Origin of the sequence: Marinomonas lutimaris (assembly GCF_019426345.1) — a bacterium.
GTDB lineage: Bacteria > Pseudomonadota > Gammaproteobacteria > Pseudomonadales > Marinomonadaceae > Marinomonas > Marinomonas lutimaris.
Genome location: NZ_JAHLLW010000001.1, coordinates 57,672 through 115,342 on the forward strand (window position 1 = coordinate 57,672; position 57,671 = coordinate 115,342).

Sequence of the window (57,671 nt, forward strand, 5' to 3'; positions counted from 1 at the left end):
ATCAACCAAGCTATCAAAGTAAAGAAAATGCTCGCAATACCAACAATGGTTAAAATCAACTTAACTCGCCACGCAGAAAACACCTCAGAATTAGAACGTGCAATAAAATATAAAGACGGTGTTTGGAAGCCTTTTACATCGATTCCCTCTTCGTCTATATGCAGTTTCAAAAGACTCCATAAGCGACCATCATCGAAAATTCGTTCTAACCCGTCCGCGGCATTCATTTCTCGCCAAATAGCTGGAAAGTGCGTTTTGATATTAAAACTCAAGTCGTCAGGGTGCAGGATTCCGCCCCATTCAAGACTTCGATCCGCTGCTAATACCCAATTGCCATTAGTGTCGATTATTTCTAAATACACGCCTTCACTGCTAAAGGTACGCACCAATTCAAACAATTTAGTCAAATCGTAATTCACCACTAAAATCCCAGGCAGATTACCATCGACTCTAACAACACCACGAACCGTTGGCTGAAAAGGTCGGACAATTTCTTTATTTTCAATATTCAAATCCAATGAGGAAATAAACACATCGTTACTGTTATCAGGTACATTTTTTACATAATGCCGATCCGATTTATTTTGTAATTGATCATCAGGTACACGAGTACTGACACCGGCCTGAGAGTTGACTCGAATGTGCTCTTGGCCATTTGGCATAATCCAACGAACTTGTGAGATCAGCTTAGACGTTCGAGCAAATTGGTTGAATTCATCCGCTACCTGAGTCTCCCAATCATCAGGGATGATTGCTTCAGTCTGTGATGATGCCGAATTTTGTGACATAGAGTTTTGAGAGGCTACAGTTTGAGAAGCTGTATTCTGAGCAGACAAACGCACGTTAATACTATTACGCAACAATAAGGTAACACGCTTAATATGCCCCATTTCACGGCTAAAAACACTGGCGCTACGGGACAGTACTTCTGATTCATTCCATGCTAATTGGCTGATTTTATTATCTAAAAAGAATCGATAACTGCCCCAACTAAACAAAATTGTGAAAACCAAAATACCTGACAAATACATGAAAAGTAATGATTTTTGTGACATCCGTTTACCAAAAATCATATTGTTATAAGCCCTTTTTAACCCAACTGATCGTATCGTCTAATGACATAGGCTTAGCAAATAAGTAACCTTGGCCATCCTCGCAACCTAAAACCAGTAAATGCATTTTTTGCTGCTCGGTTTCAATACCTTCTGCAATAACACTGAGCCCTAAGGAATTTCCTAGCTCAATAATCATCTTCAAAATCTCCCAATCTTTTTCTGACTCTTCCATGCGCCATACAAAACTATGATCAATTTTGACTGTTGAAACCGACAAAGTAGATAAATAAGCCAAGGAAGAATAGCCAGTCCCAAAGTCATCAATATTGACTCGTACACCTAATGTTTTTAAAGCTGTCAAGTGCTTGTTAATGGTGCCTTTTTCTTCAATAAATTGAGACTCTGTAATTTCTAGCTCAATCATCTCATTTGGAACATCTTCTTCTTCAAGAAGCTTTTTAAAGTTATCGAAATAATTAGGGCGAATGATTTCATTACCGGCAACGTTCACCGAAATAGGTACATTAATACCTATATTTTTCAACGTCTTAATAGCTTTGCAGGACTGCTTCAACATTTGCTGATCTAATTTATCAATCAGACCGCTACTCTCCGCTAAGGCAATAAATTGATCTGGTGGAATAACGCTACCATCTTTATGAGTCCATCTAGCAAGTGCTTCAAAACCCACCAGCTGATTGTCTTTCAAATTTACCTTAGGTTGAAAATACGCTCTAATTTCATTGTTTAGAATCGCCTCTCGCAGATCTTTTAATAGCTCATAACGCCCAAACATGGCTGATGCCAAAGGCTCAGAAAACGCTAGATAGGATACACCTTCGTATTTGGCTCTTTCTAAGGTGCTTTTTCCTACACTGACTAATTGCTCAGGCTCATAATTAGGGAAATCTGAAAATTTCACTGAGCTTACAGTCAAATCAAGAGAATGTAAGGAGTTTTCAACTTCAATGCTGGTATGGATAATATTTTCGAGCGACGCTTCGTTGTAATCCTGATCGTCGTACACTATCAGCACCAAGGTATCTCGTTCAAGTAGAGCTATATCAACCGTTTTATCAAAGAAGTGACTTAAATAATCATACAAAGAAAGGGTAAGTTGGTCGCAATATTTGGAACCTAATACCGACTCGGTATAAGCCAAATCTTCTACATAAAGCATTAATAAAGTGGCTTTTTCACGCTCCCAAGAAAACATATTGCGTATTTCACGAACCAACCAGTTTTTATTATGAATCCCTAAGGTAGGCTCAACATAAGCCAATTCTGTTAGCTTATTGTGCAAGGCGACATTGCGGAAACCGGCACTAATGTTTTCACAAAATACCTGAAGCAAATTAATCTCATTTGCGGCAAGATTTCGGTCTAGCTTTACTACCACCATGTATTCTCGATCTTCCAACTCTTTATTCGAAAAATACAACACAGAAAAACCATCCTGAAACACATGGCTTTTCTTATTATTCGCCAACTCAACCGCCTCTCTTAAAATACTGTCTTGTACCACAGATAAAAAATATCTATGTATATGTGTCGAAAATTCGCCGCAAGCCGCCACGATTAAGGCTTTTTCTAAATGTTCTTCTTCTGGATGGAAAAAACACACGATACCGCCACCACTAATTTTCAACAGCAGTCCAATTTCCTCCAGAATAGAATGAGTATAATCCGCAATATCGCTCTTTGACGCTATTCTCTGACTCGCGGCAAGTAATAACTGCATACCATGACGAGCTTCTTTCATATCAGAAAGATGTTCCCACGTACGCAAATTACTTAGCACAATTGTCTGTAAATGAGCCTGTGTGAGGTCTGATTTACACCAGTAATCATCAATATCGTATTGGCCAATAAGGTCATCTACAGGCGCCATGCCAGGCTGACCTGTCAATAAGACGATACGAACCAAATCATTGCCAATCACATCGCGTATTGTACGAATTAGACGTAAGCCTGCCACATCGGTTTCCATAACAACATCAAGAAAAATCACCGATATATCAGGGTTGGCCGCAATCACCGTCGCGGCATCACTAGCGGACGACGCAGTTAGAAACTCAACCTGTTTCCCATCATAATTGAGTGCACCAAGGCCATTCATTAGCGCCTCTTGGTAATCAGGATCATCTTCTACAGATAGTACTTTGCAGTAATTTCTTTGTTTGGACATTGCTTGAAGTATTTTTTTGTCGCAGGGTAAATCCATTGCATTTCCCTTCCTTGTTCCATTATTTATCTGTTGATTACTTATCCTTGAAGCTTAGCCTTGTTTATGAAAAAAGCATCTCGAACAATTAAAAACTTTGTAACGAATTATTATTGATCACAAAGCCAATAGAATATGGCCGACAAAACCTGAAAAATTAGACAGTAAGTTTGACAAACATTTCTGTCAAAAAGCGCCAATATCGACAATAATCGCCGACTAAGAACAGGCATTTTGTTTGTGATATAGTAAGACGTTGAAAAAGACAAAGACTGGTGGACCAAACAACCCATGGACAAACACAAAGGCAATTTATTCATCTTATCAGCCCCTTCTGGAGCCGGTAAATCAACTTTATATAAGGCACTTCTTAGCCAAGACAATAACGTGCGGATTTCTATCTCTCATACCACACGTACGCCACGAACTGGCGAAGAACATGGCCGAGAATACTATTTTATCGATGATGAATCCTTCTTGGACATGATTGCTGAAGACGCTTTTTTCGAGCACGCTCAAGTTTTTGATAATTATTACGGCACATCAAAAGAGTCCATTTTTGGTATGCTAGAACAAGGCTTAGATGTGATTTTAGAAATAGACTGGCAAGGCGCTCGCCAAATACGTCAGCTCTACCCTGAAGCCATTGGCATATTCATTTTACCGCCGTCATTACAAGCGCTAGAAGAACGTTTAAGAAAACGCGCCACAGACTCAGATGAAGTCATTCAGCGTCGTATGGCAAAGGCGGTTAATGAGATGTCGCATTATCATGAATATGATTTTGTTATTGTAAATGACGATTTTGATGAAGCACTTTCACAAATCTCGTCGGTTTTTACCGCAATGCGCTCAAAAACCCCTGTTATGCAGGAAAAATATGGCAATCTTATAAATGATCTCTTGTCATTGTGAGAAGCCGTTAAGTAGAATTACCCTTGGAAAAATAGATAACCGAACACAGAGGTCAAAATGGCTCGAGTTACCGTAGAAGATTGTTTAGAAAACGTTGATAACCGCTTTGAATTAGTTATGGTCGCTTCAAAACGCGCCCGTCAACTTGCTACTGGTGGTGAAGACGCAAAAGTGCCTTTAGAGGGCGACAAAGTTACTGTAGTTGCACTACGTGAAATTGCGGAAAACTTGATCAACGCAAAAAATGTTGATCAGCAAAAACGCCCATTGCACGAGTTTTAATCTCTATGGTGTCGCTCATAGCACAGCTGTCGCGCTTCCTTTTTGCCTTAGTGAGGTGAGCGATGTATACCATTGAAGATTTAGCACTGACGTTGAATCAGTATTTACCTTACGAACAAATTGCTAAGGTAAAACGCGCCTACTATTACGCCGAGCAAGCCCACGATGGGCAGCGACGTAAAAGTGGCGAGCCCTATGTCACCCATCCTCTCGCTGTCGCCGAAATTCTGTCGGAACTTCGAATGGATTGTGATGGATTGACAGCGGCACTTCTGCACGACGTTATTGAAGACACAGGCATCAGCCGTGAGGCACTCACCGAACAATTTGGTGAAGGCGTTGCCGGACTTGTGGATGGTGTTAGTAAACTAACGCACCTTGAGTTCAATAGCCAAATCGAAAAACAAGCCCATAACTTCCAAAAAATGGCCATGGCCATGGCCGATGATATTCGCGTCATCTTGGTTAAGTTGGCTGACAGACTACATAACATGCGCACATTAGATGCCATGCCAGCCCATAAAAAACGCCGTATTGCCCGCGAAACATTAGATATTTATGCGCCTATAGCAAATCGTCTGGGTATGTACAATGTTAGAGTCGATTTAGAATCTCTCGCTTTTCAAGCTTATTACCCAATGCGTGCTCGCATGCTGCAAAAAGCCATCCATAAAAAATATGGTCAGCAGCGCATTAAAGACACGCAAAAGCTTGAAGACACTATCCGCTCGGAACTCGCAGCGGATTATATTGAAGCTACCATCAGTGTTCGAGAAAAACACATTTACAGCATTTATCAAAAGATGGACAAAAAGCGTCGCTCTTTAGATGAAATCATGGACGTAATGGGCGTACGCATTGTTACTGATCGCCATGACAGCTGTTATCGAATTCTCGGCGTTATTCATGCTCTGTTCAAACCCATTGAAGGTCGTTTCAAAGATTACATCGCGGTTCCAAAATCCAATGGTTACCAATCACTCCATACTACCGTATTAGGCACCAATGGCATCCCAATGGAAGTCCAAATACGCACAGAAGAAATGGATTTGGTTGCCAATAATGGTATTGCGGCTCATTGGGCTTACAAAGTCAGCGGCACATCAAGTATGCCAAGTAACCATGACCGTGCGACCAAATGGGTGAAAAGCTTATTGGAAATTCAGCAAAAAGCACGCAATCCCGTCGAATTCGTTGATAACGTAAAAAATGATTTGTTCCCTGACGAAGTGTATGTTTTTACGCCAAATGGCCAGATCATTGAATTACCTTCCGGCGCGACGCCAGTCGATTTTGCCTATGGCGTTCACACTGAAATCGGCAATACATGTATCTCTTGCCGAATTAATCGCCGACTTGCACCACTAAGTACACAGCTAGAAAGTGGGCAAACGGTTGAAATCATTACAGCGAAGAATGCTCAACCGAATGTTGCTTGGTTAAGTTTTGCGATTACCGGCAAAGCACGCACCAACATTCGCCATTATTTGAAAGATAAACAACGCGAAAATGCGATATCCATCGGCCATCGTCTGTTAACTCGTTCCTTAAACGCATTTAAAACCAATGTTGAAGAGCTAACGGCAGAACAAATCGCACAAGTATTAGCAAACCACCAGCTCGAATCTATGGATGACTTATTAGAATCCATCGGCAAAGGCCGTCATGTTGGTTATCTGGTAGCTCGCGAACTCTTCCCGAATATTGATGAAGACACCTTGGTTACACCGAAATCCTTTAAGGTGAATGGCTCAGAAGGCATGCTTATTTCTTATGCCAAATGTTGCGCACCAATTCCTGGCGATCCAATTGTGGGTTATGTTCAGGTTGATAAAGGGATCATTATTCACCACCTCAATTGCCCTAACGTTCAAGATCATTTATCCAATCCTGAACGCTTTATTCATATGGCATGGGGCAAAGAGATCGAAGAAGAGTTACACATTAGCCTGATCGTTACCTACATCAACGAGCGTGGCGCCGTGGCGAAGATTGCCAGTTCGATCAGTGATACCGATTTCCAAGTATCGAATCTCGATATTATTGAGCGTGGCAGAGTCAGTCGTTTACGGTTAAGCATTACTATTTCCAGTCGTGTAGGTTTAGCTGATGTAATGCGTCGTATAAAAGCGGTTCGCTGTGTAGAGAAAGTCTCACGCGAAACTATTGTTGGGCGCTAGTCAATTTTCACTTACCTATGTTACTTACTACTTCCAAGATAAAGGATACTTATTATGTCAAAGCAAGTGATTCACACTGAAAACGCTCCAGCCGCTATTGGTCCATACTCACAAGCAGTACGCGCTGGCAACACGGTATATTTGTCAGGTCAAATCCCTTTGGTGCCTGAAACTATGGAAGTGATCAGCGAAGATATCGTTGAACAGACAACTCAAGTATTCAAAAACCTACAAGCTGTTTGCGAAGCGGCTGGTGGTTCTCTAGAGAACGTAGTGAAATTCAATATTTTCATGACGGACTTAGGCAACTTTGCTACGGTAAACGAAGTAATGACACAGTTCGTTAAACAACCATACCCAGCTCGTGCTGCGATGGGTGTTCGTGCATTACCAAAAGGCGTTCAAGTAGAAATCGAAGGTATCATGGTGTTAGAAGACTAATCTCTTCACGCTAATGCGCACAATGAAAAAAGAGGCTGCGGCCTCTTTTTTTATATCTATTTTTTATTTGGCGTTTATCGCTCTGCTGATTTATCGCAAAGCATTAAACTCACGCAACAGCTCATGGTAACCCGCCACATAACTTGGATATTGCAAACGCCAACCTTGTGACAACAGGTATTGGCCTTGAATACGTTTCCCTGAAGTCGGAACAAAACCTTCACTGCTGCTCACAGCAACTTTAGAGCCAAGGCAAGTTGCCAGCCACAACTTCACTTCCCACATAGAAACTGGCGTTTGGTCGGTCACAATAACCTGTGCAGGAATGGTTTTATCGGTTAATGCGGAGTTTGCTAATAATACCAAAGCAGAAACAACGTCGTCGCGATGAATGCGATTAGTCCAGCTGTTGGCTTCCCAATCTTTGCCACTTAAAACCGTTTCTAGTAACCGATAACGCCCCGAACCATAAATCCCAGAGCAACGCACTGCCACACTAGAGAATGCAGCCGATAAAGATTGCTCGGTTTCGAGTAAAATCTTGGCGGTTGCCGAGGTCGGTTGTGCTGGTGTGGTTTCATCAATCCACTCACCTTGGCTTTGCCCGTAGACACTGGTACTTGATACAAAAAACACCTTCGGTTGCTTAGCCATGTCTCTGTAGCGGCGAATCAGCACCTGCGCTGTATCAAAATAAGCCGCACGATACGCCTCTTCATTGCGACCATTAGGCGTCATTATTAGAAACACCACATTCGCATCAGGCAAGGCGTCGTCGCTCATTTCAACAAGGTCACCCGTTATGCCTATTACACCATTCGGGAATTTATTTTTTGTGCGACGAATACCAGTGACAACATGGCCTTGAGCGATCAACTCAGTTGACAATCCTGAGCCTAAATCACCGCAGCCAGCGATTAAAATATTTGCCATTTGTTTTCTCCAAAATACATTAAAAACGAATGTGTGCTTTTAGTATTAATAGGTTCATCCAAGAAGAAATACTCAGCAATAAAAAAGGAACGAGTATACTTTATCAAATTATGTATTATCATAGTTATTAACAATGAATCAGCCTAAGTAAAAGGTGTGCTATGACATTAACGGAATTGAAATACATTGTAATGCTAGCCGAAGAGAAACATTTTGGCCGTGCAGCAGACCGCTGCTATGTATCGCAACCAACGCTCAGTGTCGCCGTGAAAAAGCTGGAAGAAGAGCTTGGCACGGCTATTTTTGAACGCAGCAAAAGTTCAGTTTATATCACACCATTAGGCGAGCAAATCATCACTCAGGCCAAGCGGGTGCTGGATCAAGCCAACATGATTAAAGAGCTGGCGACCTCAGGTAAGAATCAATTAAAAGGCCCACTCAAAGTAGGTGCGATCTATACCATCGCCCCGTATTTATTCCCTTTTATGATTCCTGCATTACACAGCTCGACATCTGGTATGCCATTGATCATTGAAGAAGATCTCACCGAGAACTTACGCCCTAAACTACGTAATGGCGAACTAGACGCCATCATTGTGGCGCTTCCGTTCCGTGAGCCAGACGTGGTGACACAGCCAATTTACGAAGAAGAATTTGTGGTTCTTATGCCAAAGAACCACCCATGGACAAAACTCACACACATAGAAACCGACCAGCTTTCTACCGATAATCTGTTGTTGCTTGGCAAAGGCCATTGTTTCAGTGAGCAAGTTTTAGAAGCTTGTCCTTTGGTAACAGAGGGCGAATTTGGTGATGGTCGCACTATTGTTAATGGTAGTTCGTTAGAAACCATCCGTTACATGGTAGCGTCTGGTTTAGGTGTGACCGTTTTGCCGAAATCCGCCGTCACCAATATTAATCACGATATGTTGGAAGTGCGCCCTTTTACTGAGCCAGCACCGAAACGTACTGTTGCCTTAGCTTGGCGAGCCAGCTTTCCGCGCCCGAAAGCCATTGAAGCCGTGAGCCAGTCTATCCGTGATGCTTGCAAACATCTGAATTTATAGAGAACAGCATGATCGACGGATTAGACACTCAGGATGTTCGTGAGCTAAAAGGCGTTGGTGATGCCATGGCCGAAAAACTGGCCAAGCTGCATTTGAATACAGTACAAGATCTGCTGTTTCATTTACCGATTCGCTATCAAGACAGGACGCGCGTTGTGCCAATCGGCATGCTACGCTTTGGTGACGAAGCCGTTATCGAAGGCCAAGTCACAGGTGCTGAAATCAAAATGGGTAAACGTCGTAGTTTACTGTGTCGTATCAAAGATCACACAGGCACCTTGTGTTTACGCTTCTTTCATTTTTCCGCTGCGCAAAAAAAACAACTGGAATCCGGTAAACGCGTTCGCTGTTTTGGTGAAATCCGCCGTGGCAGTACAGGATTTGAAATCTATCACCCAGAATACAAAGTCATTGGTGAAGACGAAACACAGGAAGAAACAGCACAACTTACGCCCATTTATCCGCTGACGGATGGTTTAACGCAAACCAAGATTCGCCAATTGTGCGAGCAAGCTTTAGAACGTTTAACACCCTACAATCTGCAAGAATGGCTACCGGATGAAATCCGCACCCAATTCAGTTTGCCACCGCTGAGCGACGCCATTCATTTTCTGCATCATCCGTCGAGAGAAGCGAACCTCGAATTACTCAGAGCGGGAACGCATCCCGCGCAATATCGCTTGTCCTTTGAAGAACTCATGGCCCATCAGCTTTCTCTGATTGGTAAACGCATGAAAGCCAAACAAGATGCCGCAATTAAGGTTCAAACCGCAGGTGAGTTAAGCCAACGACTGTTGCAACAATTGCCTTTTTCGCCAACCAATGCACAAAATCGAGTATTTCAAGAAATCCTTAACGATCTCAACACAGGTCACCCTATGCTGCGTTTGGTACAAGGTGACGTAGGGTCAGGGAAAACCTTGGTGGCCGCTTTAGCTGCTGCGTCCGTCGTACAAGCTGGCTACCAAGTCGCCATCATGGCACCGACGGAAATTCTCGCCGAACAGCATTATATTAATTTCACCCAATGGTTTGAGCCGCTTGGTTTAAAAGTCGCATGGATGATCGGCAAACTTAAGGGCAAAACTCGCGAGAAAGAGCTCGCTGATATCGCTTCGGGTGCAGCACAGATTGTTGTCGGTACTCATGCCTTATTTCAAGACACTGTCGAATTTGATCGTTTAGCGTTGGCCATTATCGACGAACAACATCGCTTTGGTGTGCATCAGCGCATGGCCTTACGTGAAAAAGGCATGAAGCACGGTTTCCAGCCCCATCAGCTCATAATGACTGCTACACCGATTCCCCGAACTTTAGCCATGTCTGCCTATGCCGATTTGGATTGCTCCATGATCGACGAGCTACCGCCTGGTCGAACGCCGGTAAATACCATTGTTGTATCGGATCAGCGCCGACAAGAAGTGATTGATCGCGTGAAAAGCGCCTGCGAAGAAGGCAAGCAAGCCTATTGGGTCTGTACCTTGATTGAAGAATCTGAAGCCTTACAATGCCAAGCCGCTGAAGACACGGCAATTTTGCTACAAGAGCAATTGGGCAATTTGTCCATTGGCTTAGTGCATGGTCGACTCAAAGCGCAAGAAAAAGCCGACATAATGGCTAGATTTAAAGCCGGAGAAATTCAGCTCTTGGTCGCGACAACCGTCATCGAAGTCGGTGTAGATGTGCCAAACTCTAGCCTGATGGTAATAGAAAACCCTGAACGTCTTGGCCTTGCTCAGCTTCACCAGTTACGTGGTCGTGTTGGTCGGGGGCAAACTGCCAGCCATTGTGTGCTGCTTTATAAAGCACCATTAGGACAACAAGGCAAAGAGCGACTTTCCACCATGCGAGAAACCAGCGATGGTTTTAAAATTGCAGAGAAAGACCTTGAATTACGAGGCCCAGGTGAACTGCTCGGCACCAGACAAACTGGCCTTTGGGAATTCAAAGTAGCGGATTTACAGCGCGATAAAAACTTGCTCGATGATGTGCAAAAAGCCGCTTCTCTATTGCACAGTCGTTATCCTGATCGTGTCTCACCACTTTTATCTCGATGGTTACCTAATCACGATCAATATTTAAACGTCTAAATCCTCTTATCGTCTAAATAAAGGGAGATTTGCTTGCACATGAGCAAATTTTAATCAAAAATCCCTTAGTGATTCCACTCAATCGATTCGCAAGAAGGAACAGATATGAATGCTTTCAATCAAGCACATCTAACAATACAAGGCTGTGGCTACCGAATCGAAAATGACAGAGTCATCGTTACCATTCAACGTATCGCTAACGATAGAGTCGAAGGCAATCTCAGTGGCACACTGCAACTACAGTTATGTGCATTTCAGCAAGGCGTGGGAAACGCAGAAGCAATCGTACTCGCTTCAACCATGATTGGTGAAATGAAAGGACAACATTTTCTTTCCGATTGTCACTACGATCTACTTTTCCAACAACCACCTGCGGGCAACTGGCAACTCGTATTGCAGCTTAATGAATGGAATGGCGTGGATTACACCTTATGTGACTCAGCCTATTTCGATGCTCCTTACCAAATTGAAGCGTCTGCAGATTACTCCGCATCGGCGATGAAAATTAAAGAACTAGAGGGCGAAAAGGCAGCATCTACGCCGAAAATAGCAACAGAGAATCCTATCGTAAAAAAGTCGAAAGAAGTAAAAAAAAACGCCACTGGTTACGCCGATGGTTATCTCGCCATTAATAAATCAAAAGTGGACAAGCTTCTAAAAGTGAAAGGCGTACCGAAAAAGGTTCTTGAAAAACTCGTGGCAGAACGCCCTTTTCGCTCAGAAAAAGCCGTACTTAATGTAAAAGGAGTGGGGCCGGTAATGCTAGGTAAAATAGTCGCAGAATTATCAAGGTAATAAGCCTGCAAAAGCAGGCCATTCAGTAATGGTTATTTTTTATGGGATGTTAACCACAGTCGTATTCTTCACTTCCTCCATCGCTACATAAGTACGAGATTCTCGAACATGTGGCAGAGTCAGTAAGGTTTCACCAAGCAAAAGACGATAAGTGTCCATGTTGGATACGCGTGCTTTCAAAAGGTATTCAAAGTCACCCGCAATCAAATGACACTCCAATATTTCTGGAATCTCAGATACTGCGGTTTTGAATTCATTAAAGCCTTCTGGAGACGTCGTCTTAAGACGAATCTCGACAAACACAAGCAATCCTGCGTCAACCTTCTTTGGGTTAACCAAAGCGCAATAACCCGTAATGTAACCATTACGTTCCAAACGGCGCACTCGCTCTAAACAAGGAGTTGCACTTAGCCCTACACGACTAGCCAACTCTACATTCGATAAACGGCCATTAATCTGCAGCTCTCGAAGAATTTTTTTGTCTAAGCGATCAAGCGGTTTTGCTGAGTTATCCATCTGATGTGGATCTCCTTACATGGCTTCAATTGATACTTAAGTCTACCATGCAGATTACAAATTATGGAAAGTGCTTTATTCAATATATTGCGTATGGGTATTCAAATTAGATACAAGAAATCACAACCAGGCACCAAAATGATGCAAAAAATTCATCCAGCACAAAATAGATCCACTTTTTCCATATTGCGCCCTATATTTGTGCAAAAGAATCAACTGAATTCGCTCGGAGAACCTTGTTTTCTCTAGCTTTAATAGAAAAATATATTCAGCTAAGTCACTTAAAACATCTCACTCTTCTCTCCCAAAAAGTGCAAAGAACGAGTATTACACGCATCTTTCCTGACATTTTATCCTTGACTACTCCTCAAAAGAGTAATTCTATAGGGGTATGTGATGATCTTTTAGAGGAATCGTCTACATATACCTAACAACAAGAATAATTAAATGTTGGCACTAACCTTGCTAAGTTTTAATGCACAGATTTTAAAATCTGAAATATAGAATCAAGCAAGATAACAACATATATAAAACGCCTGGGAGGCTCAATATAATGAAATCGAATGTTGGTAAATTACTTTCGACCGCTGCAATCGCCGCTACAATCAGTGCTGGTGCTGCTGCGTCAACACTTGAAGATGTTAAAGCAAAAGGCTTCGTTCAATGTGGTGTCAGTACAGGTGTTCCAGGATTCTCTAATGCCGATGACAAAGGTAACTGGTCAGGTATAGACGTTGATGCTTGCCGTGCTGTTTCTTCTGCAATTTTTGGTGATGCTCAAAAAGTAAAATTCACCCCACTTTCTGCTAAAGAGCGTTTCACCGCTCTACAATCTGGTGAAATCGATATTCTTGCTCGTAACACAACTTGGACTTACACACGTGATGCGTCTTTGGGTCTAGACTTCACTGCAGTTAACTTCTATGACGGTCAAGGTTTCATGGTTCGTAAAGACCTAGGCGTTAAATCCGCGTTGGACCTTGATGGTGCGACGGTTTGTACAGAACAAGGCACAACGACAGAATTGAACATGGCGGATTTCTTCCGTAAAAACAAACTATCTTATGTGCCAGTTGTTGTACAAAAAGCAGACGAAGCACTAGCAGCTTATGACTCTGGTCGTTGTGACGTATACACGACTGATAAATCAGGTCTAGCGGCTCACCGTACTAAACTAGCAGATCCATCTGCTCACGTTATTCTTCCAGAAACTATTTCTAAAGAGCCATTAGGTCCAGTTGTTCGCCACGGCGACAACCAATGGAAAGATATCGTAACTTGGGCTATGTATGTTCAAGTTAACGCTGAAGAAATGGATATCACATCTAAAAACGTTGCTAAGATCAAAAGCGAAACCAATGATCCAGGCATCAAACGTCTACTAGGTGTTGAAGGTGATATGGGTGCTCAACTAGAGCTTCCTGCTGATTGGGCCTACAACATCATTGCTAACGTAGGTAACTACGGTGAAGTGTTTGAGCGTAACGTTGGTCCATCTACTCCTGTAGATTTACCACGTGGCCTTAATGCTCTATGGACTGAAGCTGGCGGCATCATGTATGCGCCACCAGTTCGTTAATACCTAAAGCAAACAAACTGCTTGGGTATTTACCCAGCGACTAGAGAGTCGCTGGGTTTCTCCCCCCTTTCTTACACATCTGACGAGCATTTCATTGCCTGAACCAAGATGAGCGATAAAACAACTCCGAGCAATAACAGCTTTTTGAACGACGCGGGTAATCGTGCCTTAATTTTTCAAATTTTGCTGCTAGCGATGGTGGTCTTTGCGGGTTATTACTTATTTAGTAACCTTCAAGCCAACCTCGATAACCGAGGGATTTCCACTGGTTTCTCATTTTTTAATGAGCCTGCTGGTTTTCCAATTCTTATTCACCTTATTGAATACACCGAAGCTAATACTTACGGACGAGCGTTTGTTGTTGCTTTAATCAACACCTTCGTAATCTCTCTATTAGGTATAATATTAGCCACCATTATTGGTGTAATAATGGGCCTAGCCCGTTTATCAAAAAACTGGTTAGTGGCACGTTTAGCAACTGTCTATATTGAGACATTGCGTAACATTCCATTATTGTTGCAGATGTTCTTCTGGTATTTTGCCGTGCTTGCAGCACTACCAGCACCACGTGATAGTTATGAATTTGCTGACTTCCTACTAAACAAACGTGGTATCTATTCGCCTAATCCAATGATCCAAGATGGTTTTGGGTTGGTGATATTCGGTTTCATTCTGTCGATAGTCGCTTCTATTGGCTTAATTATGTGGGCTAAAAAGCGCCAAACTAAAACAGGATTATGGTTTCCAGCTTATTGGTCTTCTTTGGGTCTGATTGTTGGTATTACCTTCATTTTCCTTGCTATTGCAGGATTCCCAATAGAGTTTGATCTACCACAAAAAAGTCGCTTTAACGTAACAGGCGGCATGGTACTTCCACCTGAATTTGTTGCGGTATTAGTTGCTTTATCCACTTACACTGGCGCTTTTATTGCCGAGATCGTTCGTGCTGGTATTTTGTCCGTAAACTGGGGGCAAACCGAGGCTGCTCGCTCTTTAGGCTTACGTGATAGCATGACACAGCGTCTAATTGTCTTGCCTCAAGCGTTGCGCGTTATTATTCCGCCACTCACCAGCCAATACCTTAACTTAGCGAAAAACTCTTCTTTAGGGGCTGCTATTGCATATCCTGAATTGGTAGCTGTCGTGATGGGTACAACGCTGAACCAAACTGGTCAAGCAATTGAAACCATTGGCCTTTGTATGTTGGTTTACGGTTCATTGAGTCTATCGATTTCGGTATTCATGAACTGGTACAACAATAAAATGTCATTAATTGAGCGCTAGGAGGCAGATCATGGCTATTATCTTTAAACCATCACCAAGCCTCCCACCACCGGTTACATCGGTTGGTGCTGTGGCATGGGTACGTCAGAATTTATTTTCGTCCCCGCTTAATATTTTTCTAACATTATTTAGCATTTATATACTGTATTTACTGCTTCCACCCGTTATTGAGTGGGCGTTAATTAACGCTACTTGGGAAGGTTCCTCTAAAGCGGCCTGTACTGCTGGCGGTGCTTGCTGGGCTTTTATCGGTGTGTACTTTGATCAGTTCATGTACGGTTTGTATCCAGAAGCAGAAACATGGCGTATTAATTTAGCCGTGATTCTATTAGTGGTTATGGTTGGTGCTTTTGCCATTAAGACGATTAACAAGCTGTATCTTTCTATCGCTATTATCGTCGCTTATCCCATTGTGGCTTACTTCTTGTTTGCCGGTGGTGTATTTGGTCTAGAAGTAGTGGAAACCTCTTTGTGGGGCGGCCTTTTCCTTACTGTACTATTGGGTGTTATCGGTATTGTGGCATCTTTCCCATTGGGAATCGTGCTAGCTCTCGGTAGACGCTCAGAAATGCCAATTGCGAAATCAGTTTGTGTGGTCTTCATCGAAACCATTCGAGCTGTACCATTAATCACTATCTTGTTCATGGCATCCGTAATGATTCCATTGTTTTTGCCGGAAGGTTTAAACTTCAACAAGTTATTACGTGTTCTCATTGGTATTACTTTATTCTCTGCTGCTTATATGGCTGAGGTTGTTCGTGGCGGTCTACAGGCAATTCCTAAAGGCCAATATGAAGCTGCTGATGCAATGGGGTTAACCTACTGGCAGTCGATGATTCTGGTTATTTTGCCACAGGCACTAAAACTGGTTATTCCGGGCATAGTGAACTCCTTTATTGCTTTGTTTAAAGACACGACCTTGGTGTACATCGTTGGCATGTTTGACTTCTTAGGTCGAATTCAAGCCGCTAACCATGATTCAAACTGGTTAGGTACCACGGTTGAAGGTTATGCCTTCGCAGCCTTGATTTATTGGGTTATCTGCTTTGGTATGTCACGTTATAGTATGGCTCTAGAGCGTAAGTTAGAAACTGGGCACAAGCGAAATTAGTTAGGAATTTGAGGTCTTTATCATGACAGATACAAATATGGCTCGTGCCCAACTTGCGCAGGGCGAAGAAGCAATCATCGAATTTAACGATGTAAACAAGTGGTACGGTGATTTTCACGTACTAAAAAACATCAATTTCAGTATCAAGAAAGGCGAACGCATCGTTGTGTGTGGTCCTTCTGGTTCTGGTAAGTCAACGATGACGCGTTGTATCAACCGTCTAGAAGAACACCAGAAAGGAACGATTCTAGTTGATGGTGTTGAGATGAACAATAACTTGAAGAACATCGAAGCGATCCGTAAAGACGTGGGCATGGTGTTTCAACACTTTAACTTGTTCCCTCACTTAACCATTTTGGAAAACCTGACATTGGCGCCAATCTGGGTGCGTAAAACACCTAAGAAAGAAGCGGAAGAAATGGCAATGCATTATTTGGAACGCGTAAAAATCGCTAACCAAGCATTGAAATATCCAGGTCAGCTATCTGGTGGCCAGCAACAGCGTGTAGCGATTGCTCGTGGTTTATGTATGCAGCCTCGTATCATGCTATTTGATGAACCGACATCAGCGCTTGACCCTGAAATGATCAAAGAAGTATTGGACGTAATGGTTCAGTTAGCAGAAGAAGGCATGACCATGGTGTGTGTAACGCACGAAATGGGCTTCGCTAAAACTGTTGCTGACCGTGTTGTTTTCATGGATGCCGGCGAAATCGTTGAAGCCAACGAGCCTCACGAGTTCTTCGACAACCCTCAACACGACCGTACCCAGATGTTCCTAAGTCAAATTTTGAATCACTAATCGTTTAGTATTCAGAACTAGAACTTAAAATCTGTTATATTGACAAAGCCCCGTATCGGGGCTTTTTTATGTCCGTCTTTTTAACAGGAAAATGTATGGAATCTTCCGTAGACCTTCAAACAAGTCAAAGATTACGCGTGGTACATTTAGCCGACCACACAGGTCGTTTGCAGGTTATTTTCCCTGAAAGCAACATGCTGGATATTTCTGCGGTTTCCCGTATTACTAAGCGTCGTTTTGAACCTATCAGTAATTTTCAAAGCACAGGCGACCCGCTTATTAAGCCAAACAGTATCACAACCATATTAGAAGCCAGCATGCTAAAGAATGCGGTGTTTTCGATTAGAACTAAGGCGGATGGACAATATCACGATATTAGCTCTACAGAATTAGCTGAGATGTTCTCCGGTCCATTGAACCGTTTTGAGAGTATTTCAATCCACACTCAGCTCATACCACACCCTGTAGATAACCACGAAGACGATGAAGAGCAAATTCTTAAAGCGCTTGGACGCTTTCAATCTATTCGGCTCAAACAGCGTATTGAAGAAACATTAGAGATTCCACCTTTACCAGCTTCCTCTCATCGTATTATTCGTCTTTCGACAGACAAAACTGCGGGTACAGATGAGCTGTGCGAGGTTATTGCGTTAGACCCGAGTCTGGCAGCTCAGGTCATCAGCTGGGCATCATCCGCCTATTACGGCGCACCTGGCTCTATAGAGTCAGTAGAGGATGCAATCATTCGCGTATTAGGCTTCGATATGGTGATGAATTTAGCCCTTGGTCTATCTATGGGGAATGCATTTCAAACACCTGAAGACGGTCCGCGTCACTATGAAGATTTTTGGCTCGACTCCGTATCAAATGCCGTCTTGATGGAAGCCTTAGTAAAAGCCATGCCTATTCCTAACCGTCCAAAGTTAGGCCATGCTTACCTTGCTGGATTGCTGCATAATTTTGGTTATTTGGCGATTAGCACTATTTTACCACCGCATTTTTCGATTCTTTCCCGCTATCAAGAAGCCAATGCCCACTTGTCTTCTGAATTAGTCGAAATGCAAATACTACACTTTACCAAGGAGCAATTAGGCTCTTGGTTGTTACGCTACTGGAGTTTGCCTGACAACATTTGGACTGCCATTCGTTATAGCAAAAAGCCGCATTATTATGGCGAACATGTGACTTTGGCAAGGCTGCTGTATGTCTCCTATCAACTGCGAAATAACGCAGCCATTGAGCCATCCGTGTTGTTAGAAATTGGTTTAACCCTAGAGGAAGCCGAAACCTGTAGAGATACGATTTACCAAAAGTCTACCGAGCTCCATAAGATGGTTGATTTAATTAATAAGATGAATACCTAGTTAATTATGACGTTAATGAATTCCTCTGCTGCTCAACAATTTGACTACCGATGGTCGCCCGTAGATCAAATTAATAAGGTAAAAGTACCTAAAAACCTATGGCCTTGGCTCGTCACTCAAGAGTCCTTGACGGCAAAACTTAAAAGCATGGGAACATTGACGGTTGAAGTACTTGAAGATACTTGGAGAACCCCAACAACAAGGGAGCGAAAACGCCTAAAGTTACGACCCCGAGAAGCCGCGCGTATTCGTACAGTGTTGCTAAAAGTCGATGGTGTTGCCGTCATTTATGCTCGCTCAATTATTCCGGCTAGGTCATTGAAAGGCCATTGGCGACAAGTAAAACATTTAAAAGACAAACCATTGGGCGGCTACTTATTTCAACATAAAGGGCTTTCTCGAAGCCGTATTGAAGTCACTCAGCTGCCCAAACGCATGTTTCCAAACCAACCTAATGCGCTGTGGGCAAGGCGCTCTGTGTTCCACCATTTTGGCCCTGGAATATTGGTCAATGAAGCTTTCTTTGATGAGATTAACCAACTAAAAACGCCGTTTGGATTGTTATGAACAAACTTAAAGACTACACAGAACTCACTCGATTCAACCGCCCTATCGGCTCATTCTTACTTATGTGGCCAACATTATGGGCACTATGGCTTGCCGCCGATGGCATGCCTCAATGGCATTTAGTGGTTATCTTTATCTTAGGCGTTTTCAGCATGCGTTCAGCGGGTTGTGTCATTAATGACTACGCGGATAGAAAAGTCGATGGCTTTGTTGATCGCACCAAAAATCGACCTTTGCCTTCTGGCCGCGTATCCGAAAAAGAAGCGCTGATGCTGTTTGGTGCCTTATCGATTTTAAGTTTCATCCTAGTGCTGTTTACCGATCTGAAGACTATTTTACTGTCATTCGCAGGCTTAGGTCTTGCTGCGCTGTATCCCTTTATGAAGCGGTACACACACCTGCCCCAGCTGTTTCTTGGCTTGGCTTTTTCTTGGGCGATCCCTATGGCCTACAGCGCACAAGGTGGGGATTTAATGGATCCTGAGCTATGGATGTTGTTTGTCGCAAATTGCTTTTGGACGATTGCTTATGACACGTATTATGCGATGACAGACCGTCCAGACGATCTTAAAATAGGCATCAAATCCACTGCAATTTTATTTGGCCGATACGATTTATTCGTCATTGTTTGCCTGCAAGGACTAACCTTATCTTTATTGACTTGGATTGGCTTACTAGCAGGACTGCATTGGCCGTACTTTGTGTCATTAGTCGTTTGTGTTGGGCTCTTTTATCAGCAATTTAAACAAGCCAAAGAGCGTGATCGACAAGCATGCTTTCGCTCATTTTTAGACAATAACCGCGTTGGCTACTGTGTTTTCATCGGTCTAGTTGCAAGCTATTTTATCTAATATATGGCAAAGTTGTGACAATGTAACCGAATTGTCACATTAGATCGCTTTAATGAAACCGTTCCTGAGATGAGGATAAATCCTGTGACCGGTAAAAAAGTATTAATTATTGACGACGAATCTTCCATACGCGAAATGATCGCCATTGCACTTGAAATGGCAGGCTACGAGTATTTGGAAGCAGAAAACATTCAGCAAGCCCATGAAATCATTGTGGACCACCGTCCAGATCTGATTCTTGTAGATTGGATGATGCCTGGTGGTAGCGGTATTGAGCTGACTCGTAGATTGAAAAAAGACACTACGACGGCTGAAATTCCGGTCATCATGCTGACGGCGAAAAGTGAAGAAGACAACAAAATCCAAGGTTTAGAAGTGGGTGCGGATGATTACATCACCAAGCCTTTTTCACCACGCGAGTTAGTTGCACGACTCAAAGCCGTATTACGTCGCGCGACGCCTCAAGGGGTTGATGAACCAATTGAAATCGAAGGCCTGACCCTTGATCCAATTAGCCAACGAGTTACTATAGGCAGTCGTCCTTTAGACATGGGGCCGACAGAATACCGTCTACTAAAATTCCTTATGACCCATCAAGAGCGTGCCTATTCAAGAGCGCAATTGTTGGATCAAGTATGGGGTGGAAATGTCTACGTTGAAGAACGTACCGTTGATGTTCATATACGTCGTTTACGCAAAGCCATTGGTAGCACTCATGATTTCTTAATACAAACCGTACGAGGAACAGGCTACCGCTTCTCAGCAAAAAGGTCCGTATGAAAACAGTTTGGCGAAACACCATTATTACTTGGCTCGCGGGGCTAGCAGCCTGCATTGTAATAGGTCTAATAATTGGTCAATTATTGGGTGTTTTGCTGCTGTACACTTTAGGTTCTTTATACTGGCAGCTTTATCAGCTATACCAATTTCATAATTGGCTGCGTCATTCTGGTCGTGCAGCCCCGCCGGAAGCCAGCGGTATTTGGGGCGAAGTGTTCGATGCTGTTTATCGTCTGCATAAGAAGCAACGTAAATCTAAACGCCGCATGCGCCAAGCCCTAACAAGAATTGAAAGCTCCACAACCGCCTTAAAAGAAGGCGTTATCATGGCAGATAACCAAGGTAACTTGGAATGGTGGAACAACTCGGCTGCCCACTTTCTCGGCTTGATGCGACCTGTCGATCGTGGTCAAATCATCACCAATATTGTTCGTAGTCCAGAATTTTTCCGTTACTTTAGTCAAAAGCGCTTTGGTGAACCTTTGGTCATCAAGTCTCCAGCCAAAGACGGTGTGTATTTAGAAATTCAAACCACACTATACGATAAAAATGATCATCTCATTTTTGTTCGTGATGTCACGCGTTTACACTTGCTAGAGCAGATGCGAAAAGACTTTGTCGCCAACGCTTCCCATGAATTAAAAACACCACTTACCGTTATTAAAGGCTACTTAGAAACTCTCGACATGTTCAAGGACAGTCTGCCTAAAAGCATGCAAAAAGGCATTGTAAATATGTCTGAGCAATCTGAGCGAATGGAACAACTCATCGAAGATCTGCTACTGCTATCTCGTCTAGAAAGCAATGATAAGCGCGAAGAAAACCAGTGGCATAAAGTCTCAGATCTAGTTAAAACCATCACCAATACGACCACGCCTATCTTGACGGACAAGCACACCATTGCTTTACAAGTTCCCGAAGAAGCTCGTCTATACGGTTCTTACAAAGAACTATACAGTGCGTTTTCAAACCTGATTTTTAACGCCATAAAATATTCACCGGATGGTGGTGAGATTGAGATAAAATGGGAATCCAGTGAGTTTAACGGTGTTTTCTCAGTAAAAGATTCAGGACTAGGCATAGAGCCAAGATACATCCCTCGCCTCACAGAACGTTTTTTCCGTGTCGATAAAGGAAGAGGCTCCAAAACAGGCGGTACAGGACTTGGCTTAGCTATCGTAAAGCATGTGTTATTGCATCACGACGCCAAACTGCAAATACGCAGTCAACCAGGTTTCGGCAGTACCTTCTCTTGCCACTTCCCCGCGAATCGAACCAGAAACGATACGATTCCGGCGCTACCTATTCCTACAGACGATAACCAAGATTCACCAAGTCATTAAATCCCATCCCCTTATCTTCAAGGGGAGGGTTAGGGAGGGGTTGGTAACGAGATTTATAAACTATCAAACAACTGGCTAATAAACGCCTCTTTCTCGCTATCCTGATCGATCAAACTCAAGATAACCGTCAAAAAGGTCGAGTCGTGTTTTTTCTCTGTGGTAGCAACGGATTGGACATAATAATTCAAACGATTCACTGCGCCTTTGTGTTCAAGATCCAATACCGCCTGCCCCAAGACTTGTGGCACAACATCATCACTCTTAATAAACATAGTCGCTTCCGTTTTACTAAACTGAATAATCATGCAACGAAATTGCTTGTTTTCGAAGCGTACCATGGTCGGGATTTTAACATCCTTTACTAGCACAGCAGGCGCATCGGGGTTGGTGAACTTGGTAGCCTTCACAGGAGTGCTTTTGCCTGCGCCCATTAAGACATCTAACGATGCAGAGCTTACGCCACCAGGAGAGACAGATTCACGGGCTTTTTGAGACGTCAGCTTCTTATCAAGGCCATGCTTTTTCGCAGCCGATATGACTTTGTTAGCGAGCTGTTCACTAGAAAATGGTTTGCCTAGATAATCCGTCACACCTGATTGAACAGCTTCCACCACATGGCTTTTATCACCACGGCTAGTAATCATCAAAAATGGCACGTCTTCTTTTTTGTATTTCGGTTGTTCTCGGCACCACTTAAGCAGCTCGACGCCTGTCATTTCAGGCATTTCCCAATCGCACAACACCATATCAAACTGAATTTTATTTAACATTTGTTGTGCTTTACGTCCATTCACCGCCTCTTCAATTTCAACCGCAGGAAACTGCTTACGCAATGTGCGCCGAATCAAGTCACGTGTAAAAGAGGCATCATCTACTACCAAAATTTTTAACGACATCACAAAGTTCCATTAGTACGATCTAACAAGGCAGAAAAATCCCCATGTTGTGATCTGAAAACCGAAATCCACAATAATGTGGCAGCTACAACAGCAATCGGCATAACGAATAGGTTAAAGAAAGGAATCGTCAAACCAACCATTACTATGCCGCCAAATGTCCAACATAACAAAGGTTTGGAGCGTAATGCCATTCTCATGTCATGAAATTTAACCTTATTATTATCAAAAGCATAATCCATATATTGCAGGGATAACATCCAAGCCGAAAACAATAGTAATAATACTGGAGCAATAACATTAACAAGAGGGATAAAAGACAATAACAGTAACAAAATAAAACGAGGTAAAAAATACAATATTTTCTGGCATTCTCGCTGTAAACTGCGACCAACTATCGCGATAAGAACGCCAGCCGTCAGCGTTTCATCAAAAACCTTCCCTGTTTCCTTTTCTTCTACTTTTTCTGCTAGAAACGCCATAAAAGGCGCCGCCAAAATATTCACACCTACTGAAAAACTATAGAACAAAAGTACACTAATAATAGCGGCAAATATCAAATAAAAAAGCCAATTCAAAAAGGATACCCATTCAGGTAAATACCCCATTGCTGAATCCATTAAGGTCTGAAAATAGCTAAAGGCGACCATATACAATAGGCCCACCAAAACAAAATTCGCCAACAAAGGCGCTAATATAAACAGCCTTAAATCTTTCGAAAAAACCAAAGGAAACGCTTTTAAAAAAGCCCCGGCGGCTTTAAATGGGTGAGTGATCACGATGCTGCATTACTCCTAAAGTTAGACCCTTCGATCAAATTTATCTAAGAGCTACAGAATATCATGACGACTTTCTCGGCTCCACATAGCCTTTCAAATTGAAGACTCATAAACGTAATGAACAACAGCTTCAAGCCTTGTAGACACTAAACATGCAATTTTCACTGCTCTTTTATAAAGCTTACATTTATTAGACGCATGACCTGATACGCAATTTCGATTGTGACCTTTAGCGAATTGGTGAACTATGAAACCGTAAGACGAATACGAACCAGTGCAGGTATCGCGTCTGAATATAAAAAGCACATTCACAAAAGTTAACTCACAAGGGACACTATAAAGATGAAAATGACATTACTCGCCAGTGCCATCATGGCAACTTCTTTCTTCGCTCTGCAAGCTCAGGCGGCAGACGTACCAGCTGGCGTAGAACTAGCGGCTAAACAAGAACTTATCCGTGGCGGCGGCTCAGAGCCTGCAACTATGGACCCACAGAAAATGGAAGGCACACCCGCTTCCATTCGTTCTAAAGATCTCTTCGAAGGTTTGTATAACCAAGATGGTGATGGTAACCAAGTTCCAGGTGTCGCCAAAAGCTACGATGTAAACGACGACAACACACAATACACCTTCCACCTTCGTAAAGATGCGAAATGGTCTAATGGCGATCCTGTCACCGCAGAAGATTTTGTTTTCGCTTTCACACGTGCTGTCGATCCTGCACTCGCTTCACCATACGCATGGTTCATGGAAATCCCATCTATTGTTAACGCAACTAAAATCATTGCGGGTGAAGCAAAGCCTTCAACACTGGGTGTAAAAGCCCTAGATGCTTATACATTCCAAGTCACGCTTGAACGTCCAGTACCTTACTTTGTAAAAATGACCTCTCATCAAACTATGTTCCCAGTGCCTAAAAAAGTGGTCGAAAAATGGGGCGATGATTGGACTAAACCAGAACACATGGTGTCTAACGGCGCATATAAAATGGACGAATGGGTTGTTAACGAAAAAATGGTTTTCACCCGCAATAAAAACTATTGGAATGATGCAAAAACAATCATCAATAAGGTTACCTATTTACCTATTGAATCCCCTAATGCTGAGCTAAAACGCTTCCAAGCAGGTCAAATGGATCTTAGCTATGAAATCCCCAATGACCACTTCAAACAGCTTATGCGAGACATTCCTGATGAAGTTGTCGTAACACCAAAACTAGGTACCTATTACTACGATTTCAATAAAACCAAAGCGCCATATAACGATGTTCGAGTTCGTAAGGCCTTGTCTTACGCTATCGACCGCAACGTGATTACTCAGTTTGTGACGGGCACAGGTGAACTACCTGCGTATTCTTTCACACCAGAAGTAGTAAACGACTTTTCACCGGCAACACCTGAATACGCAACTTGGTCACAAAAAGAACGTGACGATAAAGCCAGAGCCCTATTAGAAGAGGCCGGTTATGGGAAAAGCAATCCACTGTCTTTCAGCTTGCTTTACAACACCAACGAAAACCATAAGAAAATAGCCATTGCGATCGCTTCAATGTGGAAAAAAACCTTGGGCGTTAACGTTACTCTAGAAAACCAAGAGTGGAAAACCTACCTAGAAACGAAAAAGCATCAACAATTTGATGTAGCGCGTGCAGGTTGGATTGGTGACTACAACGAAGCCTCGACTATGTTAGATCTTTTAACCACTACTCACGGTAATAACGACGGTAAATACAGCAACGCAGAATACGACAAGCTATTGCACGATGCGCGTACCATGCAGCACCCTGCCGAGAACTACAACAAGGCAGAAGAAATCGCCATTGAACAAGATATGGCCGTTGCGCCTATTTATCAATATACCGAAAAGCGTTTAGTAAAAAGCTATTTAGGCGGTTACATGCCTAACCCAGAAGACAACGTTTACGTGCGTGACATGTACATCATCAAGCACTAAGCCACTGTTTTATATATTGAGTAGTACGTTTTTATATATTGAGTAGTACGTTTTTATATATTGAATAGTACGTTGTAAACCATGCCCAGCGCAAAAGCGCTGGGCATCTCTTGAACTCCCTACAGGTTCCTAGTATTAGCCGCCCTTTATAGCGCCTAATCCGGTAATTTTTATGCTGACATTTATTTCAAAACGCATTTTAGAAGCCATTCCAACATTGTTGATTTTAATTACGGTTTCTTTTTTCTTAATGCACTCTGCCCCCGGCAGCCCATTTACCAGCGAACGCGCTTTACCACCCGAGGTGTTGGCAAACATTAACGCTAAATACCATTTGGATGAGCCAGTCATTAACCAATATTTTTACTATCTTGGTGGCTTGCTTCAAGGTGATCTAGGACCTTCTTTTCGCTACAAAGATTTCACTATTAATGAACTGATTGCACAGAGTTTCCCTGTCTCTGCTGAGATTGGTATCTGGTCTTTTCTTGTCGCTCTACTTATTGGCGTGGGTTGCGGAATAATCGCGGCACTGCGCCAGAACTCGTGGTTAGATTACAGTGTTATGGGCTTTGCAAACCTTGGGATCGTGCTGCCGAATTTTGTTTTGGCTCCGTTGTGTATCCTGTTTTTCTCTATTTATAATCATTGGTTACCGCCCGGTGGCTGGAATGGAGGGGCTTGGCCTTATTTGGTGATGCCTGTTATTGCCATGTCCACTAGCTATATTGCGCAGATCGCACGTATTACTCGCGGTAGCATGATAGAAACCATGCACTCCAACTTTATCCGTACCGCACGAGCAAAAGGCCTACCGAAGTATCGCATAATCTTTCAGCATGCTTTGCGCCCCGCCATGCTGCCTGTTGTTTCCTATCTTGGGCCTGCATTCGTCGGCATAGTGACAGGTTCTGTTATTGTCGATGTGTATTTTGGTACAGGCGGTATTGGTCAGCACTTTATCAATGGCGCATTGAATCGCGACTATTCCATGGTCATGGGTGTCACCATTTTGGTCGGTACATTGACGATTCTATTCAATGCTATCGTCGATATTTTATACGCTGTTATTGATCCGAAAATTCGCTACTAAGGCCTCGCTATTATGATTACTACGAAAGACAAAATTCAGGCCGTCGAACAGTTCGCCGAAAAAGTGGTGGAAGTCGAAGGTCGCAGTTTATGGCAAGACGCCCGTCGTCGATTTTTTTCTAACCATGCCGCAGTGACTAGCTTAATTATTCTGCTGCTTATTACCGCCATTGCTTTGCTTGGCCCGTTTTTCAGCCAATGGAATTACGACGATATCGACTGGGAAGCACTGTCTGACATTTCCACTTTAGGTCGTCCAAACATTGAAAACAGTCATTACTTTGGTACTGACACCCTAGGCCGCGATATTTTTGTTCGTACCATGCAAGGCGGACAAATCTCGTTATTGGTTGGCATCATGGGCAGCGTAGTGGCTATCGTTATTGGTACGCTTTACGGCGCGGCATCAGGTTACATTGGTGGACGCGTTGACAGTGTGATGATGCGTTTCTTGGAGATTCTGAACTCTTTCCCTTTCATGTTCTTTGTGATCATCCTGATGACCTTATTTGGTCGCCATATCTTCTTGATCTTTGTCGCCATTGGCGCGATTTCATGGCTCGATATGGCGCGGATAGTTCGCGGTCAGACCTTGAGCCTGAAAAACAAAGAATACATCGAAGCAGCTTACGCTTGCGGCGTGTCGACACCAAAAATCATCTTGCGCCACATTGTGCCAAACGTACTCGGCATCGTGGTTGTTTATGCCACGTTGTTGGTACCGAATATGATTTTGCTTGAGTCTTTTATCAGCTTCTTGGGACTCGGCGTTCAAGAGCCTATGACCAGCTGGGGCGCATTGATTTCTGAAGGCGCTCAAAATATGGAAATTGCTATTTGGCAATTGGCTTGGCCGCTTGGTTTCCTAGTCGTGACTCTGTTTTGTTTTAACTTCCTCGGCGATGGCTTACGCGATGCGCTTGATCCAAAAGACCGCTAAGGAGGCTTTATGAGCTTATCAAGTCAAAAGAATTTATTAGAAGTAAATAACTTACGAGTGAATTTCAGAACGCCCGATGGTTTTGTAACCGCGGTGAATGATCTGAACTTCACCTTAGCCCAAGGTGAAACCCTAGGCATCGTTGGCGAGTCTGGTTCTGGTAAAAGCCAAACCGCATTTGCTCTCATGGGCTTATTGGCTGGCAATGGCATTATTGAAGGGGAAGCACGCTTTAACGAGCAAAACATTCTGACCCTGAATGAAAAAGCCATGAACCGCATCCGCTCCAAAGAAATTGCCATGATCTTCCAAGATCCAATGACCTCATTGAATCCTTATATGAAGGTCGGCAAGCAGTTGATGGAAGTCTTGATGCTGCACAAAGGCATGAGCAAAGCCGAAGCGTTTGAAGCATCAGTCAAAATGCTCGACGCAGTGAAGATGCCAGAAGCGCGTAAGCGCATGAACATGTATCCGCATGAATTTTCTGGCGGCATGAGACAGCGTGTGATGATCGCTATGGCGTTATTATGCCAACCTAAGCTGTTGATCGCCGATGAGCCAACCACCGCCCTAGACGTCACCGTACAGGCTCAAATTCTGACCTTGCTGAACGAATTAAAAGACGACTTCAACACCTCCATCATCATGATCACTCATGATTTGGGCGTGGTCGCTGGCTTATGCGACAAAGTGTTGGTGATGTACGCCGGACAAACCATGGAATATGGCACCGCAGAAGATGTGTTTTATCGCCCTACGCATCCGTATACGCAAGGTTTATTAAAAGCCATTCCTCGCCTTGATGGCAATGACGAAAAACTCTCCACCATTCCAGGCAACCCACCTAACTTGCTGCATATGCCATCAGGCTGTCCATTCCAAGCCCGTTGTGAGTTTGCCAGAGAACGCTGTGGAGAAAGCATGCCTGAGCTAAAAGAGTTTGCACCGGGTCAACTACGAGCTTGTCATAAATCCGTTGATGGATGGGTCGCCTAATGAACACTTCAAATAACGTATTAATGGAAGTGAACAACTTAAAAGTACACTTCAACATCAAGTCAGACAATGCATGGCCATGGGAAAAAGGCCAAGCACTAAAAGCCGTAGATGGCGTTAATTTGACCATTTACGCTGGCGAGACACTTGGCGTGGTGGGTGAATCTGGCTGTGGTAAATCTACGCTTGCCCGCGCTTTACTTCGCCTTGTGCCAATTACCGAAGGCAATGTGGTTTGGCTTGGACAAGATCTAACGGACTTAGACAAAAAACAAATGCGCAGCAAGCGTCAAGAGCTGCAGATGATCTTTCAAGACCCCTTGGCGTCGCTTGATCCGCGTATGACGGTGGGCGATATCATTGCAGAACCACTTAGAACCTTTCGTCCAGAATTATCAAAAGAAGCGGTAAAAGCCGAGGTTCGCGCCATCATGGATCGCGTGGGGTTATTGCCTAACGTGATTAACCGTTATCCTCATGAATTTTCAGGTGGCCAATGCCAGCGCATCGGCATTGCTCGCGCTTTGATTCTCAAGCCTAAGTTAGTTGTATGTGACGAGCCAGTTTCTGCGTTGGACGTTTCTATCCAAGCGCAAGTGGTTAATCTATTGAAAGAGTTACAAGCGGAAATGGGCTTGTCTTTGGTATTTATCGCCCACGACTTAAGTGTGGTAAAACACATTTCAGACCGGGTTTTGGTTATGTACTTAGGCAATGCGGTTGAATTAGCCAGCAAACGCGCACTGTACGAAAATCCTCAGCACCCATACACCAAAGCCTTGTTGTCAGCGGTACCTGTTCCTGATCCGAGAGTAGAGCGTGGTAAAAAGATCCAGTTATTGACTGGCGATTTACCATCACCAATCAACCCACCGTCAGGTTGTGTTTTTCGTACTCGCTGCCCTCATGCCAATGAAGGCTGTGCGCAACAAAAACCGACTTTGCAAGTGTTATCGAATGAGCACCAAGCCGCTTGCTCGCGACTTGCAGACATAGCTTGATACATCCTATTTAAGTACGAAGTAGATACAGGTAAAAACATTAAGCCGTTTTGTGATTTCTCAATTAAGAAAGCCCAAAACGGCTTAATTGTTACTAAACCTTCAGTTCTTTCATTTCAAAGCGAGTATTCATCACACAAGCCCGCTATTTTTGTCTATCATATAGATCTGTTAAATTAGGCAGCATTAAGGCTTTTATTTATGCGTTTATACTCTTCTTATACAAATCTAAATCCTCTTGTATTACTGTTTTTATGTGTTATGTCTATCGCGTCCTACGCGGCAGATAAACCAAAAGGAAGAGTTTTACTCACTGTATCGGGTGCAATCGATACTGCAAATCTACAACCAGAATCAACGTTTGATTTAGCGATGCTAAACAGCTTGCCTCAATACACCATCACTACGCATAATCCATGGACAAAAGGTATTCACACTTACCAAGGTTTTTCTGCCGCTGACCTACTAAAGCAGTTAGGTAGTACTGCTACATTTTTACAAGTCACAGCTCTTAATGAATACATGACGGAGATTCCTCTCAGTGACTTTACGGAAAACGGCGCGATTTTGGCAACTCATCTAGACGGAAAGCCTATGAGTGTTAGAAACCTCGGTCCTATCATGATGATTTATCCATTTGACGAACACGAAGAGCTTAAATCTGAAATGTTTTATGGCCGTTCTATTTGGCAAATTGATCGCATCAAAGCGATTGTAGGAACCGAGTAAACATGGAACGCTTGTTTAAAGGAAACACTTGGCTATCCAAATTCAAGCTATGGGTTCTGTATGGCTTTATTGCTTTCATTATTGCCATCACCATCGCTGTATTTGGCATTATTACTTACACCAGTGATAGCTCAAAAAACAACAGTCGGCGCGTATTTGAAAGCTCTTTGTGGAATACCCTACAGCTACAAATACAGTCATATCGTTTTCTCAATTACTTGATAGAATTGGACGAAGCCGATTACCCCCTTAACGGTAATGCTTTTTTTGAGTATGACCTGTTAATGAGTCGAGTAGACTTACTTAGACAAGGAGACGTAGGCTCTCTGATCCGCACCTTTGAAAGCGGCCGCACTACCAGACTGTTGAATATTATTAACGGTGAATTAGAACTACTCAGTTTCAATTTATCTAAAATAGAAAGCGGCGATACTTCCTACCTACCAGATTTAATTGAACGCATTCAGCGCATCGAAGAGCAAATCAATGAGTTTGTCACCTTAGTGAACAAAGGCAGCAATGAATTCATCAGCAACCAGCATAAAACATTGCAGAAGAATTTAGATGATATTCAACTACTCTCAATGGCGCTTCTAGCATGCCTATTATGCTTGTGCTTTTTTACTGTAAAAGGATTAACCGAGCTTAGAAACGTCATTAAGCGCAATGATGAACTTAAACTAGGAATTCAAACTGTCCATGAAGACAAAGCCAATCTGCTGTCTTTTATTAGCCAAGAAATACGTTCTCCGATTAATGCCATTTTGGGAACCGCTAAAACACTGAATTGCACAGAGTCAAAAAATGACACAGGGGTGCTATCAAAGCATATTGAAGAATCAGGTCATCAGTTACTACAAACTATCGAAATGCTTTCTGACCTAGCGCTCATTGATGCCAAGCAGCTAACACTTAACCCAACGACCGAGTGCTTACAAAAGAGCATAGAAGATTACCTGGCTATTTTTGAGCCGCAGATGACGCGCAAAAATTTGCAGAGCATCCTCTATATTGATCCTCTTCTACCTAAAGATATCAGTCTAGACTTTATCCGAACCAAAGAGATCATCGTTGCTCTGCTACAAAATGCGATTACCTATACCTCATCAGGTAGCATAAGTTTACAAATTAGGCCTTCAGCGCTAAACGCACCTCAACTACCACTTGTTCCAGACACAAAAGAAATCAGAGTGATGCAAATAGCCCTTAGAGACACTGGGCTAGGTATGCCAAATGAATTACAACAAAATTTAAGAATCAACCCATCTTTGCCAATGCAACAAGAAGGTCCTTTGCCCAGTAAAGTGGGCTTGAGTCTGGCTTTGTGTCACAAATTGGTTTATCTCATGCAAGGCGAGATGCATTTTTCCTGTGCGCCACAAAAAGGCTGTGAGTTTTGGGTCGATATTCCATATTACGTTCCGAGTACCAACTTACCGACATCGTCTGCTTTTCACTGTACTGAGCAAACACAAGCATTGGTCATTGAAACGGACACGCATCTAGCCAAAATTATTGGCTTACAACTTGCCACGTTCAATATTGATGCTATCTTTTCAAAGGATGGCAGCCTGCAAGAATACAAAGATTACGATCTAGTGATTCTAGGGAATACACCGCGATTTGAACGAGATGGCAATGATGCACTGCAGCAATGGAAAGCAAAATCTTGCCCTATTCTTGGCTATAACCCCCAAGCGATTAGCCACCCAGAGCACTCAATCATACCATTACATTTTCCGCTCACGCAGACCCAACTAGAGCCACTTATAGCGGGACTCTTTTCACCGAAAAAAACAACATACAAAGACATATCGTCAAAGGCTCATAAAAATGATTGATCACGCCCATCTAGACTCTCTAATTCAACTGCTAGGGAAAGACACAATTAACGCTATACGCTTGGAGTTTGTTGACGACAGCACCGAAAAAATGGTGCAGCTTAAGCAAGCTTGGGAAAAGAGAGACTATCAAGAATTAAGGCATGTGAGCCATTCACTCAAGTCCGCCAGTTTAAACATGGCAATGCAGCTATTTGCCAAACAATGTCAGTTGATTGAAGAAGCGGCAACACAACAAAGTGATCAAGACATGCAAGCCATCATCGATGGCCTACCTGCCGTTCATCAAACGTCATTAGACGAACTTGAAGTGCACTTTTTATAACAAAAGACTCAACAAGGTTGAGTTAGATTGACCAACTGAAATCTGTGGCTTCAATAAAAGTTGCCACAAAAGACTCCAATCCAGCTTGATCAATCTCAGAGAAACGGCCAACCTTCGGGCTGTCCATATCAAACACTGCCATTAATTTACCACCAACGACAACAGGAATAACCACCTCGCTCGCCGACGCGGCATCACAAGCAATATGACCATCAAAGGCGTGAACGTCTTCAATACGTTGCGTCTGTAAAGTAATCGCCGCCTTACCGCATACACCGCGACCGAACGGAATGCGAGTGCAAGCAACCTTGCCAACATAAGGTCCAAGCACTAACTCTTCGCCACGAGAAAAATAGAAACCCGACCAATTCAGATCCGTCACCGTTTGCATAACAAACGCCGAAAACTGCGCGGCATTACAGATAAAATCGCGCTCTCCACTTAGCAAAGCCGCTAACTGAGCATTAAGCTCTTGATAAGACTCTTCAAGCGAGCCAGTAGAATGAGTTTCTAAGTTAAACATCGTATTTCACACCCGTTAAAACGAAAAGCAGATGATAACAAAGTCAATGAAAAGAAGAAGGTAGGAAGCGTAATAATAGAAAGAGAGAATCGGCAAAAATCAACCTCTTGGCTCATCAAGAGAACCAAGAGGTTGATAACAACACTTATTTTTTATTCAAATCAGCAGAAAGATCATTCACATTGACGTGGCGAACATCAACGCCTTTCACCATGAAGATTAAATGCTGGCAAGTATGACGAGCGTGATCGCCAATACGCTCTAAAGAACGTAATACCCAAATAACGTTGATCACACGAGAAATACTGCGAGGATCTTCCATCATGTAAGTCACCAATGAGCGCATTGCCGTATTATATTCCTGGTCTACCGCACGGTCTTGTTTCGCCACCTTGATAGCCGCTTCAATATCCAAACGAGCATAAGCGTCTAAAGAGTCATGAATCATACGAGACACCATTTGACCGATACGGTTGATCTCAACGTAACCACGAGGAGATTCACCTTCATTGATCAGATTCAATGTCAGGTTGGCGATTTTTTTCGCTTCGTCACCAATACGTTCAAGCTCACTGACTGCTTTGCTGATCGACAAAATCATGCGCAAATCAGACGCTGCAGGTTGGCGCTTAGCCAAGATACGACGACACTCTTCGTCAATTAAACCATCTAGCTGATTCACCGTTGCGTCTTGGTTTTTCACGTCTTCCGCCAAAGAACCGTTTGCATCTAATAAAGCTTGTACCGCGTCTTGCACTTGGTTTTCAACAACACCACCCATGGTTAAAAAGTGTTGGCGAAGCAGTTCCAGCTCGTTGTTAAACTGCTGAGAAATATGATCCGTTGTTAATTCTTTCATAATGCGTCCTCCGCCTAGCCGTAGCGGCCCGTGATGTAGTCTTCTGTTTGTTGTTTGCTTGGGTTAGTGAACAAAGTGTTCGTGTCGCCAAACTCAATCAAATCACCCATGTACATAAACGCTGTGTAATCAGATACGCGCGCTGCTTGCTGCATGTTGTGTGTCACAATCGCGATGGTGAACTCGCTTTTCAACTCATGGATCAATTCTTCAATCTTCAAGGTTGAAATAGGGTCCAACGCCGATGCAGGCTCATCAAGCAATAGCACTTCTGGTTTTACCGCAACGGTACGAGCAATAACCAAACGTTGCTGCTGACCACCAGACATTCCCAAAGCGCTTTCGTGTAGACGGTCTTTTACTTCGTCCCACAAAGCCGCAGAGCGAAGTGCCCATTCAACCGTTTCATCAAGTAAACGTTTTTTGTTAATGCCCTGAATACGAAGGCCATAAGCGACGTTTTCATAAATGCTTTTTGGAAACGGGTTTGGCTTCTGGAACACCATACCAACACGACGACGTAGCTCAGCAACGTCTGTGCCTTTCGCGTAGATGTTCTGATCACGTAAGTTGAGTTCACCCGTAATACGGCAACCATCAACCAAATCATTCATGCGGTTGAAACAACGCAATAACGTCGATTTACCACAACCAGAAGGCCCGATAAACGCTGTTACCTTTTTCTCTGGAATGACCATGTTTACGCCTTTCAGCGCTTCTTTTTCACCGTAATACAGGTGCAAATCGTTTACAGATAGGCAAACGGTTTCATCTTCAATGCGCAATGCCTGTTGGCTACGCTGCATTGCTGAAATATCAATTGAGTGTGTTTTAACGTCGCTCATAATAATCTCTTCTCCGCCGCTTACATTTCCAGCGATTTGTATTTTTCACGTAAATGATTTCGGATAGTTACTGCTGACAAGTTTAACAAAGCAATAACTATCACCAGCAATAAGGCTGTTGCATACACCAATGGTCGTGCGGCTTCTACGTTCGGACTTTGGAAACCCACATCATAAATATGGAAACCTAAGTGCATGAATTTTTGATCCAAATGGATGTAAGGATAGTTACCATCCAATGGCAACGATGGCGCTAATTTCACCACACCCACCAACATCAACGGTGCTACTTCACCCGCCGCTCGCGCTACCGCCAAAATAACCCCAGTCATAATAGCTGGACTCGCCATAGGCAGAACAACACGCCATAAGGTTTCAAATTTCGTTGCGCCTAATGCTAAGCTGCCCTCACGGACGTTGCGAGGAATACGCGATAAACCTTCTTCGGTTGCCACAATCACCACAGGCACAGTCAATAGCGCTAGTGTGATAGACGCCCACATCAAACCGCCCGTACCAAAGGTTGGCGATGGCAAGGCTTCTGGGAAGAACGCTTGGTCAATACCGGAACCTAGGAAGTAAATAAAGAAACCTAAACCAAATACACCGTAAACGATGGAAGGTACACCAGCTAAGTTGTTTACCGCGATACGAATAATACGAGTTACCCAACCTTGAGACGCATATTCACGTAGATAAACCGCCGCAACCACACCAAATGGCGTTACCAGAACTGTCATCAGCAGAACCATCATGACAGTACCGAAAATGGCGGGGAATACACCACCTTCTGTATTGGCTTCACGTGGCTCGTCTGACAAGAACTCCCACAATTTAGTGAAATAGAAACCCATCTTCTGAGGCACACTCATCGCATTAGCACGGTAAGCATGAACGATTTTCGCCACAGGCATTTCATGCTCAGAGCCGTCCATCACTTGCACAACAAAGGTATCGCGATTGATTTTGGCGTAAAGATCAATCAGGCTTTGCTGAAGACCTTTGTACTCTTCATCGTATTGACCACGCTCTGCGGCAAGATCTGCCGCTGCCGCAGGTGTTAGCTTGTTTTCTAGCTCTAAACGACGTTGCTCAAGACGAATACGCTCAAGTGCGTAGTTGATCTTACCAATGTCTTTTTTCTCAATTTCATGGATCTCATCGAAAATAACCGCTGCACGTTCGATGCTTTTTTCGAAAGTATTCCAAGTCGCCATAGCAGAATCAGTTGGCGTCAGATCCGTGGTTTCAGAAACAATCTTGCCATCTTCTTTCACCGCTTTCAGATAACCGTATAAGTTACCCCACTCACGACGTTCCGCCGTGAATAGCATCTCTGGACGCTTAGAGTCTGTTAGATATTCATCAATGACCCAACGGAAATCCGAACCATATACATCACGGTTACCGGTTTTCATCAGAGTACGTTGCATCAACTGATGCTCATCAGGAATATTAATCCCCGCTTCACGTAGCTGAGCCGCTGGCACTTCAACACTTTCCACACGTTCTGCAACAAGGTTGTATTCAGAGTCACCAGGCAAAGCATAATGCGTTTCCACTACATCCGCAGGCCAAAAATGCCCTAGACCACGAACGGCAATCAGTAATAACAAACCCACAACCATGATGACAGAAATAGCCACAGCGCCCGCATTTAACCACACCCATGGATCACCAGATTTAACCCATTCGGATACGGATTTTTTCTTCATTTTCATTTCAGTACTCATTATAGCGACCCGTATTTTTTGCGTAGGTGCTGACGCACGGTTTCAGCGATTGTGTTCACCACAAAGGTGAAGATAAAGAGCACAAACGCCGCTAAGAACAAGATGCGATAGTGAGAGCTACCCACTTCAGATTCAGGTACTTCTACTGCCAAGTTGGCCGCTAGCGTCCGCATACCTTCGAAGATATTGAAGTCCATAATCGGAGTATTACCCGTAGCCATCAGTACGATCATGGTTTCACCAACGGCACGACCCATACCAATCATTATCGCCGAGAAAATCCCAGGGCTCGCTGTTGGTAAGACGACACGAGTCATGGTTTGCCAGTAGGTCGCACCCAATGCCAATGAACCTTGAGTTAACGCTTTTGGTACACTAAAAATGGCATCTTCGGTAATCGAGAAGATAGTCGGGATAACCGCAAAGCCCATAGCAAAACCCACCACCAGCGCATTACGTTGGTCAAAGGTGATACCAAGGTCGTGAGTAATCCAGCCGCGAATGTTGCCACCAAAGAAGTTCAATTCAATAATTGGACTCATTGCCAAACAGAACCAAGCTAAGAAGACGATGACAGGAATAAGCAGCAATGGCTGCCAGCCATCAGGTACCAACCAGCGGATTTGCTGAGGTAAACGTGACCAAATATAAGCAAACAATAGAATTCCAACCGGCAGGACGACGAAAATACTGAACGTCGCCGCTAGGTTTTCTTCTAAGAAAGGCGCAAAGAACAAACCCGCTAAGAAGCCCAAAATTACAGTCGGCAAGGCTTCCATCAACTCGATCACAGGTTTAATCTTACGACGTAGCGCTGGCGCCATGAAGTAAGCCGTGTAAATCGCACCACAAATTGCCAATGGTACCGCCATCAACATCGCGTAAAACGCCGCTTTCAAGGTACCGAATGCTAATGGCATCAAGCTGTATTTAGGCTCGAAGTCATTATTTGCCGCAGAAGACTGCCAAGTGTAAGTCGGCTCTTGATAACCTTCGTACCACACCTTGCCCCACAAAGAAGACCAAGAAACTTCTGGATGTTCATTATCTACATTGAAGAAATGTAAACCTTTGCTGTCTTCCAACAACAAACCATTCGCACGCGGTGCAAAGCTAATCAGACGAGCCGTGTTATCGCTCAATTTTTCATTAATCACTTGGCGAGTCGATGTTGCGTTATAGATAGCAACCAAACCGCGCTCATCAAGCGTTGCAAAGCCTTTACGACGTTGCTCCATTGCCAAATCAACTAAGGCAACAGGTTGTTTAACATCACGAATGAAGGTCAGTTTTTCTTCGTTTGTGTCATTGTTACGAACGTTAAACCACTGGCTCACTCGACCAGAAGAATCTGCCACCATGATAGACGATTTACCTAATAGGTAACTCATTGAAATAAGTTTGGTGTTGGCGTCTTTGAACAGCGACATTTCATCTTTGAGTGCAATGTTATCGAAGTCACGTAGATCAAATTCACTCATAGCACCAGAGCGTGTCGCAACGTATAAGTAACGCTGATCACCACTAAGTAACATGCTGGCCACATCAGGAACGAAAGGTAATGGCTCGCTTTGCTCGCTCAATTCCACTTCTTCGGTGATGAAGTTCACTTCTTTCGATACTTTAGTGATGGCGCTGCTTGAATCGCCAATCGCCGCCATGGTTAGGCTGTCGCTGCCATCACGAAGGGTTAACTTCTTGATGGCAAAATCTGCCACATCGACTGGCTCTTCGCCATAAGGGTATTCAACCACTGGGGTGATTTTACGTTTGCCATCAGGGTAAGACGTTTTGTAATCATGCTTCACGATTAATGCTTTACCATCTTCATAACCAAATGCCATCAAATGACTGGTATCAGATTCAACAGCAAAGGCAGTGACTTTTTCAGTACGAAGATTTTTAACGGTGTCGATCACACTGCCATCAGCAACAGAGAAGAAGACGATACTGCCATTACTCGCTACTCGCATACCGATTTCAGTTTGTTCTTCGGTCGTTAAGTAGAGGCTTTCACCTTGGTCCTGTGCAGGCAAGGTGTAGCTTGCCTTAGGATCAATACTGGCGCTTGAAAACAATGGCGCCACTTCATAAAGTAAATAGAAGCAAATAAGCAGTACAGCCAAAATAACACTGCTACCGCCTACCGCAATACCCATTCCAGCCATACGGTCTTTCAGGGCGCGAATTTTACGATGACGCTTTAAAGCTGGCGTATTGAAATCCAGTTCAGGCATCTGATGGTCAGTTAATTTAGTCATCCGCATTCATCTTTGTTGTGTGACATTTTTTATGTGACAGTAGTGTGACAGCCGTGGAACAGAGAAAAGTAGGAGAGCGTTTCGGCCCTCCTACTTTAAGCATCTCGTCCGTAGCTCGCTACAAGACTACTTAGTTAATACCTAGATCTTTCAAGTACTTGCTCGCTACTTTCGCTGGAAGAGGAACATAACCGTCTTTTACGACAACCTCTTGACCCATTTTAGAAAGTACCATTTTAACGAATTCACGTTGTAGTGGTTCAAGCGGCTTATTAGGCGCTTTGTTTACGTAAACGTAAAGGAAACGAGACAGTGGGTATTTACCAGTCGCTGCGTTTTCAATCGTTGCATCAATAAACTCGCCACCTTCTTTCTTAGTCAAAGGAACAGCACGTACAGAAGACGTTTTGTAACCGATACCAGAGTAACCAATACCGTTAAGAGAAGTAGAGACAGACTGAACAACAGACGCAGAACCAGGTTGCTCGTTTACACTGTTTTTGTAGTCACCTTTGAAAAGGGCGTGCTCTTTAAAGTAGCCGTAAGTACCAGATACTGAGTTACGACCAAACAATTGAATGTCACGTTTCGCCCAAGCGCCGTCTAGGCCTGCTTTCCCCCAGTTAGTGATGTCTTCTTTGTGACCACCTTTACGGGTAGAAGAGAAAATCGCATCTACTTCAGGAAGAGACAAACCTTTGATTGGGTTATCTTTATGAACAAATACTGCTAGCGCATCGATAGCCACTGGAATAGCAGTTGGCTTGTAGCCGTATTTTTTCTCAAACGCTGCGATTTCTTTGTCTTTCATTGTACGAGACATAGGACCGAAGTTTGATGTACCTTCAGTTAGTGCTGGTGGCGCAGTAGAAGAGCCAGCCGCTTGAATTTGAATGTTTACATTTGGGTATAGACGCTTGAAGTCTTCTGCCCACATGGTCATCAAGTTTGCTAGGGTGTCAGAGCCAACACTTGAAATATTGCCAGAAACGCCACTTGCTTTGCTGTAAGACATCAAATTTGAATCAACATCTGCAAAAGCGTTAACAGAAACGCCTACTGCCGCTGTCATCGCTAAACCTGCAACTAGTTTTTTCATCACATAAACCTCAGTGGTTGTAGTCAAATATTTATGAGCGACTGCCCATAGCTCGTTCGATGGTTTGTACTATAGGAGAGTTATGTGACAGAAATGTTAAACAATGAAATATTTCAAAAATAAATTATGAGTCCTTACAAAAAGAATAGAAAAACGACATAGCATTAAAAACAACAACCCGCTCTTTTTTATTGCGTTTCTTATCAATTTTGTATCAAAGAACCACCTAATTTCCGTTAAATGTCTTCTAACTTACCATTCACGACGTCTGTAATATTCCCAAGAGTGATGTTATCCAATAGACTAACCGTCCGGATTTTATAGGCACTGTGGCCTCGCTAAACTTCCGATAAAAATGATTAAAAACTGTGGGTATTTTAATGTTAAACAAACTGGTCAGTTCAGCTGAGGCGATTTCCCATTACATGGGACGATGCGTTGCTTGGCTTACGTTAGCGATGATGCTGCTTACCTGCCTCATCGTGCTGCTGCGTTATGGCTTTGATATTGGTGCAATCGCGCTGCAAGAGTCTGTGCTTTATATGCATGCCATGGTCTTTATGTTGGGGGCGGCGTACACCTTTAAAGACGACGAACATGTTCGCGTTGATGTTTTTTATCGTGATTTTTCTGTCACTAAAAAAGCCTGGGTGAATATCATTGGCGGTCTTTTCTTCCTTTTGCCATTCACGCTTTACACCGCGTATTTGAGCTTTGATTACGTGAGCGCTTCGTGGCGAGTATTAGAAACCTCTCCTGAACCTGGCGGCTTGCCTTTTGTGTATCTGCTAAAAACGCTTATTCCCATCATGATGATTAGCCTGATCATTCAAGGTGCAGCCGATATTTTGAAAAATATTGGCGTTGTGACTGCGGCTCGCTCCCTCATTAATAGACAGGCTAAAGGACAAAACTAATGGCTGAATTTATTCCTTTATGGCTGTTTGCCGGTGTTTGTGTCTGCTTACTGTTTGGTTACCCTGTGGCGTTTTCTTTGGGCGGCACCGCGCTGATTTTCGCAGCGGTTGGCTCTATGTTCGGCACCTTTGATAGTGTTTTCTTAGAAGCCTTACCAAACCGTTTATTCGGTATTGTCGGCAATGAAACACTAATCGCGGTGCCACTATTTGTCTTAATGGGCGTTTTGCTCGAAAAATCCAAGCTGGCTGAAAAGCTACTCGACTCCATGGCCATGCTGTTTGGCACCCTGCGTGGTGGTTTAGGCATTTCGGTTATTTTGGTAGGTATGTTGTTAGCAGCAAGTACCGGTATCGTTGGTGCCACCGTGGTGACCATGGGCATGATTTCGTTACCAACCATGTTGCGTCGTGGCTACGATCCCGCATTGGCCGCCGGTACTATTTGTGCGACAGGTACCTTGGGACAAATCATTCCACCCTCTATCGCTTTGGTTCTATTGGGCGATGTGATGTCCAATGCTTATCAAAAAGCACAATTAGAAATGGGAATTTTTTCACCTAAAACCATCTCTGTGGGAGATTTGTTTGTTGGTGCGTTGATTCCTGGCTTAATCTTGGTTGGGCTTTATATCCTTTACGTCATCATGGTGGCTTGGTTACAGCCGCACAAAGCACCAGCTGTGCCTCGTGAAGAATTACGTAATGGCTCAAACGAATCCTTAGCCGTTCAGCTTTTTAAAGGATTGGTTCCGCCTTTAGTGCTTATCTTCGCGGTATTGGGATCGATTCTTAGTGGGGTTGCAACACCAACTGAAGCAGCTGGTGTCGGGGCCCTTGGCGCAGCACTGCTAGCGCTAGGAAGTGGTAAGTTGAGCCTTCCAACCTTAAAAGACGCTGTGTATTCGACGACTAAAGTCACCTGCATGGTGTTCATGATCCTGATCGGCGCCTCTTTGTTTTCTTTGGTGTTCCGTGGTTTTGGTGGCGAAGAATTGATTCAAGACTTCTTCTCGCAACTTCCTGGCGGCGTTGTTGGCGCAATGATCGTCGTGATGCTGCTAATGTTCTTCCTTGGCTTTATTCTAGACTTCATTGAAATCACCTTTGTAGTTGTACCAATTGTTGCGCCTGTATTGTTAGCAATGGGGTTAGATCCTGTGTGGTTGGGCATTATGATGGCAATCAATTTGCAAACATCATTCCTAACACCACCATTCGGATTCGCGCTGTTTTACCTGCGTGGCGTAGCGCCTCCAGAACTGAAAACTCAGTCTATTTATAAAGGCGTAATACCTTTTATTCTTATTCAGGTTTCTGTGTTAATCATGTTATCTATCTGGCCAGATCTAGCCACTTGGCTACCTGAACAAGTCTATGCAGACTAAGGACCTCAATATGAAAGCAATGCAAATGAGAGACTACGGTCCAGCCAGCGATTTGTCGCTGGTTGAGGCTCAAAAGCCAAGTATTACTGCAGACCAGATTTTGGTTCAAGTAGGTGCTGCTGGCGTGAACCCAGTGGACACTTACATTCGTTCAGGCACCAATAATTATTCAGCCACTTTCCCGCACACTCCAGGTTCTGATGGAGCAGGTACGATTGTGGAACTGGGTGCTAATGTAACTGGCTTCGAGATTGGTCAAAGGGTTTATTTTAGTCGTAATCTAAGCGGATCTTCTGCTGAGTTCGCCGCTTGTGCAGCGACTCACACGTATCCGCTAGCGGATGCTTTGTCTTTCGAAGAAGGTGCTTGTGTTGGTATTCCTTACACAACCGCTCACCGAGCTTTATTTGGCCGAGCCAATGGCAAAGCTGGCGACAAGGTATTGGTACATGGTGCAACGGGCGCAGTCGGCATTGCCACGGTGCAATTAGCATTAGCAGCAGGAATGGAAGTAGTTGCCAGCTCTGGCACCGCAGCTGGCGCCGATTTATTACGCCAGCAAGGTGTGACTAACATTATTATGCACAATGAAGCAGACCATCTTGCACCTTATCAGTCGTTAGAGACGGGTTTTGGTATCGTTATCGAGATGCTTGCCAATCACAACTTGGATCAAGACTTAAAAGCCTTAGCCTTTGGTGGTTGCGTTGCAGTCGTGGGGAACCGCGGCACGATAGAAATTAATCCTCGTGACTTAATGGCTCGAGATGCTTCTGTAGTCGGTGTAGCATTAGCCAATACCAAACCAAACGAGCTTGCATTGATTGCAAAAGCCTTACGTCCCTTGTTTGAAAAAGGCGTACTCAAGCCAGTCATTCGTCATAGCTACCCGCTTATCGAATTAGCTCAAGCGCACGAAGATGTCTTAAAATCTGGAGCTCTGGGTAACCTTGTTATTCGTATAAACTAGAAATCAAAAATTCAGCTCAAACACGGTGCTTTAAAAGCTTTTTAGAAGCTCTTTTAAAAGTAAAGCACCATGTTTCTTTTCCCTTCAATCTGCCTCTATATGCACTCCAAGCTCCCATTTATGCCGTAAAATCCTATATCTTCAAAAAAATACGCTACTAAAGCCGCCTTAAGGTCGCTATACTTTCTCACTTATGTTTATTCAAAAGGCACATTTTGACTCAGTCTGATTCCGATGTTTTCAGCCTACCTACCGAAGCGGACGCCCACGACCATGATTACCATCAACTGGTGGTTGTGCTAGATGGCAATACCGATTTCGATATAGAAGGCAAAGGCAAGCAATTGCATACTGGCGAAGGTTGTATTCTTCCGTCAGAAAATAGCCATGCATTTGCGGGTCTGGGTGAAAATCGCATCATGGTGGTCAACCTGCCCATTCCGCCGCAAAAAGGCATTACCGACGAAGAATACGAAGTCGTATCGCGTTTGTTTGATCAAGCGGCGTATTTTCAGCTTAACCCTCGTTTACAGATACTGGCTTCGGCTCTATCTGGTGAATTACAGCAATACCCAAATGATATGATTCTTGCTCGCGCTTGCGGCAACACCTTGTTAAGCGCTATTCGCCATCAGATCAACAATAAAGATGTCCGTTCCCGTGGCAACCATCTTGATATCGATAAACTCGACCAATTTATCGAACTGAATTTATCTCGCCGTGTTCATATCGATCAGTTGGCAAACTTCTGCTTTTTAAGTGTCAGCCAGTTTCACGAGCGCTTTAAAGATCGTACTGGCATGACACCACATCAATATCTAATGCGTAAACGTTTAGAACGCGCGCAAAGCTTACTCGCAGAAGGTTTCCCGCCTATTCAAGTGGCCGAAATGTGTGGCTTCTCCAGCCAAAGCGCCATGACCAACGTCTTCTCCCAAACCCTCGGTATTACACCGCTTAAATACCAAAAGCAATTTGGTAATCGCTAATTCTATTTGTTCATAAAACACCAAAAATCGCCCCATTTGTAAGCATTTCAATCTATTACTCAAAACTTCTGCACAATAATAAATCAGCGCCAAATTTATTATTGTGGAGTCGGACTTTCTTATAAAAAAAAACGATTTTTTCGAAAGACAATTTATCCCTTCTGTCACTAAAGTGTCAGCATTATCCAGACATGCATTTTTTTGATTAAGCAGAGTGAAAAGTAGTCAAAATAGTGTTAACTGCTCTATAACAATATGCGGCCTTAATAAAAAACCATTTGGTTTTTTATGTTAACGCGGGAGAATCCAACCATGTTTAAAGCGATTGAGGTGTTACAGCCTAACTTCATTCAGCGTCCACTCAATGAATTGTGGCAGCTTATTTCCCCTCTTTATAATATGGATGAAGAGAAGTGGTTAAATGAGTTATTGCCTTTGGCCAAACCTACCGAAGGTGAGCTAGAAACCCAAACCAATGCCGCTGCAAACTTGATTGCCGAAGTCCGCAAAGACGACGATAGCATGTCAATGATTGACGCTTTGCTATTGGAATACAGCCTAGACACTAAAGAAGGCATTTTGCTGATGTGTTTGGCAGAAGCGCTAATGCGTGTGCCAGATAAAGAAACTGCCGACGCCTTCATCAAAGACCGTTTGAGCGTTGCCGATTGGGCATCTCACGCTAAAAACTCTGACTCTTTCTTCGTTAACGCTTCTACTTGGGGCTTATTATTGACGGGTAAAATCGTCACCATGGACGAGAAAAAAGACGGAACGCCAGCTAACTTGGTAAACCGCATGGTAAACCGTGTTTCGGAGCCTGTGATTCGTAAAGCGATGAACCAAGCCATGAAAATCATGGGACATCAATTCGTTCTAGGCCGCAGCATTGAAGAGGCCTTGTCTCGTGGTAAAGGCTACCGTGACAAAGGTTACACTTACTCTTTCGACATGTTGGGTGAAGCGGCACTAACGGCTGCCGATGCTGACAAATACCTAAAGTCTTACCTGCAAGCGGTTGAGTCTGTCGGCAAAGACACCTACAGTCAAAAACATCGCCCAACCATTTCTATCAAGTTATCTGCGCTACACCCGCGTTATGAAGTGGGTTGTGAAGAACGCGTAATGACAGAACTTTTTGAAAGCGTTAAAGGTCTGATTACCAAAGCTCGCTCGTTGAACGTCGGTATCACCATTGATGCGGAAGAAGCAGATCGTCTAGAACTGTCTTTGCATTTGTTTGAAAAATTGTTCCGCGACGAATGCACCAAAGGCTGGGGCTTATTTGGCCTTGTGGTTCAGGCTTACTCAAAACGCGCTCTACCGGTTTTAGTTTGGTTGGCAGCACTATCTAAAGAACAAGGCGATCGCATTCCTGTGCGTCTTGTGAAAGGCGCTTACTGGGATTCTGAAATCAAAATGTGCCAACAGCGTGGCATCAATGGCTACCCAGTTTACACTCGCAAAGAATCTACCGACGTTTCTTACTTGGCTTGCGCTCACTTCTTATTAAGCGAACATACTCGTGCAAATATCTTCCCGCAGTTTGCGAGCCATAACGCACACACTATCGCGACGATTAGCTGCATTGCTAAGCAGTTAGGTGCAACGACAGAAGAATTTGAATTCCAACGTCTACACGGTATGGGCGATGCACTTTACAACCGCTTGATCAAAGACAGCGACATCTGCGTGCGTATTTACGCACCTGTCGGTAGCCATAAAGACTTGCTTCCATACTTGGTTCGTCGTCTGCTAGAAAACGGCGCAAACAGCTCATTCGTTCACCGTTTAATCGACGCTAGCTACCCGATTTCTGAGTTGATTGGTCACCCCGTTACTACGCTCGAAAGTCGTAAAACACTAGCAAACCCACACATCAGCTTGCCTTCTGGTTTATTTGACGACCGTAAAAACTCATTCGGTCCGAACATCGAGATTGATTCTGAGTGGACGCCTTTCAAAGCGAAAATCGATGCTTTCATGGGGCAAGACACCCAATGGCGCGCCTTTCCTATCGTTGGTGGCGAGAAAGTAGCAACAGGTCAAACGCATTCTATTGAAAGCCCTTACGACCACAGCCAAACTGCAGGTCAAATTGACTGGGCAGACACAGCGACCGTTACCAAGGCAATTGACCTTGCTGAAGCCGCTTTCCCTGCATGGTCTGCGCGTCCAGCAACAGAACGTGCTGATTGCCTAGATAAAATGGCCGACTTGATGGAAGAAAACTACGCAGAATTGATGGCACTTTGCCACCGTGAAGCTGGTAAAACCATTCAAGACAGCATCGACGAAGTACGTGAAGCCGTTGATTTCTGTCGCTACTATGCTCAACAAGCTCGTAGCCACTTTGCCAATCCAACCAGCTACACAGATTTCTTAGGTCAAGAAAAACAAGCCAAGCTAAACGGCCGCGGTGTGTTCACTTGTATCAGCCCGTGGAACTTCCCATTGGCAATCTTTACAGGCCAAGTGGTTGCCGCTCTTGTAGTAGGTAACACTGTGGTTGCGAAGCCGGCTGAACAAACCAGCTTAATCGCTTTCCGTGCCATTGAAATGCTACATCAAGCAGGCGTTCCGACTGACGTACTTCACCTATTACCAGGTGACGGCGCAACGGTTGGTGCCCCACTTACTAGCGACAAACGCATTGCGGGTCTTGCCTTTACAGGTTCCACTGGAACAGCCCAATTGATCAACCGTACTCTAGCGGCTCGTGGCGTTGCACCAGTACCAGTGATTGCGGAAACTGGTGGTCAAAATGCCATGCTGGTTGATTCCACCTCTTTGCCTGAGCAAGTAGTACGTGATGCGGTGCGTTCCGCCTTCGCTTCTGCAGGACAACGTTGTTCAGCATTACGCGTATTGTTTGTTCAAGCGGATATTGCAGACCGTGTTATTCCGATGATCAAAGGTGCTATGCAAGAACAAACAGTTGGTTTGCCTTATCTACACAGTACAGACGTAGGTCCGGTTATCGACAAGAAAGCCCAAGACATGTTGCTTGAGCACATCGAACGCATGACAAAAGAAAGCAAACTGATTGCCCAAGCAGAGCTTCCAGACTTCGCTAAAAACGGCACGTTCGTTGCACCAACGGCATTCGAAATCAGCAGCATTGACCAGCTAACAGATGAGAAATTTGGCCCTATCCTTCACGTTGTACGCTACAAAGCACGTGATTTGGATAAGATCATCGACACCATCAATAACTCAGGCTTTGGTTTGACTATGGGCGTTCACAGCCGCAACGAAACCACCTGTGCACGCATAGCTAGCCGCGCTCGTGTTGGTAACCTTTACATCAACCGCGACCAAGTCGGTGCGGTAGTTGGTGTTCAGCCTTTCGGCGGACAAGGTTTATCAGGCACAGGACCAAAAGCTGGCGGCCCACATTACCTTCAACGCTTCGCCATTGAGCAAGACCTTTAAGGGGAGACATTACTATGACAATCGTACAACCTATCCAAATTCAGGTCTCTCAAAAAGTCTTCGAAGCATGGGACAAGCTTGGCGTAAACGCTCGTGCAGAAAAACTGCAGAAAGCCCTTAACGCTTTTCCTAACGAACAAAGAAAAATGGCCGCTTGGCAGATCGATAACGCCAAGCAATCTATTGCAGAAACACGTGTAATGCCTGGGCCAACAGGCGAACGTAACGAACTATCTAACCAAGGCCGTGGCGTGTTTCTTTGCATGTCTTTTATCGAAGGCGATAAAGCAAAAATAGGTTTAGTCGGTCAAGTATTTGCTGCACTTATTGCGGGTAACCCTGTCATTACTGTTGGCCCAACGGGTCAAGAAATCATGGATATGATTTCTCCATTCGTGACTGAAGGTGTCGTGCAGAACATTGCAGAATCGGCTCAAGATTCTTTGATCGAAGCCAACCACCTTGCTGGTATTGCAACACTTTGCGACCCTATGCAAGCGCAACTGCTAAGCCAACGTCTTGCAGCGAAAAGCGGCCTAATCTGCCAATTGGTTGAAGAAACTGATGCAGAAAACCTAAGTGTCATTGCAAAGCCGCATTACGTTCTGCGCTTTGTCACTGAACGCACTGTGTCTAACAACACAACAGCGATCGGTGGCAACGCAACACTGCTTGAATTAGGCAGCATGAACGACTAATACTCGTTCATCATAGATACGCTGTAAAAAAACAAAAGGGCCCTTCTTGGTAGCAAGAAGGGCCCTTACTTTTATTCATTGCTCAAAAACGCTCTGTTACTCAAGCTCACGAGCATTAATAAAAGCCCGCTCAGACACTTCGTGCCATGCTCTGACTTTACTGTTGAACTCTTTGAATGAGTTGTAGACTTTTTGGCTCATAGGATCCGCAGCTGCGACTTCATCTAGTGTCTCAGCCGAGGCTTTTTTCAATGCCACTAACACTTCTTTTGGAAATGGTTTCAAAACCACATGATGCTCATTCACTAACGTTTCTAACGCGGCGTTGTTACGCGCGGTAAACTCATCCAGCATATCGGCATTCACTTGGCGAGTCGCCGCTCGAACAATCAGTTGAAGATCGTTTGGTAAGGCTTCAAACGCTTCTTTATTGTAGATCGCTTCCATGGTTGAACCTGGCTCATGCCAACCTGGGTAGTAGTAGAATTTGGCCGCTTTGTACAAACCAAACGCTAGGTCATTGTATGGGCCAACCCATTCTGTCGCATCAATGGTGCCGGTTTGCAGTGCGGTGAAGATCTCACTCCCTGGCAAGTTAACTGGTGTGCCACCTACCTTTTTTAATACTTCGCCACCTAAGCCAGGAAGACGCATTTTCAAGCCTTGGAAGTCAGCAAGAGAATTGATCTCTTTGTTGAACCAACCCCCCATTTGTACTCCAGTATTGCCTGCTGCCATCGGGATAAGGTTAAAAGGTGCATAGGTTTCTTCCCACAATTTCAGGCCGCCACCATAGTGGAGCCATGAGTTCATTTCTTGTGCAGTAAAGCCAAACGGTACGGCAGAGAAAAACTGAGCCGCTGGAGCTTTGCCTTTCCAGTAGAAAGCACCACCATGACCCACTTGAGCAGTGCCACGTGATACCGCATCAAACACTTCCAACGCAGGTACTAGCTCGCCTGCAGCGTATACTTTTACCACTAAGCGCCCATTCGACATTGCGGTAATATTTTCCGCTAAATGTTCTGCCGCTGTGCCTAAACCAGGGAAATTTTTCGGCCAAGTAGTGACCATTTTCCAATGAATGACATCCGCCGCTTTTTCCGCCTTGGCTGTTTCTTTTTCTTCTGATCCACCACAAGCCACCAAGCTTGCCGCTGTCAAACCAACCAACGCCAGTTTTCCCCACATTTTTATTATTTTCATTAATTATCCCTAAGAGACTAAATTACTTTATTTTTATAAAAGCTTTGCTTGATACTACGAACAAAGCAAAGGCGAGTCGACCAACCAACTCTATAGTCATAGCTTATTTGCTAAGTATTTTTAATAGTATGAATTGTAATATTAAGGCTCAAGGTTTTTTTGGTTTTATTTTTAGACAGTATTTATCAGTCGAATAAGTAAGTCCTATAAATAAAAAAGCTCCGTTATCATAGATAACGAAGCTTTTACTGATATTAACCAGCAATCAACAACAGGCTTTTAAAAAATTAATCGTCTGCTCGCGCATTAATATAAGCACGTTCAGAAACATCATGCCATTCACTTACTGGAGCTAAAAAGTTCTTGAACGACTCATAGACTTTTTTACTCTCAGGGTCACCCGCAGCCACTTCGTCTAATGTCTCGTGAGAGGCTTTCTTAAGTGCCTCCAACAAGTCGCGAGGGAAAGGTTTAAGAATTACATTATGCTCATTTACCAAGGTGTGAAGCGCGGCGTTATTACGCGCGGTAAACTCATTAATCATGTCTAAATTGGCTTGTTTTACCGCAGCTCGGGCAATCGCTTGTAGGTCTTTAGGTAGAGCTTCAAAAGCCTCTTTGTTAAAGATAACTTCAACCGCAGAACCTGGCTCATGCCAGCCTGGGTAATAATAATATTTCGCGGCTTTATATAAACCAAATGCCAGATCGTTATAAGGCCCAACCCATTCCGTCGCATCAATCGTGCCTGTTTGAAGAGCATTGAACACTTCACTACCCGGCAAATTAATTGGTGATGCACCGACTTTTTTCAGTACTTCTCCACCTAATCCAGGCATGCGCATTTTCAAGCCTTGGAAGTCAGCTAATGAATTGATCTCTTTATTGAACCAACCGCCCATTTGTACGCCAGCGTTACCAGCTACCATTGGGATTAAGTTAAATGGCGCATAGATCTCTTCCCATAACTGTAAGCCACCGCCGTAGGCAATCCACGCGTTGAATTCTTGTGCAGTAAAGCCAAAAGGAACCGTAGAGAAAAACTGCGCTGCCGGCACTTTTCCTTTCCAGTAATAAGCAGTGCCATGGCCCATTTGCGCGGTACCACGAGATACAGCATCAAATACTTCTAATGCTGGAACAAGTTCGCCTGCAGCATAGACTTTAATATCCAAACGACCGTTGGACATCTCTTTAATATTATTCGCAAGTGCTTCTGCACCCGTTCCCATTCCTGGGGCGTTTTTTGGCCAAGTTGTCACCATTTTCCAATGAATAACATCGATTTTTTGCTCAGTCTTTGTGGTTTCTTTTTCTTCAGACCCACCACAGGCTACTAAAGCCGTAGTAATTAAACCGACAAAAGCCACTTTTGCCCATATTTTTATTTTGTTCATTCACTTTATCCATTAAGAAACGAATTGCATTGATAATCATCGCTTTACCTAACACTCTGTCAATAATAGTGAGTGAAGCCAAAACGATAAAATAAGCCCTGTTATCAATCGACAGCAGGGCTTATTCGTATAGCTAGTTTTTTATGCCATAAAAAAATGACGTATTAATCTGTCGCACGAGCGTTAATAAACGCACGCTCAGAAATATCATGCCACTGACTAACAGAGCTCAAGAAGCTAGTGAAAGAGTCATAGACTTTTTGGCTCATTGGATCATTAGCAGCCACTTCTTTTAGTGTTTCATCAGACGCAACACGCAAGGCTTCCAAAAGATCTTTAGGGAATTTTTTCAAAATGACATTGTGATCGTTAACTAAAGTGGTTAACGCCGCGTCATTTCGAGCAGTGAACTCACTTAACATACCCAAATTGGCTTGTTGTGCAGCAGAACGAACAATCTCTTGTAGATCTTCAGGTAGCTTATTAAACGCATCTTTATTAATCAGCGCTTCGACAGCAGAGCCTGGCTCTTGCCAACCTGGGTAATAGTAGTATTTCGCCGCTTTGTACAAACCAAACGCTAGGTCATTGTAAGGACCTACCCATTCCGTTGCATCAATGGTTCCAGTTTGTAATGCCGTAAATATTTCGCTACCGGGAAGGTTAATAGTAACAGCACCTACTTTTTTCAGTACCTCACCACCTAAACCAGGCATACGCATTTTTAGGCCTTGGAAATCCGCTAGAGAATTGATTTCTTTATTAAACCAACCGCCCATTTGCGCACCAGTATTACCCACGGCCATTGGAATAATATTAAAGGGTGCGTAGACTTCTTCCCACAGTTTTAAGCCACCACCGTATTCAAGCCAAGCATTGAATTCTTGTGCCGTCATACCAAAAGGCACTGATGAGAAAAACTGTACCGCAGGAGCCTTACCTTTCCAATAATAGGCCGTGCTATGACCCATTTCTGCCGTACCACGAGACACAGCATCAAACACTTCTAGTGCAGGAACCAACTCGCCAGCGGCGTAGACTTTTACATCCAAACGACCGTTAGACATTTTAGTAATATTCTTCGCTAACTCTTCAGCACTTGTGCCCAAGCCAGGAAAGTTTTTTGGCCAAGTCGTGACCATTTTCCAGTGAATTGCTTCTACTTTCTTTTCTACTTTTGCCGTTTCTTCCGCTTTATCTGATCCGCCACAAGCGACCAAAGACAAAGCAAACAAACTGGCAAACGCCAATTTGCCTAATACCATTAAATTACGCATCATTTTCCCTCAGAGAGCCAGTTACTTGATTACTATCAAAACCCGTGAGTCTCAATAGAATCTATCTGTGATATGAAAATAGGCGCCATTAAAACATCCGCTAAATGTCGCCAATTTCTGTATTTTTATAATAAATCAGACAGAAAATTGCCCTTAATATGCAAGAAACATGAAAAGGGCAAAAGATGATAAGAATTGTAGGAATCTTGCTCAACTCTTTTTTACGATTTCTTACGACTAATTCACTTCACGGATAAGTTTGGCGTATATCCCCAAGACATACGCTGACCACTTTCTGCCGATTGTTCCGCCAAACAGATCAAATAAATCAACTGACAAGCCTGCTCCATCGCAACCGGAGCCTCACCTTTACCCAGAATCGCATCGCGTAATTGCGCATAAAACGCCGCATAATCGCCTTGTGTTGCAGCCTCTTGAATGCTTTCAATATCATCTTGAGAATGCGCGACAAAACGAGTGTTTTTTTGCTGGGCGGCTTTCGAAGGAAACTCATCCTGCCATGGCATTTGCCCAGCTCGCAGCGCTTCTTCTTGAGGATCTAAACCCACACACTGCCAGCTACCTTTAGTAAATCTTGCATTAAAGCGGCGCATTTCACCGGCTTCAAACGGCGTCGATGCTAAACGCACGCGTTTATCGTCGTAACCAAACTCCACTTCAAACCAGTCATGGGTTTGACTACCGTCGCGTAACTTATCGATACTCGCATGCAACCATTTAGGCGGCCCAAATAAACTCAATGCCTGATCCAGAATATGCGGCCCTAAATCCCAAAAAATCCCCGTACCAACACCCGGCTCTTCGCGCCAACGGGCTTGTGCCGTCGGACGAAAACGATCAAAGCGAGAATCAAAATGCTTCAACTCACCCAACTCACCACTTTCAATTAATGTTTTAAGACGCAAAAAATCGCCATCAAAACGACGATTCTGATAAACACAAAACACCAAACCTTTTTGCTTCGCCAAGGCACACAACGCCTCTATCTGAGATAAACGGGTGACAGAAGGTTTTTCCAACAACACATGTTTACCGTTTTCCAACGCCAGCTTTGCCTGATCAAAATGCAACATATTCGGCGTCGTAATCACCACCAAATCCACATCCGGCGCCGCAAACACAGATTCAGCAGACGACACCACCGACACATCAGGCAGAACCGCCCTAACCTCATCTGCTTTCGAGCTGCAAACATACGCCATTTCCATGCCAGGATCATTCATCACAAAAGGCGCATGAAACACCCGCCCAGACAAACCAAAACCAATCAAACCAACACGAATCGCCATGCCCCACTCCTTTTCAACTAAATCATTACAACTCTAAATAGTTTACAACCAATTGAAAAAATTTGCTGCAATTAAAAAAATACAAACTAAACTATGATGTATTACAGTGTATTTTTTGTATTATAGATTATAAATGAGAGTATAAATGATATGAGCGTCACAACAGTAAGACTACAAGATGATACTGAGCAGCGCTTAGAGATAATTGCTAACAAACTACAACGCAGCAAAGGCTGGATAATCAATCAAGCTTTAATTGAGTATCTTGAGAAGCAGCAGCTAGAACAAGAACGTTGGCAACAAACTCTAGAAGCGATGGAATCCGCTGCACAAGGAAAAGTGGTCGCGGGCGAAGAAGTTCACGAATGGCTAAACAGCTGGGGAACAGATAACGAACAGGACGCACCGAGGGTAAAATAATGAAACTGGTTTACACGGAAGAAGCCATTAACGACTTAAAACGGTTGCGTGATTTTATAGCCAAACATAACCCAAATGCAGCGTTACGAATAGCACAAGAACTCATTAGTAAAATAAACCTACTCGTGGATTTCCCTCATGTCGGCACTACCGTTAAATTAGCACCGTCACCAGAAACAGTTAGGGACATGATTTTTGGCAATTACATTGTGCGTTACTCAATCCACAAAGAAACAATCATAGTACTTCGTATCTGGCATGGACTTGAGGGTGAACGTAAGTGATCACAATTCCAAACCTATAAATTGGGCATTAAGCAAATCCACTTCTTTAATTATTTTGGGAAGTAATTCAGATTGACGGTCATATTCTCGTTCTATGAATTTCATAACTTCCATCTTTGGATAAGAGTTTCCAGAATAGACAAAAGGCTCAAAGTCCCAGCTGTAAATACCACTATCAACTTCTTTCAAGTTGTACGTTAGCTGACATGTAATATTTGACCAATGTTTCGTGTGATTTCCCCAAGCAAAAAAATATTTATAATCTTCGCTATCAGTATACTTAATTAGCAAGTTTTTTAGAGAACTATACTTCTTACTGTCGACGAGCTTTTTTACTAAAGTTGATAAGGAAATACTACGTTGATTAAGTTTGAGTTCATTATCATGATCAAAATCGAGGCAAAAATACACTACATGGGCTAACAAATCAGTGCCACTATGCAGGTTTCTCAAAAAGGCATTGATGTGGGCTTCACAAGCGACTTTAAAAAACTGCTCTTTCTCATCAGGGATTAGCACTCTATTGACTAATCCTCTTGCCCCAAGCCCTTCATTTTTGAATGCTTCTAAATGTTCTTGGTTAAGGCGCTTGTACTCTTTGTAGTGATAACGGCAATACATTTGATTCTGTTGAATCGAATTTAAAGGGGATATCGCTTTTCTATAGTCAGCAGTTTCGCATCGTGCTTTGATTCTTTTATCTAACGCCGACCAGTCCCAATAAGCAGCCATGATATTCCTTATAAACGTTAAAATTTATCAAACAATGACATATACAAATTTCGTAATCGAAAACTCTAGCATCAAGTAAATACACAATTAACGGAACAAAGGTAAGCTGAGTCTAATTCCTGCCGACGCGCTGAGCTTGCGAAGCAGGCGCAAAGGAATAAGACTCAGCGTCCTTGTTAGCAAATATCCACACAAAAACTACAAAACTTCCAGTTTAGCAAACGACAACACCAGCCATTTAGTGCCTTCGTCGTCAAAGTTCACCTGTACACGTGCTTGTGGGCCTTGGCCTTCGTAATTGATGACTAAACCTTGTCCGAACACAGGGTGATTCACCCGGTCCCCCATGTTCACGGTAACTTCTGGCGCTTTGTAATTATTCAACACACTGCTGTTTTGCAGTTTGTTCTTTTCAAAGTTGTAATCAGGGCGCTGCAAAGACACAGGACGGCTTACTTGTGAGCGAAGACGTACTTCTTCCAAGCATTCCGGTGGCAACTCTTTGATAAAGCGAGATGGACTGTTAAACGATTCGCTACCAAACAAACGACGAGATTCAGCGTATGTGATGTAAAGCTTTTCCATTGCTCGAGTAATACCCACGTAGCAAAGGCGACGCTCTTCAGCGAGTCGACCCGGCTCTTCGAAAGACATTTTGCTTGGAAAGATGTTTTCTTCCACGCCGGTTAAGAACACCAATGGGAATTCTAGGCCTTTCGCCGAGTGCAATGTCATCAATTGCACCGCGTCTTGGTATTCATCCGCTTGCGCATCGCCAGCGTCTAATACAGCCTTGTCCAAGAACGCCATCAGCGGAGAGCTAAACTCTTCGTCCTCATCGCTCCAGCTGAATCCACCTGCCGCACCAACCAACTCTTTTAAGTTTTCGATACGCGCTTCGCCCTTCTCACCTTTCTCTTTTTCATGGAAAGGAATCAAGCCCGCTTCTTCGATGATCTGTTCGAAAATATCGTTCAAGTTCAAATCAGGTTGTTGAACAGTGGTACTTAAACCTTCAATTAGATGCAAAAACGCCTTGATAGCATTGGTTGCTCGCCCCGCCATCAATGACTGTCGTACTACTTCTTGCGCGGCTTGCCACATAGAGCACCCATTATCACGAGCAATTTCACGTAGCGTTCCGATGCTACGTTCGCCAATACCACGAGGCGGTACGTTGATAACTCGCTCCATCGCGCCATCATCATTCGGATCGAGAGCCAAACGGGCGTAAGCCAAGGCATTTTTGATTTCTAGGCGGTCGTAAAATCTGTGTCCACCATAAATTCGATAAGCTATCTGTTCCCTAACTAGGCATTCCTCAATAACACGAGACTGAGCATTGGAGCGATACAAAATCGCCATGTCCGTCAGAGAAGTTCCTTTATCACGCCATTGTTTGATGATGCCAATGATAAAACGCGCTTCGTCTTGTTCGTTAAAGCCTGCATACAGCGAGATTGGATCGCCTTCGCCGCTGTCGGTCCAAAGCTCTTTGCCCAAACGATCATCGTTGTGTTTGATCAAGCCATTGGCCGCATTCAGGATATGACCGGTTGAACGGTAGTTTTGCTCCAAACGAATAGTGCCAACATCTTTAAAATCTTTGGTAAAGTTTTGGATGTTTTCAATTTTCGCGCCACGCCAACCGTAAATCGATTGATCATCATCACCGACAGCGGTAATTGTGCCTTCGCTGCCCACCATAATTCGTAACCAAGCATATTGAATAGTGTTGGTATCTTGAAACTCGTCCACCAGCACATGGCGGAATCGATCTTGATAATGACGCAACAAAGCTGGCGTACTCAGCATCAGTTCATGAGCGCGCAATAGCAATTCGCCGAAATCAAGTAAACCTCCGCGTTCGCAGGCTTCTTCATAGTGGTAATACAGCTCACGCATGCCTTTGGAGAAAGGATCGTGACTGTCTGGTACATGGGCCGCACGGCGACCTTCGTCTTTTTGCGCGTTGATAAACCAAGACACTTGTTTTGGCGGCCAGCGAGTGTCGTCAATATTCAGCTCGCGCATAATACGTTTGATTAATCGTAGCTGATCATCGCTGTCCATAATCTGGAAGTTTTCTTTTAGTCCCGCATCACGCCAATGAGCACGTAAAAGCCTATGCGCTAAACCGTGGAAGGTACCAACCCACATGCCTTGTGGAGGAACGCCCACTAACTGTTCAATACGGCCTTGCATCTCGCGTGCCGCTTTATTGGTAAAGGTTACCGCCATCAGGCTGTAAGGCGACAATTCGTAAGCGTGCATCAACCATGCGATACGGTGCACTAGGACTCGGGTTTTTCCTGACCCAGCGCCAGCCAAAACAAGGCTATTCTGCAAAGGCGCTGCGACGGCTTCACGCTGCTTGTCATTCAGTGAGTCGAGGATAAAAGAAACGTCCATTACATTCCGCCATAATAATTAATAAATTTGTAACAAAAAACGCGTAAAAATAGGTTGATTTTCAATCTATTTGGGTTTTTTATTAGCTTGAAATAAGTTGTCTGTCTATTTTGACTTTTTTTAACTGTCGATGACAGTGATCTATGCACTTGAATGTCGTCGAACGTCCAAAAGGGTATAAC

At 43.7% G+C, this 57,671-nt stretch carries 50 protein-coding genes (1 of these 50 only partly in view); 32 read left to right on the plus strand and 18 right to left on the minus strand.

Features of this window, described 5'->3' with window-relative positions; translation table 11 throughout:
- Both KPL72_RS00250 and KPL72_RS00255 read right to left on the minus strand, forming a co-directional pair.
- Nucleotides 1-1,055, minus strand: the 5' portion of a protein-coding gene (locus tag KPL72_RS00250; RefSeq protein ID WP_249422029.1) for a sensor histidine kinase. 874 nt of this gene lie to the left of the window's left edge; 1,055 of the gene's 1,929 nt are visible here — the first part of the coding sequence; the start codon lies at nt 1,053-1,055; its stop codon lies beyond the left edge, outside the window.
- Between the two features lie 22 nt (nt 1,056-1,077).
- Nucleotides 1,078-3,279, minus strand: a complete 2,202-nt coding sequence (locus KPL72_RS00255; RefSeq protein ID WP_219701076.1) for a bifunctional diguanylate cyclase/phosphodiesterase — start codon at nt 3,277-3,279, stop codon at nt 1,078-1,080.
- Nucleotides 3,280-3,570: 291 nt separating this feature from the next.
- Here KPL72_RS00255 and gmk point away from each other — a divergent pair, with 291 nt between their 5' ends.
- The 4 genes from gmk to KPL72_RS00275 all read left to right on the plus strand — a co-directional run bounded on the left by gmk (nt 3,571) and on the right by KPL72_RS00275 (nt 7,097).
- Complete coding sequence (gene gmk, locus KPL72_RS00260) at nt 3,571-4,194, plus strand: guanylate kinase (RefSeq protein ID WP_072839393.1); 624 nt, start codon at nt 3,571-3,573, stop codon at nt 4,192-4,194.
- A 57-nt stretch (nt 4,195-4,251) separates the two neighbouring features.
- The gene (rpoZ, locus tag KPL72_RS00265) at nt 4,252-4,476 is read left to right on the plus strand and encodes a DNA-directed RNA polymerase subunit omega (RefSeq protein ID WP_012072045.1); all 225 of its coding nucleotides are present in this window, start codon (nt 4,252-4,254) and stop codon (nt 4,474-4,476) included.
- 62 nt (nt 4,477-4,538) lie between these two features.
- Nucleotides 4,539-6,656, plus strand: coding sequence for a RelA/SpoT family protein (locus tag KPL72_RS00270; RefSeq protein ID WP_212916998.1), 2,118 nt, complete (start codon nt 4,539-4,541; stop codon nt 6,654-6,656).
- 54 nt (nt 6,657-6,710) lie between these two features.
- The gene (locus tag KPL72_RS00275; RefSeq protein ID WP_024024215.1) at nt 6,711-7,097 is read left to right on the plus strand and encodes a RidA family protein; all 387 of its coding nucleotides are present in this window, start codon (nt 6,711-6,713) and stop codon (nt 7,095-7,097) included.
- Nucleotides 7,098-7,187: 90 nt separating this feature from the next.
- Here the strand turns inward: KPL72_RS00275 and KPL72_RS00280 are convergent, their stop codons facing one another.
- Nucleotides 7,188-8,030, minus strand: a complete 843-nt coding sequence (locus KPL72_RS00280; RefSeq protein WP_219701080.1) for an NAD-dependent epimerase/dehydratase family protein — start codon at nt 8,028-8,030, stop codon at nt 7,188-7,190.
- Nucleotides 8,031-8,191: 161 nt separating this feature from the next.
- Here KPL72_RS00280 and KPL72_RS00285 point away from each other — a divergent pair, with 161 nt between their 5' ends.
- The 3 genes from KPL72_RS00285 (at nt 8,192) to KPL72_RS00295 (ending at nt 11,982) form a co-directional block, all read left to right on the plus strand.
- Complete coding sequence (locus KPL72_RS00285; RefSeq protein ID WP_212917000.1) at nt 8,192-9,097, plus strand: hydrogen peroxide-inducible genes activator; 906 nt, start codon at nt 8,192-8,194, stop codon at nt 9,095-9,097.
- 8 nt (nt 9,098-9,105) lie between these two features.
- Nucleotides 9,106-11,187, plus strand: coding sequence for an ATP-dependent DNA helicase RecG (gene recG, locus KPL72_RS00290; RefSeq protein WP_219701082.1), 2,082 nt, complete (start codon nt 9,106-9,108; stop codon nt 11,185-11,187).
- Nucleotides 11,188-11,292: 105 nt separating this feature from the next.
- The gene (locus KPL72_RS00295) at nt 11,293-11,982 is read left to right on the plus strand and encodes a helix-hairpin-helix domain-containing protein (protein ID WP_219701084.1); all 690 of its coding nucleotides are present in this window, start codon (nt 11,293-11,295) and stop codon (nt 11,980-11,982) included.
- A gap of 39 nt (nt 11,983-12,021) precedes the next feature.
- On the opposite strand, the gene lrp is transcribed toward KPL72_RS00295, so the two are convergent.
- Nucleotides 12,022-12,498 carry a leucine-responsive transcriptional regulator Lrp gene (gene lrp, locus KPL72_RS00300; RefSeq protein WP_212917003.1) on the minus strand — a complete coding sequence of 159 codons (477 nt, stop codon included), beginning with the start codon at nt 12,496-12,498 and terminating at the stop codon, nt 12,022-12,024.
- A gap of 553 nt (nt 12,499-13,051) precedes the next feature.
- On the opposite strand from lrp, the gene KPL72_RS00305 reads away from it, so the two are divergent.
- From KPL72_RS00305 to phoR, 9 genes are all read left to right on the plus strand, one after another.
- Complete coding sequence (locus KPL72_RS00305; protein ID WP_212917004.1) at nt 13,052-14,077, plus strand: amino acid ABC transporter substrate-binding protein; 1,026 nt, start codon at nt 13,052-13,054, stop codon at nt 14,075-14,077.
- Between the two features lie 108 nt (nt 14,078-14,185).
- Nucleotides 14,186-15,361 carry an amino acid ABC transporter permease gene (locus KPL72_RS00310; RefSeq protein WP_212917005.1) on the plus strand — a complete coding sequence of 392 codons (1,176 nt, stop codon included), beginning with the start codon at nt 14,186-14,188 and terminating at the stop codon, nt 15,359-15,361.
- Between the two features lie 10 nt (nt 15,362-15,371).
- Complete coding sequence (locus KPL72_RS00315; RefSeq protein ID WP_212917006.1) at nt 15,372-16,472, plus strand: amino acid ABC transporter permease; 1,101 nt, start codon at nt 15,372-15,374, stop codon at nt 16,470-16,472.
- Nucleotides 16,473-16,494: 22 nt separating this feature from the next.
- The gene (locus tag KPL72_RS00320; protein WP_113915354.1) at nt 16,495-17,274 is read left to right on the plus strand and encodes an amino acid ABC transporter ATP-binding protein; all 780 of its coding nucleotides are present in this window, start codon (nt 16,495-16,497) and stop codon (nt 17,272-17,274) included.
- Nucleotides 17,275-17,369: 95 nt separating this feature from the next.
- Nucleotides 17,370-18,638, plus strand: a complete 1,269-nt coding sequence (locus KPL72_RS00325; RefSeq protein ID WP_219701088.1) for an HDOD domain-containing protein — start codon at nt 17,370-17,372, stop codon at nt 18,636-18,638.
- Between the two features lie 6 nt (nt 18,639-18,644).
- Nucleotides 18,645-19,205, plus strand: a complete 561-nt coding sequence (locus KPL72_RS00330) for a chorismate--pyruvate lyase family protein (protein ID WP_219701090.1) — start codon at nt 18,645-18,647, stop codon at nt 19,203-19,205.
- Complete coding sequence (gene ubiA, locus KPL72_RS00335) at nt 19,202-20,056, plus strand: 4-hydroxybenzoate octaprenyltransferase (protein WP_212917009.1); 855 nt, start codon at nt 19,202-19,204, stop codon at nt 20,054-20,056. Before KPL72_RS00330 ends, ubiA begins: the two co-directional genes overlap by 4 nt.
- 84 nt (nt 20,057-20,140) lie before the next feature.
- Nucleotides 20,141-20,836 (plus strand): phosphate regulon transcriptional regulator PhoB, encoded by a 696-nt coding sequence (gene phoB / locus KPL72_RS00340; RefSeq protein ID WP_048814168.1) that lies wholly within the window; start codon nt 20,141-20,143, stop codon nt 20,834-20,836.
- Complete coding sequence (gene phoR / locus KPL72_RS00345) at nt 20,833-22,179, plus strand: phosphate regulon sensor histidine kinase PhoR (protein ID WP_219701091.1); 1,347 nt, start codon at nt 20,833-20,835, stop codon at nt 22,177-22,179. Before phoB ends, phoR begins: the two co-directional genes overlap by 4 nt.
- Nucleotides 22,180-22,232: 53 nt before the next feature.
- Here the strand turns inward: phoR and KPL72_RS00350 are convergent, their stop codons facing one another.
- Both KPL72_RS00350 and cysZ read right to left on the minus strand, forming a co-directional pair.
- Nucleotides 22,233-23,075 (minus strand): response regulator, encoded by an 843-nt coding sequence (locus tag KPL72_RS00350; protein ID WP_219701092.1) that lies wholly within the window; start codon nt 23,073-23,075, stop codon nt 22,233-22,235.
- Nucleotides 23,075-23,854, minus strand: a complete 780-nt coding sequence (gene cysZ, locus KPL72_RS00355; RefSeq protein ID WP_100187276.1) for a sulfate transporter CysZ — start codon at nt 23,852-23,854, stop codon at nt 23,075-23,077. The genes KPL72_RS00350 and cysZ overlap by 1 nt, the downstream gene beginning before the upstream one ends.
- Nucleotides 23,855-24,196: 342 nt before the next feature.
- Between cysZ and KPL72_RS00360 the strand changes: the two genes are divergently transcribed.
- The 8 genes from KPL72_RS00360 (at nt 24,197) to KPL72_RS00395 (ending at nt 32,734) form a co-directional block, all read left to right on the plus strand.
- Nucleotides 24,197-25,807: a peptide ABC transporter substrate-binding protein gene (locus KPL72_RS00360; protein WP_212917013.1), complete on the plus strand. Its 1,611-nt coding sequence runs from the start codon at nt 24,197-24,199 to the stop codon at nt 25,805-25,807.
- Nucleotides 25,808-25,979: 172 nt separating this feature from the next.
- Nucleotides 25,980-26,900, plus strand: coding sequence for an oligopeptide ABC transporter permease OppB (gene oppB / locus KPL72_RS00365; RefSeq protein ID WP_212917014.1), 921 nt, complete (start codon nt 25,980-25,982; stop codon nt 26,898-26,900).
- Nucleotides 26,901-26,912: 12 nt separating this feature from the next.
- Nucleotides 26,913-27,839, plus strand: coding sequence for an oligopeptide ABC transporter permease OppC (oppC, locus tag KPL72_RS00370; RefSeq protein ID WP_212917015.1), 927 nt, complete (start codon nt 26,913-26,915; stop codon nt 27,837-27,839).
- Between the two features lie 9 nt (nt 27,840-27,848).
- A complete protein-coding gene (oppD, locus tag KPL72_RS00375; RefSeq protein WP_219701093.1) occupies nt 27,849-28,838 on the plus strand; it encodes an ABC transporter ATP-binding protein in 990 nt (329 codons plus the stop codon).
- The gene (gene oppF / locus KPL72_RS00380; protein WP_219701095.1) at nt 28,838-29,839 is read left to right on the plus strand and encodes a murein tripeptide/oligopeptide ABC transporter ATP binding protein OppF; all 1,002 of its coding nucleotides are present in this window, start codon (nt 28,838-28,840) and stop codon (nt 29,837-29,839) included. Before oppD ends, oppF begins: the two co-directional genes overlap by 1 nt.
- Nucleotides 29,840-30,040: 201 nt before the next feature.
- Nucleotides 30,041-30,568 (plus strand): putative pterin-binding protein, encoded by a 528-nt coding sequence (locus tag KPL72_RS00385; RefSeq protein WP_212917018.1) that lies wholly within the window; start codon nt 30,041-30,043, stop codon nt 30,566-30,568.
- Nucleotides 30,569-30,570: 2 nt separating this feature from the next.
- Entirely contained in the window at nt 30,571-32,409 is a 1,839-nt protein-coding gene (locus KPL72_RS00390) for a sensor histidine kinase (protein ID WP_219701097.1), read from the plus strand.
- Nucleotides 32,402-32,734 carry an Hpt domain-containing protein gene (locus KPL72_RS00395; protein WP_219701099.1) on the plus strand — a complete coding sequence of 111 codons (333 nt, stop codon included), beginning with the start codon at nt 32,402-32,404 and terminating at the stop codon, nt 32,732-32,734. Before KPL72_RS00390 ends, KPL72_RS00395 begins: the two co-directional genes overlap by 8 nt.
- 22 nt (nt 32,735-32,756) lie before the next feature.
- Here KPL72_RS00395 and KPL72_RS00400 read toward each other — a convergent pair whose 3' ends face one another.
- From KPL72_RS00400 to KPL72_RS00425, 6 genes are all read right to left on the minus strand, one after another.
- Complete coding sequence (locus tag KPL72_RS00400; protein ID WP_219701101.1) at nt 32,757-33,257, minus strand: GAF domain-containing protein; 501 nt, start codon at nt 33,255-33,257, stop codon at nt 32,757-32,759.
- Nucleotides 33,258-33,402: 145 nt separating this feature from the next.
- Nucleotides 33,403-34,116, minus strand: coding sequence for a phosphate signaling complex protein PhoU (gene phoU / locus KPL72_RS00405; protein ID WP_219701102.1), 714 nt, complete (start codon nt 34,114-34,116; stop codon nt 33,403-33,405).
- 14 nt (nt 34,117-34,130) lie between these two features.
- Nucleotides 34,131-34,961 carry a phosphate ABC transporter ATP-binding protein PstB gene (gene pstB / locus KPL72_RS00410; RefSeq protein ID WP_212917023.1) on the minus strand — a complete coding sequence of 277 codons (831 nt, stop codon included), beginning with the start codon at nt 34,959-34,961 and terminating at the stop codon, nt 34,131-34,133.
- A gap of 20 nt (nt 34,962-34,981) precedes the next feature.
- Entirely contained in the window at nt 34,982-36,682 is a 1,701-nt protein-coding gene (pstA, locus tag KPL72_RS00415) for a phosphate ABC transporter permease PstA (RefSeq protein ID WP_219701795.1), read from the minus strand.
- Nucleotides 36,683-36,693: 11 nt separating this feature from the next.
- The gene (locus tag KPL72_RS00420) at nt 36,694-38,955 is read right to left on the minus strand and encodes an ABC transporter permease subunit (RefSeq protein WP_212917024.1); all 2,262 of its coding nucleotides are present in this window, start codon (nt 38,953-38,955) and stop codon (nt 36,694-36,696) included.
- Nucleotides 38,956-39,085: 130 nt separating this feature from the next.
- Nucleotides 39,086-40,054, minus strand: coding sequence for a PstS family phosphate ABC transporter substrate-binding protein (locus tag KPL72_RS00425; protein ID WP_219701104.1), 969 nt, complete (start codon nt 40,052-40,054; stop codon nt 39,086-39,088).
- Between the two features lie 380 nt (nt 40,055-40,434).
- On the opposite strand from KPL72_RS00425, the gene KPL72_RS00430 reads away from it, so the two are divergent.
- The 6 genes from KPL72_RS00430 to KPL72_RS00455 all read left to right on the plus strand — a co-directional run bounded on the left by KPL72_RS00430 (nt 40,435) and on the right by KPL72_RS00455 (nt 48,451).
- Nucleotides 40,435-40,971, plus strand: a complete 537-nt coding sequence (locus KPL72_RS00430) for a TRAP transporter small permease subunit (RefSeq protein ID WP_212917026.1) — start codon at nt 40,435-40,437, stop codon at nt 40,969-40,971.
- Nucleotides 40,971-42,359 (plus strand): TRAP transporter large permease, encoded by a 1,389-nt coding sequence (locus tag KPL72_RS00435; protein ID WP_212917027.1) that lies wholly within the window; start codon nt 40,971-40,973, stop codon nt 42,357-42,359. Before KPL72_RS00430 ends, KPL72_RS00435 begins: the two co-directional genes overlap by 1 nt.
- A 10-nt stretch (nt 42,360-42,369) precedes the next feature.
- On the plus strand, nt 42,370-43,329 hold the full coding sequence (locus KPL72_RS00440; protein ID WP_219701105.1) for an NADPH:quinone reductase: 960 nt from the start codon (nt 42,370-42,372) through the stop codon (nt 43,327-43,329).
- 215 nt (nt 43,330-43,544) lie between these two features.
- Entirely contained in the window at nt 43,545-44,318 is a 774-nt protein-coding gene (locus KPL72_RS00445; protein WP_100187258.1) for a helix-turn-helix domain-containing protein, read from the plus strand.
- A gap of 312 nt (nt 44,319-44,630) precedes the next feature.
- Entirely contained in the window at nt 44,631-47,753 is a 3,123-nt protein-coding gene (gene putA, locus KPL72_RS00450; RefSeq protein WP_219701107.1) for a bifunctional proline dehydrogenase/L-glutamate gamma-semialdehyde dehydrogenase PutA, read from the plus strand.
- A 14-nt stretch (nt 47,754-47,767) separates the two neighbouring features.
- Nucleotides 47,768-48,451, plus strand: coding sequence for a 1-pyrroline-5-carboxylate dehydrogenase (locus tag KPL72_RS00455; protein ID WP_219701109.1), 684 nt, complete (start codon nt 47,768-47,770; stop codon nt 48,449-48,451).
- 96 nt (nt 48,452-48,547) lie between these two features.
- Here the strand turns inward: KPL72_RS00455 and KPL72_RS00460 are convergent, their stop codons facing one another.
- From KPL72_RS00460 to KPL72_RS00475, 4 genes are all read right to left on the minus strand, one after another.
- The gene (locus KPL72_RS00460; RefSeq protein ID WP_219701111.1) at nt 48,548-49,657 is read right to left on the minus strand and encodes a TRAP transporter substrate-binding protein; all 1,110 of its coding nucleotides are present in this window, start codon (nt 49,655-49,657) and stop codon (nt 48,548-48,550) included.
- Between the two features lie 287 nt (nt 49,658-49,944).
- On the minus strand, nt 49,945-51,054 hold the full coding sequence (locus KPL72_RS00465) for a TRAP transporter substrate-binding protein (protein WP_212917034.1): 1,110 nt from the start codon (nt 51,052-51,054) through the stop codon (nt 49,945-49,947).
- 164 nt (nt 51,055-51,218) lie between these two features.
- Nucleotides 51,219-52,331, minus strand: coding sequence for a TRAP transporter substrate-binding protein (locus KPL72_RS00470; protein WP_219701113.1), 1,113 nt, complete (start codon nt 52,329-52,331; stop codon nt 51,219-51,221).
- Between the two features lie 242 nt (nt 52,332-52,573).
- Nucleotides 52,574-53,641, minus strand: a complete 1,068-nt coding sequence (locus KPL72_RS00475; RefSeq protein ID WP_219701116.1) for an oxidoreductase — start codon at nt 53,639-53,641, stop codon at nt 52,574-52,576.
- Between the two features lie 150 nt (nt 53,642-53,791).
- On the opposite strand from KPL72_RS00475, the gene KPL72_RS00480 reads away from it, so the two are divergent.
- On the plus strand, nt 53,792-54,061 hold the full coding sequence (locus KPL72_RS00480; protein ID WP_219701120.1) for a CopG family ribbon-helix-helix protein: 270 nt from the start codon (nt 53,792-53,794) through the stop codon (nt 54,059-54,061).
- Nucleotides 54,061-54,345, plus strand: a complete 285-nt coding sequence (locus tag KPL72_RS00485) for a type II toxin-antitoxin system RelE/ParE family toxin (RefSeq protein ID WP_219701122.1) — start codon at nt 54,061-54,063, stop codon at nt 54,343-54,345. Before KPL72_RS00480 ends, KPL72_RS00485 begins: the two co-directional genes overlap by 1 nt.
- On the opposite strand, the gene KPL72_RS00490 is transcribed toward KPL72_RS00485, so the two are convergent.
- Nucleotides 54,346-55,077: a hypothetical protein gene (locus KPL72_RS00490; RefSeq protein ID WP_219701124.1), complete on the minus strand. Its 732-nt coding sequence runs from the start codon at nt 55,075-55,077 to the stop codon at nt 54,346-54,348. It lies immediately after the preceding gene.
- Between the two features lie 198 nt (nt 55,078-55,275).
- Nucleotides 55,276-57,489 carry a DNA helicase II gene (uvrD, locus tag KPL72_RS00495; protein ID WP_219701125.1) on the minus strand — a complete coding sequence of 738 codons (2,214 nt, stop codon included), beginning with the start codon at nt 57,487-57,489 and terminating at the stop codon, nt 55,276-55,278.
- Nucleotides 57,490-57,671: the final 182 nt, after the last annotated feature.

Excerpts from the sequence above, each read along its gene's own strand:
- KPL72_RS00255 (WP_219701076.1), bottom strand. The coding sequence starts at position 3,279 with ATGGATTTACCCTGCGACAAAAAAATACTTCAAGCAATGTCCAAACAA.
- gmk (WP_072839393.1), top strand. The coding sequence starts at position 3,571 with ATGGACAAACACAAAGGCAATTTATTCATCTTATCAGCCCCTTCTGGA.
- rpoZ (WP_012072045.1), top strand. The coding sequence starts at position 4,252 with ATGGCTCGAGTTACCGTAGAAGATTGTTTAGAAAACGTTGATAACCGC.
- KPL72_RS00270 (WP_212916998.1), top strand. The coding sequence starts at position 4,539 with ATGTATACCATTGAAGATTTAGCACTGACGTTGAATCAGTATTTACCT.
- KPL72_RS00275 (WP_024024215.1), top strand. The coding sequence starts at position 6,711 with ATGTCAAAGCAAGTGATTCACACTGAAAACGCTCCAGCCGCTATTGGT.
- KPL72_RS00280 (WP_219701080.1), bottom strand. The coding sequence starts at position 8,030 with ATGGCAAATATTTTAATCGCTGGCTGCGGTGATTTAGGCTCAGGATTG.
- KPL72_RS00285 (WP_212917000.1), top strand. The coding sequence starts at position 8,192 with ATGACATTAACGGAATTGAAATACATTGTAATGCTAGCCGAAGAGAAA.
- recG (WP_219701082.1), top strand. The coding sequence starts at position 9,106 with ATGATCGACGGATTAGACACTCAGGATGTTCGTGAGCTAAAAGGCGTT.
- KPL72_RS00295 (WP_219701084.1), top strand. The coding sequence starts at position 11,293 with ATGAATGCTTTCAATCAAGCACATCTAACAATACAAGGCTGTGGCTAC.
- lrp (WP_212917003.1), bottom strand. The coding sequence starts at position 12,498 with ATGGATAACTCAGCAAAACCGCTTGATCGCTTAGACAAAAAAATTCTT.
- KPL72_RS00305 (WP_212917004.1), top strand. The coding sequence starts at position 13,052 with ATGAAATCGAATGTTGGTAAATTACTTTCGACCGCTGCAATCGCCGCT.
- KPL72_RS00310 (WP_212917005.1), top strand. The coding sequence starts at position 14,186 with ATGAGCGATAAAACAACTCCGAGCAATAACAGCTTTTTGAACGACGCG.
- KPL72_RS00315 (WP_212917006.1), top strand. The coding sequence starts at position 15,372 with ATGGCTATTATCTTTAAACCATCACCAAGCCTCCCACCACCGGTTACA.
- KPL72_RS00320 (WP_113915354.1), top strand. The coding sequence starts at position 16,495 with ATGACAGATACAAATATGGCTCGTGCCCAACTTGCGCAGGGCGAAGAA.
- KPL72_RS00325 (WP_219701088.1), top strand. The coding sequence starts at position 17,370 with ATGGAATCTTCCGTAGACCTTCAAACAAGTCAAAGATTACGCGTGGTA.
- KPL72_RS00330 (WP_219701090.1), top strand. The coding sequence starts at position 18,645 with ATGACGTTAATGAATTCCTCTGCTGCTCAACAATTTGACTACCGATGG.
- ubiA (WP_212917009.1), top strand. The coding sequence starts at position 19,202 with ATGAACAAACTTAAAGACTACACAGAACTCACTCGATTCAACCGCCCT.
- phoR (WP_219701091.1), top strand. The coding sequence starts at position 20,833 with ATGAAAACAGTTTGGCGAAACACCATTATTACTTGGCTCGCGGGGCTA.
- KPL72_RS00350 (WP_219701092.1), bottom strand. The coding sequence starts at position 23,075 with ATGTCGTTAAAAATTTTGGTAGTAGATGATGCCTCTTTTACACGTGAC.
- KPL72_RS00360 (WP_212917013.1), top strand. The coding sequence starts at position 24,197 with ATGAAAATGACATTACTCGCCAGTGCCATCATGGCAACTTCTTTCTTC.
- oppB (WP_212917014.1), top strand. The coding sequence starts at position 25,980 with ATGCTGACATTTATTTCAAAACGCATTTTAGAAGCCATTCCAACATTG.
- oppC (WP_212917015.1), top strand. The coding sequence starts at position 26,913 with ATGATTACTACGAAAGACAAAATTCAGGCCGTCGAACAGTTCGCCGAA.
- oppD (WP_219701093.1), top strand. The coding sequence starts at position 27,849 with ATGAGCTTATCAAGTCAAAAGAATTTATTAGAAGTAAATAACTTACGA.
- oppF (WP_219701095.1), top strand. The coding sequence starts at position 28,838 with ATGAACACTTCAAATAACGTATTAATGGAAGTGAACAACTTAAAAGTA.
- KPL72_RS00385 (WP_212917018.1), top strand. The coding sequence starts at position 30,041 with ATGCGTTTATACTCTTCTTATACAAATCTAAATCCTCTTGTATTACTG.
- KPL72_RS00390 (WP_219701097.1), top strand. The coding sequence starts at position 30,571 with ATGGAACGCTTGTTTAAAGGAAACACTTGGCTATCCAAATTCAAGCTA.
- KPL72_RS00395 (WP_219701099.1), top strand. The coding sequence starts at position 32,402 with ATGATTGATCACGCCCATCTAGACTCTCTAATTCAACTGCTAGGGAAA.
- KPL72_RS00400 (WP_219701101.1), bottom strand. The coding sequence starts at position 33,257 with ATGTTTAACTTAGAAACTCATTCTACTGGCTCGCTTGAAGAGTCTTAT.
- phoU (WP_219701102.1), bottom strand. The coding sequence starts at position 34,116 with ATGAAAGAATTAACAACGGATCATATTTCTCAGCAGTTTAACAACGAG.
- pstB (WP_212917023.1), bottom strand. The coding sequence starts at position 34,961 with ATGAGCGACGTTAAAACACACTCAATTGATATTTCAGCAATGCAGCGT.
- pstA (WP_219701795.1), bottom strand. The coding sequence starts at position 36,682 with ATGAAAATGAAGAAAAAATCCGTATCCGAATGGGTTAAATCTGGTGAT.
- KPL72_RS00420 (WP_212917024.1), bottom strand. The coding sequence starts at position 38,955 with ATGACTAAATTAACTGACCATCAGATGCCTGAACTGGATTTCAATACG.
- KPL72_RS00425 (WP_219701104.1), bottom strand. The coding sequence starts at position 40,054 with ATGAAAAAACTAGTTGCAGGTTTAGCGATGACAGCGGCAGTAGGCGTT.
- KPL72_RS00430 (WP_212917026.1), top strand. The coding sequence starts at position 40,435 with ATGTTAAACAAACTGGTCAGTTCAGCTGAGGCGATTTCCCATTACATG.
- KPL72_RS00435 (WP_212917027.1), top strand. The coding sequence starts at position 40,971 with ATGGCTGAATTTATTCCTTTATGGCTGTTTGCCGGTGTTTGTGTCTGC.
- KPL72_RS00440 (WP_219701105.1), top strand. The coding sequence starts at position 42,370 with ATGAAAGCAATGCAAATGAGAGACTACGGTCCAGCCAGCGATTTGTCG.
- putA (WP_219701107.1), top strand. The coding sequence starts at position 44,631 with ATGTTTAAAGCGATTGAGGTGTTACAGCCTAACTTCATTCAGCGTCCA.
- KPL72_RS00455 (WP_219701109.1), top strand. The coding sequence starts at position 47,768 with ATGACAATCGTACAACCTATCCAAATTCAGGTCTCTCAAAAAGTCTTC.
- KPL72_RS00460 (WP_219701111.1), bottom strand. The coding sequence starts at position 49,657 with ATGAAAATAATAAAAATGTGGGGAAAACTGGCGTTGGTTGGTTTGACA.
- KPL72_RS00465 (WP_212917034.1), bottom strand. The coding sequence starts at position 51,054 with ATGAACAAAATAAAAATATGGGCAAAAGTGGCTTTTGTCGGTTTAATT.
- KPL72_RS00470 (WP_219701113.1), bottom strand. The coding sequence starts at position 52,331 with ATGCGTAATTTAATGGTATTAGGCAAATTGGCGTTTGCCAGTTTGTTT.
- KPL72_RS00475 (WP_219701116.1), bottom strand. The coding sequence starts at position 53,641 with ATGGCGATTCGTGTTGGTTTGATTGGTTTTGGTTTGTCTGGGCGGGTG.
- KPL72_RS00480 (WP_219701120.1), top strand. The coding sequence starts at position 53,792 with ATGAGCGTCACAACAGTAAGACTACAAGATGATACTGAGCAGCGCTTA.
- KPL72_RS00485 (WP_219701122.1), top strand. The coding sequence starts at position 54,061 with ATGAAACTGGTTTACACGGAAGAAGCCATTAACGACTTAAAACGGTTG.
- KPL72_RS00490 (WP_219701124.1), bottom strand. The coding sequence starts at position 55,077 with ATGGCTGCTTATTGGGACTGGTCGGCGTTAGATAAAAGAATCAAAGCA.
- uvrD (WP_219701125.1), bottom strand. The coding sequence starts at position 57,489 with ATGGACGTTTCTTTTATCCTCGACTCACTGAATGACAAGCAGCGTGAA.